This window comes from Bacillus sp. CFBP9009 (assembly GCF_036541465.1).
Lineage (GTDB): Bacteria > Bacillota > Bacilli > Bacillales > DSM-1321 > Peribacillus.
Genome location: NZ_JAZHFU010000019.1, coordinates 1 through 57,091, shown reverse-complemented (window position 1 = coordinate 57,091; position 57,091 = coordinate 1). Strand labels below are relative to the sequence as shown.

58 protein-coding genes, 2 tRNA genes and 1 rRNA gene are annotated in these 57,091 nt (G+C 41.2%); 3 read left to right on the top strand and 58 right to left on the bottom strand.

From position 1 onward, the window contains the following. Positions 1 to 428: 428 nt before the first annotated feature. From lysS to spoIIE, 16 genes are all read right to left on the bottom strand, one after another. The gene (gene lysS / locus V3595_RS25335; RefSeq protein ID WP_485910416.1) at positions 429 to 1,928 is read right to left on the bottom strand and encodes a lysine--tRNA ligase; all 1,500 of its coding nucleotides are present in this window, start codon (positions 1,926 to 1,928) and stop codon (positions 429 to 431) included. Between the two features lie 187 nt (positions 1,929 to 2,115). Next, positions 2,116 to 3,114, bottom strand: coding sequence for a tRNA dihydrouridine synthase DusB (dusB, locus tag V3595_RS25330; RefSeq protein ID WP_402907402.1), 999 nt, complete (start codon positions 3,112 to 3,114; stop codon positions 2,116 to 2,118). Between the two features lie 22 nt (positions 3,115 to 3,136). After that, positions 3,137 to 3,349, bottom strand: a complete 213-nt coding sequence (locus V3595_RS25325) for a helix-turn-helix domain-containing protein (protein WP_101225931.1) — start codon at positions 3,347 to 3,349, stop codon at positions 3,137 to 3,139. After that, positions 3,301 to 3,828, bottom strand: coding sequence for a 2-amino-4-hydroxy-6-hydroxymethyldihydropteridine diphosphokinase (folK, locus tag V3595_RS25320; protein ID WP_485910409.1), 528 nt, complete (start codon positions 3,826 to 3,828; stop codon positions 3,301 to 3,303). The genes V3595_RS25325 and folK overlap by 49 nt, the downstream gene beginning before the upstream one ends. A 2-nt stretch (positions 3,829 to 3,830) precedes the next feature. Then, positions 3,831 to 4,190, bottom strand: coding sequence for a dihydroneopterin aldolase (folB, locus tag V3595_RS25315; protein WP_101225929.1), 360 nt, complete (start codon positions 4,188 to 4,190; stop codon positions 3,831 to 3,833). A 1-nt stretch (position 4,191) separates the two neighbouring features. Continuing rightward, positions 4,192 to 5,028, bottom strand: coding sequence for a dihydropteroate synthase (folP, locus tag V3595_RS25310; protein ID WP_485910407.1), 837 nt, complete (start codon positions 5,026 to 5,028; stop codon positions 4,192 to 4,194). Between the two features lie 161 nt (positions 5,029 to 5,189). Beyond that, positions 5,190 to 6,116, bottom strand: coding sequence for a cysteine synthase A (gene cysK, locus V3595_RS25305; RefSeq protein WP_095394505.1), 927 nt, complete (start codon positions 6,114 to 6,116; stop codon positions 5,190 to 5,192). A gap of 130 nt (positions 6,117 to 6,246) precedes the next feature. Further along, positions 6,247 to 7,143, bottom strand: a complete 897-nt coding sequence (locus tag V3595_RS25300; protein ID WP_485910405.1) for a peptidyl-prolyl cis-trans isomerase — start codon at positions 7,141 to 7,143, stop codon at positions 6,247 to 6,249. A gap of 18 nt (positions 7,144 to 7,161) precedes the next feature. Further along, on the bottom strand, positions 7,162 to 8,043 hold the full coding sequence (gene hslO / locus V3595_RS25295; RefSeq protein ID WP_485910403.1) for an Hsp33 family molecular chaperone HslO: 882 nt from the start codon (positions 8,041 to 8,043) through the stop codon (positions 7,162 to 7,164). A 26-nt stretch (positions 8,044 to 8,069) separates the two neighbouring features. Further along, a complete protein-coding gene (locus V3595_RS25290; protein WP_063235928.1) occupies positions 8,070 to 8,849 on the bottom strand; it encodes a type III pantothenate kinase in 780 nt (259 codons plus the stop codon). 158 nt (positions 8,850 to 9,007) lie between these two features. Next, on the bottom strand, positions 9,008 to 11,068 hold the full coding sequence (gene ftsH / locus V3595_RS25285; protein ID WP_260358020.1) for an ATP-dependent zinc metalloprotease FtsH: 2,061 nt from the start codon (positions 11,066 to 11,068) through the stop codon (positions 9,008 to 9,010). Between the two features lie 117 nt (positions 11,069 to 11,185). Continuing rightward, entirely contained in the window at positions 11,186 to 11,725 is a 540-nt protein-coding gene (hpt, locus tag V3595_RS25280; RefSeq protein WP_485910414.1) for a hypoxanthine phosphoribosyltransferase, read from the bottom strand. A 32-nt stretch (positions 11,726 to 11,757) separates the two neighbouring features. After that, a complete protein-coding gene (gene tilS / locus V3595_RS25275) occupies positions 11,758 to 13,152 on the bottom strand; it encodes a tRNA lysidine(34) synthetase TilS (protein WP_485910401.1) in 1,395 nt (464 codons plus the stop codon). A gap of 92 nt (positions 13,153 to 13,244) precedes the next feature. Beyond that, positions 13,245 to 14,243 carry a protein kinase domain-containing protein gene (locus tag V3595_RS25270; protein WP_485910399.1) on the bottom strand — a complete coding sequence of 333 codons (999 nt, stop codon included), beginning with the start codon at positions 14,241 to 14,243 and terminating at the stop codon, positions 13,245 to 13,247. Beyond that, positions 14,209 to 14,946 carry a VWA domain-containing protein gene (locus tag V3595_RS25265; protein WP_402907374.1) on the bottom strand — a complete coding sequence of 246 codons (738 nt, stop codon included), beginning with the start codon at positions 14,944 to 14,946 and terminating at the stop codon, positions 14,209 to 14,211. Before V3595_RS25265 ends, V3595_RS25270 begins: the two co-directional genes overlap by 35 nt. A 183-nt stretch (positions 14,947 to 15,129) precedes the next feature. Further along, positions 15,130 to 17,604 (bottom strand): stage II sporulation protein E, encoded by a 2,475-nt coding sequence (gene spoIIE / locus V3595_RS25260; RefSeq protein ID WP_485910396.1) that lies wholly within the window; start codon positions 17,602 to 17,604, stop codon positions 15,130 to 15,132. A gap of 327 nt (positions 17,605 to 17,931) precedes the next feature. Between spoIIE and V3595_RS25255 the strand changes: the two genes are divergently transcribed. Together V3595_RS25255 and V3595_RS25250 are read left to right on the top strand one after the other, a co-directional pair. Then, positions 17,932 to 18,005: transfer RNA gene (locus tag V3595_RS25255), tRNA-Met, on the top strand. A gap of 20 nt (positions 18,006 to 18,025) precedes the next feature. After that, positions 18,026 to 18,097, top strand: a tRNA-Glu gene (locus V3595_RS25250). 165 nt (positions 18,098 to 18,262) lie between these two features. On the opposite strand, the gene V3595_RS25245 is transcribed toward V3595_RS25250, so the two are convergent. From V3595_RS25245 to metG, 30 genes are all read right to left on the bottom strand, one after another. Further along, positions 18,263 to 18,718 carry a S1 domain-containing RNA-binding protein gene (locus V3595_RS25245; protein WP_101225920.1) on the bottom strand — a complete coding sequence of 152 codons (456 nt, stop codon included), beginning with the start codon at positions 18,716 to 18,718 and terminating at the stop codon, positions 18,263 to 18,265. Between the two features lie 80 nt (positions 18,719 to 18,798). Next, positions 18,799 to 19,185, bottom strand: a complete 387-nt coding sequence (locus tag V3595_RS25240) for an FtsB family cell division protein (protein ID WP_101225919.1) — start codon at positions 19,183 to 19,185, stop codon at positions 18,799 to 18,801. A 13-nt stretch (positions 19,186 to 19,198) separates the two neighbouring features. Further along, positions 19,199 to 19,831, bottom strand: a complete 633-nt coding sequence (yabQ, locus tag V3595_RS25235) for a spore cortex biosynthesis protein YabQ (protein ID WP_485910394.1) — start codon at positions 19,829 to 19,831, stop codon at positions 19,199 to 19,201. Then, positions 19,828 to 20,136, bottom strand: coding sequence for a sporulation protein YabP (yabP, locus tag V3595_RS25230; RefSeq protein WP_101225917.1), 309 nt, complete (start codon positions 20,134 to 20,136; stop codon positions 19,828 to 19,830). Before yabP ends, yabQ begins: the two co-directional genes overlap by 4 nt. Before the next feature lie 76 nt (positions 20,137 to 20,212). Next, positions 20,213 to 20,476: an RNA-binding S4 domain-containing protein gene (locus tag V3595_RS25225; RefSeq protein ID WP_034316386.1), complete on the bottom strand. Its 264-nt coding sequence runs from the start codon at positions 20,474 to 20,476 to the stop codon at positions 20,213 to 20,215. A 23-nt stretch (positions 20,477 to 20,499) separates the two neighbouring features. Continuing rightward, positions 20,500 to 21,972, bottom strand: coding sequence for a bifunctional methyltransferase/pyrophosphohydrolase YabN (gene yabN, locus V3595_RS25220; RefSeq protein WP_485910392.1), 1,473 nt, complete (start codon positions 21,970 to 21,972; stop codon positions 20,500 to 20,502). Then, positions 21,965 to 23,587 (bottom strand): putative polysaccharide biosynthesis protein, encoded by a 1,623-nt coding sequence (locus tag V3595_RS25215; RefSeq protein ID WP_485910390.1) that lies wholly within the window; start codon positions 23,585 to 23,587, stop codon positions 21,965 to 21,967. The genes yabN and V3595_RS25215 overlap by 8 nt, the downstream gene beginning before the upstream one ends. Before the next feature lie 175 nt (positions 23,588 to 23,762). Then, on the bottom strand, positions 23,763 to 24,299 hold the full coding sequence (spoVT, locus tag V3595_RS25210) for a stage V sporulation protein T (protein WP_063574550.1): 537 nt from the start codon (positions 24,297 to 24,299) through the stop codon (positions 23,763 to 23,765). Positions 24,300 to 24,486: 187 nt separating this feature from the next. Then, positions 24,487 to 28,023, bottom strand: coding sequence for a transcription-repair coupling factor (mfd, locus tag V3595_RS25205; protein WP_485910388.1), 3,537 nt, complete (start codon positions 28,021 to 28,023; stop codon positions 24,487 to 24,489). A 161-nt stretch (positions 28,024 to 28,184) separates the two neighbouring features. Next, complete coding sequence (fin, locus tag V3595_RS25200) at positions 28,185 to 28,415, bottom strand: anti-sigma-F factor Fin (RefSeq protein ID WP_034316319.1); 231 nt, start codon at positions 28,413 to 28,415, stop codon at positions 28,185 to 28,187. Positions 28,416 to 28,520: 105 nt separating this feature from the next. Beyond that, on the bottom strand, positions 28,521 to 29,081 hold the full coding sequence (gene pth / locus V3595_RS25195; RefSeq protein WP_485910386.1) for an aminoacyl-tRNA hydrolase: 561 nt from the start codon (positions 29,079 to 29,081) through the stop codon (positions 28,521 to 28,523). A gap of 259 nt (positions 29,082 to 29,340) precedes the next feature. Next, positions 29,341 to 29,979, bottom strand: a complete 639-nt coding sequence (locus V3595_RS25190; RefSeq protein ID WP_350300849.1) for a 50S ribosomal protein L25/general stress protein Ctc — start codon at positions 29,977 to 29,979, stop codon at positions 29,341 to 29,343. Positions 29,980 to 30,149: 170 nt separating this feature from the next. Then, positions 30,150 to 30,902, bottom strand: coding sequence for an ATP-binding cassette domain-containing protein (locus tag V3595_RS25185; RefSeq protein WP_485910384.1), 753 nt, complete (start codon positions 30,900 to 30,902; stop codon positions 30,150 to 30,152). A 13-nt stretch (positions 30,903 to 30,915) separates the two neighbouring features. Beyond that, positions 30,916 to 31,695: an aliphatic sulfonate ABC transporter permease SsuC gene (gene ssuC / locus V3595_RS25180; protein ID WP_485910382.1), complete on the bottom strand. Its 780-nt coding sequence runs from the start codon at positions 31,693 to 31,695 to the stop codon at positions 30,916 to 30,918. Continuing rightward, complete coding sequence (gene ssuD / locus V3595_RS25175) at positions 31,664 to 32,836, bottom strand: FMNH2-dependent alkanesulfonate monooxygenase (protein WP_485910380.1); 1,173 nt, start codon at positions 32,834 to 32,836, stop codon at positions 31,664 to 31,666. Before ssuD ends, ssuC begins: the two co-directional genes overlap by 32 nt. A 12-nt stretch (positions 32,837 to 32,848) precedes the next feature. Then, the gene (locus tag V3595_RS25170; RefSeq protein ID WP_485910378.1) at positions 32,849 to 33,829 is read right to left on the bottom strand and encodes a sulfonate ABC transporter substrate-binding protein; all 981 of its coding nucleotides are present in this window, start codon (positions 33,827 to 33,829) and stop codon (positions 32,849 to 32,851) included. Positions 33,830 to 34,140: 311 nt separating this feature from the next. Next, the gene (locus V3595_RS25165) at positions 34,141 to 35,094 is read right to left on the bottom strand and encodes a ribose-phosphate diphosphokinase (protein ID WP_061440331.1); all 954 of its coding nucleotides are present in this window, start codon (positions 35,092 to 35,094) and stop codon (positions 34,141 to 34,143) included. 15 nt (positions 35,095 to 35,109) lie between these two features. Further along, entirely contained in the window at positions 35,110 to 36,483 is a 1,374-nt protein-coding gene (gene glmU / locus V3595_RS25160) for a bifunctional UDP-N-acetylglucosamine diphosphorylase/glucosamine-1-phosphate N-acetyltransferase GlmU (protein WP_485910376.1), read from the bottom strand. 637 nt (positions 36,484 to 37,120) lie between these two features. Then, complete coding sequence (gene spoVG / locus V3595_RS25155; protein WP_034316332.1) at positions 37,121 to 37,417, bottom strand: septation regulator SpoVG; 297 nt, start codon at positions 37,415 to 37,417, stop codon at positions 37,121 to 37,123. A gap of 194 nt (positions 37,418 to 37,611) precedes the next feature. Then, positions 37,612 to 37,989 carry a RidA family protein gene (locus V3595_RS25150; protein WP_170971529.1) on the bottom strand — a complete coding sequence of 126 codons (378 nt, stop codon included), beginning with the start codon at positions 37,987 to 37,989 and terminating at the stop codon, positions 37,612 to 37,614. Between the two features lie 10 nt (positions 37,990 to 37,999). Continuing rightward, complete coding sequence (gene purR, locus V3595_RS25145) at positions 38,000 to 38,824, bottom strand: pur operon repressor (RefSeq protein ID WP_101225907.1); 825 nt, start codon at positions 38,822 to 38,824, stop codon at positions 38,000 to 38,002. Positions 38,825 to 38,885: 61 nt separating this feature from the next. Then, positions 38,886 to 39,755: a 4-(cytidine 5'-diphospho)-2-C-methyl-D-erythritol kinase gene (ispE, locus tag V3595_RS25140; RefSeq protein ID WP_101225906.1), complete on the bottom strand. Its 870-nt coding sequence runs from the start codon at positions 39,753 to 39,755 to the stop codon at positions 38,886 to 38,888. A 324-nt stretch (positions 39,756 to 40,079) separates the two neighbouring features. Further along, the gene (locus V3595_RS25135) at positions 40,080 to 40,256 is read right to left on the bottom strand and encodes a small, acid-soluble spore protein, alpha/beta type (RefSeq protein ID WP_101225905.1); all 177 of its coding nucleotides are present in this window, start codon (positions 40,254 to 40,256) and stop codon (positions 40,080 to 40,082) included. A gap of 151 nt (positions 40,257 to 40,407) precedes the next feature. Further along, positions 40,408 to 40,659 carry a biofilm formation stimulator Veg gene (veg, locus tag V3595_RS25130; protein WP_061440325.1) on the bottom strand — a complete coding sequence of 84 codons (252 nt, stop codon included), beginning with the start codon at positions 40,657 to 40,659 and terminating at the stop codon, positions 40,408 to 40,410. Between the two features lie 313 nt (positions 40,660 to 40,972). Then, on the bottom strand, positions 40,973 to 41,851 hold the full coding sequence (gene yabG, locus V3595_RS25125) for a sporulation peptidase YabG (protein WP_289314098.1): 879 nt from the start codon (positions 41,849 to 41,851) through the stop codon (positions 40,973 to 40,975). Positions 41,852 to 42,051: 200 nt separating this feature from the next. Beyond that, positions 42,052 to 42,930, bottom strand: coding sequence for a 16S rRNA (adenine(1518)-N(6)/adenine(1519)-N(6))-dimethyltransferase RsmA (rsmA, locus tag V3595_RS25120; protein WP_485910372.1), 879 nt, complete (start codon positions 42,928 to 42,930; stop codon positions 42,052 to 42,054). Beyond that, positions 42,923 to 43,486, bottom strand: a complete 564-nt coding sequence (gene rnmV / locus V3595_RS25115; protein ID WP_137019647.1) for a ribonuclease M5 — start codon at positions 43,484 to 43,486, stop codon at positions 42,923 to 42,925. The genes rsmA and rnmV overlap by 8 nt, the downstream gene beginning before the upstream one ends. Positions 43,487 to 43,738: 252 nt before the next feature. Continuing rightward, entirely contained in the window at positions 43,739 to 44,932 is a 1,194-nt protein-coding gene (locus tag V3595_RS25110) for a resuscitation-promoting factor (RefSeq protein ID WP_485910370.1), read from the bottom strand. Positions 44,933 to 45,161: 229 nt separating this feature from the next. After that, positions 45,162 to 45,929, bottom strand: a complete 768-nt coding sequence (locus tag V3595_RS25105) for a TatD family hydrolase (RefSeq protein WP_305162162.1) — start codon at positions 45,927 to 45,929, stop codon at positions 45,162 to 45,164. Between the two features lie 209 nt (positions 45,930 to 46,138). Beyond that, complete coding sequence (metG, locus tag V3595_RS25100) at positions 46,139 to 48,100, bottom strand: methionine--tRNA ligase (protein ID WP_402907317.1); 1,962 nt, start codon at positions 48,098 to 48,100, stop codon at positions 46,139 to 46,141. Positions 48,101 to 48,704: 604 nt separating this feature from the next. On the opposite strand from metG, the gene abrB reads away from it, so the two are divergent. Beyond that, positions 48,705 to 48,995 carry a transition state genes transcriptional regulator AbrB gene (gene abrB / locus V3595_RS25095; RefSeq protein ID WP_170971504.1) on the top strand — a complete coding sequence of 97 codons (291 nt, stop codon included), beginning with the start codon at positions 48,705 to 48,707 and terminating at the stop codon, positions 48,993 to 48,995. A gap of 45 nt (positions 48,996 to 49,040) precedes the next feature. On the opposite strand, the gene rsmI is transcribed toward abrB, so the two are convergent. From rsmI to rrf, 12 genes are all read right to left on the bottom strand, one after another. Then, entirely contained in the window at positions 49,041 to 49,925 is an 885-nt protein-coding gene (gene rsmI, locus V3595_RS25090; RefSeq protein WP_350300835.1) for a 16S rRNA (cytidine(1402)-2'-O)-methyltransferase, read from the bottom strand. A 1-nt stretch (position 49,926) separates the two neighbouring features. Beyond that, complete coding sequence (locus V3595_RS25085; protein ID WP_101225897.1) at positions 49,927 to 50,187, bottom strand: GIY-YIG nuclease family protein; 261 nt, start codon at positions 50,185 to 50,187, stop codon at positions 49,927 to 49,929. Further along, entirely contained in the window at positions 50,174 to 50,917 is a 744-nt protein-coding gene (locus tag V3595_RS25080) for a tRNA1(Val) (adenine(37)-N6)-methyltransferase (RefSeq protein ID WP_485910367.1), read from the bottom strand. Before V3595_RS25080 ends, V3595_RS25085 begins: the two co-directional genes overlap by 14 nt. A 177-nt stretch (positions 50,918 to 51,094) precedes the next feature. Next, complete coding sequence (gene yabA, locus V3595_RS25075; RefSeq protein ID WP_207117975.1) at positions 51,095 to 51,433, bottom strand: DNA replication initiation control protein YabA; 339 nt, start codon at positions 51,431 to 51,433, stop codon at positions 51,095 to 51,097. Positions 51,434 to 51,483: 50 nt separating this feature from the next. Further along, complete coding sequence (locus V3595_RS25070; RefSeq protein ID WP_034316366.1) at positions 51,484 to 52,314, bottom strand: PSP1 domain-containing protein; 831 nt, start codon at positions 52,312 to 52,314, stop codon at positions 51,484 to 51,486. Position 52,315: 1 nt separating this feature from the next. Further along, positions 52,316 to 53,320 carry a DNA polymerase III subunit delta' gene (gene holB, locus V3595_RS25065; RefSeq protein WP_485910411.1) on the bottom strand — a complete coding sequence of 335 codons (1,005 nt, stop codon included), beginning with the start codon at positions 53,318 to 53,320 and terminating at the stop codon, positions 52,316 to 52,318. Positions 53,321 to 53,328: 8 nt separating this feature from the next. Further along, a complete protein-coding gene (locus tag V3595_RS25060; protein WP_485910365.1) occupies positions 53,329 to 53,769 on the bottom strand; it encodes a YaaR family protein in 441 nt (146 codons plus the stop codon). A 24-nt stretch (positions 53,770 to 53,793) separates the two neighbouring features. Then, entirely contained in the window at positions 53,794 to 54,123 is a 330-nt protein-coding gene (locus V3595_RS25055; RefSeq protein ID WP_034316369.1) for a cyclic-di-AMP receptor, read from the bottom strand. Positions 54,124 to 54,208: 85 nt separating this feature from the next. Further along, positions 54,209 to 54,850: a dTMP kinase gene (tmk, locus tag V3595_RS25050; RefSeq protein ID WP_053537011.1), complete on the bottom strand. Its 642-nt coding sequence runs from the start codon at positions 54,848 to 54,850 to the stop codon at positions 54,209 to 54,211. 39 nt (positions 54,851 to 54,889) lie between these two features. Further along, complete coding sequence (locus V3595_RS25045; protein ID WP_485910362.1) at positions 54,890 to 56,344, bottom strand: aminotransferase class I/II-fold pyridoxal phosphate-dependent enzyme; 1,455 nt, start codon at positions 56,342 to 56,344, stop codon at positions 54,890 to 54,892. Positions 56,345 to 56,569: 225 nt separating this feature from the next. After that, on the bottom strand, positions 56,570 to 56,788 hold the full coding sequence (locus V3595_RS25040) for a sigma factor G inhibitor Gin (protein WP_241594411.1): 219 nt from the start codon (positions 56,786 to 56,788) through the stop codon (positions 56,570 to 56,572). Positions 56,789 to 56,997: 209 nt separating this feature from the next. Further along, positions 56,998 to 57,091, bottom strand: a 5S ribosomal RNA gene (rrf, locus tag V3595_RS25035); the annotation flags it as partial.

Sequence of the window (57,091 nt, the reverse complement as noted above, 5' to 3'; positions counted from 1 at the left end):
CGAAGAAATGTTTGACTTGCTCATTTGCTTTTTTGATAGTGTGTGCTCACTTAAAATTTAACGTTGGCGCTTTGTTTTGTTCAGTTTTCAAAGAGCAATGTCTTTCGGAACAGCTTATTTATAATAACATTTTCATTACTGCAAGTCAACAACTTTTTTAAAACTTTTTAAAGTTTGTAATCTGTGTGCAACTCGTTCGTAACGACAGATATAAATATAACACCATTACGTTAACTGCGCAATACCTTTTATAAAGTTTTTTTGAGATAATGTTGTTTTTCTTTCAAACCCTAGAATCCACTCTATTGAAAGATATGAAATTATAATTAAAAAACAAAAACCGAATTGGACTTACCAGGATCAAGAGCTACGCCCATGATCCCAGCCATCCGAATTCGGCCCTGCAATCAAAACTCATTTTGCTTATATTAGCGATGTCTCATTAAAGGGAATAACAGGACGTCACGGATAGAAGGAGAATTGGTCAATAGCATAACCAAACGGTCAACACCAATTCCCAGTCCGCCAGTCGGCGGCATTCCGTATTCTAACGCCTCCAAGAAATCTTCATCCATTTCATGAGCTTCATCATTACCTTGCTCTCGTTCTTTCAATTGAGCTTCAAAGCGTTGACGTTGATCAATAGGATCATTAAGTTCAGTGAAGGCATTTGCGTGCTCCCTACCTACAATGAATAACTCAAAACGATCTGTGAAACGGGAATCTTCCGGGTTTTTCTTTGCTAAAGGAGAGATTTCCACTGGATGCCCATAGATGAATGTAGGTTGAATTAACTTATCTTCGACCTTTTGTTCAAAGAATTCATTTACGATATGGCCGAACTCCATGGATTCCTTAACTTCAATCCCATTTTCTTTAGCAAGCTGCTGGGCTTCTTCTTTACTCATTTCAGTCCAGAAGTCCACACCAGTATATTCTTTTACAGCGTCAACCATGTGAAGTCGTTTCCATTCCGGTTTTAACTCTATCTCATACTCCCCATACTGGATGGTAGTCGTCCCAAGAACTTCTTGAGCTATATGGGCAATCAGGTTTTCCGTTAAACTCATGATATCTTGGTAATCCGCATAAGCTTCGTACAATTCGATCAATGTGAATTCAGGATTGTGCCTTGTGGACACTCCTTCATTTCTGAAAACCCGGCCAATTTCATAAACTTTCTCCAATCCGCCAACAATTAAGCGTTTTAGATGCAGTTCAATGGCGATCCTTAAATTCAAAGGCATATCCAAGGCATTATGGTGAGTAAGGAAAGGGCGTGCAGCAGCTCCACCAGCAACAGAGTGCAATAGCGGCGTCTCCACTTCAAGGTATCCATGATCGTCCAAATACCGTCTCATGGCTTGAACAATACGACTGCGCATGATCAACGTATTTTTACTTTCCTCATTTGTAATTAAATCGACATAACGTTTACGATAGCGCTCTTCAACGTCCTTCAAGCCATGAAATTTATCAGGTAACGGGCGAAGCGCCTTAGTAAGGAACACATACTCTTTAGCTTTAATGGAAAGTTCCCCGACTTTCGTTTTGAAGATAACGCCAGTTACCCCTACGAGATCACCAAGATCTGTTTGGTTGAAAATTTGGTAAGAATCTTCCCCTATATTATCCAAACGGACGTAGATTTGGATTTGGCCGCTAATATCCTGGATATGGGCAAATCCCGCTTTCCCTTTTCCGCGCTTCGTCATGACACGGCCAGCGATCGTAACTTCAATTTCTTTTTCTTCAAGATCTTCCTTTTCTAATTCACCATAAGCACTGATTATCTCCTGAGTGTTATGTGTGCGCTCGAATCTGCTCCCGAAAGGGTCTTGTCCATTATCAATCATGGCCTGCATTTTATCGCGCCTTACCTGCAGTTGGTCATTCAATTCTTCATGACTCACGAATATCATCTCCATCTTTATTAATAAATGCCTTATATAATTAATCAGAAATTCTTTTGCATACATATTTATTCTTACATAAAGTAAAGGAATTCAACAGCTTTTTATCTTAAAACATTGTTTATGTACATATAAAAACTGCCAGGATTACTGGCAGTTAAGATAAGCGTATTATAGGAAAATAGGAAGGTAATGTCAAACATCAGACCATTTGGATATTTTGTTGCTTCGCTTCAATATCATCAACAAGTCCATAAAGAAGCTTTACAACATCTTCCCTTGTTTCACAATCATTAATTCCTTTGCGAGCCGTAGCATTCCCTTTAACACCCTTTAAATACCAAGAAGCATGCTTACGCATTTCACGAACAGCTACATTTTCATTTTTCAACGCAATCAGACGATCCATATGAAGCACGCAAACGTCCATCTTTTCACGAACTGAAGGTTCATCCATCAGTTGACCGGTTTCTAGATATTTTACAGTCCGGTAGATCATCCACGGGTTACCTAGGGCTGCACGGCCGATCATGACTCCATCAACACCCGTTTCCTTCAGCATTCTTTCCGCATCCTGTGGAGTTTCCACATCACCGTTACCGATAAGGGGAATATTAATCGACTTCTTTACTTCACGGATGATGTCCCAGTTAGCTTTTCCTTCATACATTTGAACTCGTGTCCTGCCATGCATGGAAACAGCTTTACCGCCTGCGCGTTCAACAGCCTGAGCATTCTGAATCGCAAAAACATGCTCATCATCCCAGCCAATGCGCATTTTAACCGTTACCGGCTTTTCAACGGCATCAACCACCGCTGAAACCATCTCATAAATTTTGTTTGGATCGAGAAGCCACTTCGCACCCGCATCACATTTAGTGATTTTAGGAACAGGGCAGCCCATGTTGATATCAATGATATCAGCATTTGTATTTTTATCTACAAATTGTGCAGCTTCGACCAAAGATTTCTTTTCACCGCCAAAGATTTGCAAGCTTAACGGCTTTTCTCTTTCATCTATATAAAGCATATTCATCGTTCTAGCATTTTGTAAAACGATTCCTTTATCACTGACCATCTCCGCACAAACAAGACCAGCACCAAATTCCTTGACGGTCAAGCGGAATGCCGAGTTACAGACTCCCGCCATCGGTGCCAGCACTACCGGATTCTTCATTTCTATATTGCCTATTTTTAACACGTTGACCTCCTATAACATTCTTTCATTTATCGTCAGGTGGCTGAAGCTCCTCAATGGAAACATGAAGAATTTCCGCCACTTCCAGTAAAAATGCCTCTGAAGGGTTGCGGTTCCCTCGTTCGACTTCTCCCAGCAAGGAAACGGAAACACCTATTTCCCTCGCAAACCCTTCCTGGGTATAACCCTTTAACTTTCGAAAAGCGCGAATACGCCTTCCCCATTTTTCACCTTCCATAATCGAACTCCTTCTTTATCCGAAATCTGTTCAAGCAGGTCGCTCAAAGGTGCATGCATTTGCGGAAGTGATATATCAGGGTCCACTTCCATTAAAGGCACGATAACAAAAGCCCTCTCGTGCATACGAGGGTGCGGTACTGAAAGAATCTCTGTCTCAATATTTTCTTGATTATATAACAAAATGTCAAGGTCTAAAGTACGGGGACCCCACCTATTTTCCCTTTTTCTTCCTAAATCTTGTTCTATTTTCATACAAGCGTGAAGTAATTTTTCGGGTTCTAAATCGGTTTCCACTTTAAGAACAGCATTTAAAAAACAGTCCTGGTCTTCATATCCTATCGGGTCTGTTTCATATAAAGAAGAGCAGGACACCATCTTGATATGCGGATTTTCAGACAATAATTGGAAAGCTCTTTGGAATGTTTCAAGGCGATCCCCTAAGTTCGACCCTATTGAAAGGTAAGCAATATTTATCACAATCAGCGTCCCCTTACAATTTCTATAGCAACCGACTCATAGTGACCTGCTATTGGGGGATCTGGTTTATAAACCTTCACGGTGCATGTCTCGATGGAAGAATATTTATTAAGTAGTTCAGAGGCAATTTTTTCAGCGACAGCTTCCACTAACTTAAAAGGTTCTCCCTCAACAACACTTTTACACACTTCATATAACTCGCCATAGTTGATTGAGTCTTCAAGCTTGTCACTCTTCCCAGCCTTGGCTAAATCAGTCTGAACGATTAAGTCCACTTTAAACCGCTGACCAAGCTTCGTTTCTTCCGGAAAAACTCCATGATAACCGTAAAACTCCATCTTATTCACATATATCTTATCCATTTCATTCACCTTTTCCTAATAGAGCGTCCATCATCTTTGCAGCCCGGGCCATTTCCTTCACATCATGTACACGAACCATCTGACAGCCTTGTTGAATTCCATGGCAAATTGTAGCGGCAGTGCCTTCCATCCTCTCACTAGGCGGCAGGTCCAGAACATGGCCAATCATGGACTTTCTCGATGTCGCCAGAAGCACGGGATAACCTAATGATACCAGCTTATCAAGATTCCTCATCATTTCCAAATTAAACTTTAAATCTTTCGCAAATCCAATACCTGGATCGAGAATGATGTTTTCATCCTTGACTCCCGCATCCTTTACCAATATGATGCTTTCGAATAAATCTTGAAGTACATCCCGGACAAAATGTCCATACTCCATATTATCCCTGTTATGCATCAAGATAATCGGCACCTTATATTCCGCAGCAACCTTTGACATCAAGGAATCGGCTTTACCTCCCCAAATATCATTTAATATATGGGCTCCTGCCTTTACCGCCTCTTCTGCAACTCTTGATTTATACGTATCGACCGATATTGGAATCTCAATATTACGCGATATCGCTTCAATAATTGGGGCGACTCTCTCTATTTCCTCTTCATCCGATACCCTCTCATAGTTAGGACGGGTTGACTCACCACCAACATCCAATATATCCGCCCCATCGTTGACCATTCGTTCGGCATGCTTTAAAGCAGCATCTATCCGATTATATTTTCCGCCATCCGAAAAGGAGTCCGGCGTAACATTCAAAATCCCCATGATTAAGGTTTTCTTGCTGTAATCCAAATCAAATGAACCGCATTTTATTTTTGATGCTCCTGCTAATGACATCCAATGTTCTCCTTCGCCTAAAGAAATCTATATATACGAGTTTACCCATTTACATAGGTATAGTGCAAGCTCCATGAAAATCAGGGATACTTCTGCATACTTTGCTACAAAAAGAAAAGCAAAGCCCCATAGGAACTTCGCTTCTCATTTAGTGTCTAGTCTTACTCAAAGTTATATAATGGTGTACTTAAGTAGCGTTCACCATTACTCGGTATGATGGCAAGGACCTTTTTGCCTTTTCCCAGTTTGTCAGCCACTTTAATGGCAGCTGCAATTGCGCCTCCAGAAGAGATTCCGCCAAGGATTCCTTCCTCTTTTGCTGCGCGGCGGGCATAATCAAACGATTCCTCTGTATTGACTTGAATGATTTCGTCATAGAGATCTGTATTCAAAATACTAGGAACGAAGCCTGCTCCGATTCCTTGGATTTTATGAGGTCCTGGAGTACCACCCGATAATACTGGAGAGTCCGCAGGTTCAACAGCGTAAATTTTAATGTCAGGGAATTTTTCACGCAGGACTTCACCGGCACCTGTTATGGTTCCGCCAGTACCGATTCCGGCAACGAATGCATCCAGGCCTTCATCTCCAAAGGCTTCAACGATTTCAGGGCCTGTAGTGTTCCGATGTACTTCAGGGTTGGCTTCGTTTTCGAATTGCTGCGGAATGAAGTAACCTTTTTCTTTAGACAGCTCAGTCGCCTTTGCGATTGCACCCTTCATTCCTTCAGGTCCCGGAGTAAGAACTAATTCTGCCCCATATGCGCGAAGCAAGTTACGGCGTTCCAAGCTCATCGTCTCCGGCATAACCAGAATTGATTTATAGCCCTTTGCCGCAGCTACCATTGCCAAACCTATTCCCGTATTTCCGCTTGTAGGTTCAATGATCGTATCACCTGGCTTAAGAGTACCATTTTTTTCTGCCGCTTCGATCATCGCAAGGGCGATACGGTCTTTTACACTGCTGCCTGGGTTAAAATACTCAAGTTTCAAATAAATATCTGCACTGTTTTCATTTTGAAGCTTGTTTAACTTAACAATAGGTGTTTGTCCAATTAAATCGATTACAGAATTAGCTATACGTGCCATTTTCTCCACTCCCTTATCATTTCAATACCGAGTATGTTTATTGGTTTTATAATTTTAAAGTTACCAGTTTTAATAGTTCATTGTCAATGATTATATACTATATTCTAAATTTTCTCACACAACCATTGACCTACTTTTCTTCCTTCAATCCATAAAACCATTCTACATCAAATTCGTCCCAGAAAATTTTCCCTGAGACCGGTGCCTGAATCTGTTCAAGAGCTATTTGGCGGTGAATCTTGTCTTTAACTTCTTCATATTCATACTGCTTGCCCTCTATTCTTTCATGCAGGTAGAGAACGGCCCAGCCATCCTCTGTTTGGATTGCATCACTCCACTTTTTCACCTTCAATTTCTCGGCAGCGGTAATGTATTCCTTGGAGACTTGCTCGTTATCCTGGGATATATAACCCATGTCGCCTCCTTGATTGGCAGTGAATTCATCAAGGGACTTCTCCATTGCCAAGACATCAAAGGAGACACCTTTCTCCAGTTCACGTATGACTTGGTCTGCCTGCTTTTTTGTAGAAGTGGTGATATGGGAAATATGGAAAGCAGTAGGAATTCTGTAGATATCCTTATTATTATCATAATGACTCCGCATTGCCGTTTCGGAAACCGAAACGTCCTTAGTGAGGAGCTTCTCGAGAAGGAGACTCGACTGAATTTCCTGCCTCAGTTGATCGTTACTTTTATTAAGGTTCTGACCGGCAGTCCCATACATCGTTTTCATCATTTTAAGTTCCCGATCAAGCTCTTCATCCGAAGTCTTCACTTTGTATTTTTCAGCTGCCTGTTTCACTACCTCTTTATCGACCATTTCCTCAAGTACATCTTCCCCATATCTTTTTTCGAGCTCATTAATCCATGCTTCCCGGGAAATATCCTTGGATCCAACCTTTGCGGCGGTTTCTTCCCCAATGACGGATTTTGAAGTGATTAGTGGTTTTATGACAAAGATAATGATAGTCAATAGGTTCAACAAGGCAAGGCCAGCAATAATCGCCCGAAGCTTTTGTTTTGGCAAACCCTTATCCCCCGTAAATTATTTTTTTGTTTCTGCCTCTAATTCCTCGAGTTCTTCCTTCGAGAATTGGTAGGTCTGATTACAAAAATGACAATGCGCCTCCGCTTGTCCGTCTGTCTCAATGATATCCCGAATCTCAGCTTGCCCTAGGCTAATCAATGCATTCGCAATTCTTTCCTTGGAACATTGACAGGAGAATTGGACATCCATTTTTTCTAGTATATTCACATTACCCTCACCTAAAATTTCGGTTAGGATTTCTTCAGGAGTCATGCCACTTTGAATCATCTTGGAAACGGGAGTTATCGTGTTTAGTCGATTTTCGATTTTGGAAATCGTATCTTCGGATGTACCCGGCATCAACTGAATGATAAATCCACCCGCTGCAAGGATTGAATTATCCGGATTCACTAGAACCCCAACCCCCACAGATGATGGCACCTGTTCAGAAGTAACAAAGTAATAAGTGAAATCTTCACCTAACTCTCCCGATACAAGCGGTACTTGCCCCGAAAAGTAATCACGAAGACCAATGTCTTTGACAACAGTCAGCAATCCATCGGTACCCACCGCTCTCCTTACATCCAGCTTTCCCTGCTCATTCAAATCAAAGTGTGTTTGCGGGTGAGTGACATATCCGCGGACTTCTCCCTTTGCATTGCTGTCGACCAGGATGGAACCAATCGGTCCACCGCCCTCGATTTTAATCGTCAGCTTTTCTTCACCTTTTAACATTCCGCCCATCATAACGCCTGCCGTCATAGCCCGTCCAAGGGCAGCAGAAGCAGTAGGCCATGTATAATGGCGTCGCTGCGCTTCTCCTACGGTGTCTGTTGTTGAAACAGCATATGCCCGTACCTGTCCTTCATAGCCTAACGCCTTTATTAGATAATCCTTCATTTATTTTGCTCCTTTCAAGCTTTGTATTACTTCTTCACTTGCTCACGGTTACGTTTATAAATCAGCTGCAGCCCCTTCAAGGTCAAAAATGGCTCCACAACGTCAATCACAGTGGACTCATTGGCAATTAAGGTAGCCAGTCCGCCTGTCGCTATTACCGTTGGTTCTAGATTACTTTGCGCCTTAATTCGATTAACGATTCCTTCTACCTGTCCAACATATCCATACAAAATGCCAGCCTGCATGGCGGACACCGTATTTTTCCCAATAATCCCTTCCGGTCGGCTGATTTCTATTCTTGGAAGTTTGGCTGCTTTTGAATAAAGTGCTTCAGTAGAAATATTTATACCCGGAGCAATGGCTCCGCCCATGTATTGTTTATCCTCATTTATGTAGCAATATGTCGTTGCCGTGCCAAAATCCACGATAATGAGAGGGCTTCCATATTCCTGAATGCCTGCAACCGCATTAACGATTCGGTCAGCTCCCACCTCACGGGGATTTTCGTATTTAATATTCAATCCAGTTTTTATTCCAGGTCCAACTATAAGCGGTTTAATTCCAAAGTATTTTTTGCACATGCGTTCAAGCGCAAACATAATCGGCGGAACTACCGAAGAAATGATGATTCCATCAAATTGATCAAACGAAAGACCTTCATGTTGCAGCAAAGACTTTATGACCATTCCATACTCATCTTCTGTCTTGTGACGGTTAGTCTCTATTCGCCAATGATATTTTAAAATATCTTCATCGTATACGCCTAATACAGTATTCGTATTCCCAACATCCAATACAAAAATCATCGTTTCATCACTCCGGTAAATTATTCTCCAACATCATAACACACTGTTATTTCCCACGCTATTAGTCGCACTTTTCGAAAGGTACCCCAAAAACTTTATCATAAGAGTTAAGAAAAGGGTATTTCCGAGGCGGAAATACCCTTTTGAATTTAGTCAACTTAAGACTTTTTATTGTCATCTTCGTTCGGGAAGGAAAGCGGCTGATCTTGAGGTGCACCTTCTTTGATTGGAGGAGTATTCAATCCTTCCTCCGTTATTTCAAGGTCCTCAGGTCCTCTTTTATCCAATGGATCTAATAGGGCCTCTTTTTCTTCCTTCTTCTTATTGATGTTCACCTTGACATTCTCATCAGTGGTTAAATTCCCATTCAGTGCCGTATAATCACGTTCTGGCAATTTACCATTATGGAATAAACTTTTGATTTGTTCAGCATCAAGTGTTTCCACTTCAAGCAAGGTTTTTGCAACCAAATCAAGTTTTTCACGATTTTCAGTAAGTATCTTCTTACATCTTTCGTAAGCTTCCTTGATGATACGTTGAATTTCAAGATCGATTTCATATGCTATTGCATCTGAATAGTTTTGATCATTGTTGAAATCGCGGCCTAGGAAGACCTGACCTTGAGAATTACCGAATTGAAGCGGCCCAAGCTTACTCATGCCATATTCCATAACCATGCTCCGAGCTATGCCCGTTGCACGCTGGAAGTCGTTATGCGCACCGGTACTCACTTCTCCGAATGTAACTTCTTCGGCTACACGGCCACCCAATAGTCCTACAATTTTATCTTTAAGCTCAGGTTCCGTCATGAAGAAACGATCTTCTTTCGGCAGCATAACTGCATAACCGCCGGCTTGACCACGAGGGACAATCGTAACTTTATGAACGACCTCGGCATCATCCAGAACCAATCCAATAATGGTATGGCCCGCTTCATGCCACGCTACGATATTTCTTTCCTTTTTGGAAATGACACGGTTTTTCTTGGCAGGTCCAGCGATAACACGATCCGAAGCTTCATCCAAATCGGACATGTCGATCTTCTTCTTATCTTGACGGGCAGCTACAAGAGCCGCTTCATTCAGTAAGTTTTCAAGATCGGCACCAGAAAATCCTGGAGTACGCTGAGCGATCGCTTTCAAATCGACTGTTTCTGCTAAAGGTTTATTGCGTGCATGCACTTTCAGCACTTCTTCACGGCCCTTGACATCAGGTCGGCCTACCGTTATTTGACGGTCAAAACGTCCTGGACGCAATAATGCCGGATCCAATACATCAGCACGGTTAGTCGCAGCAATGATTATGATTCCTTCATTACCACCGAAACCATCCATCTCCACCAGGAGTTGGTTCAATGTCTGTTCACGTTCATCGTGACCGCCACCAAGACCTGCGCCACGTTGACGTCCGACTGCATCAATTTCATCTATAAAGATGATACATGGTGCATTCTTCTTAGCATTTTCAAACAAATCACGAACACGGGATGCACCGACACCCACAAACATCTCAACAAAATCAGAACCACTGATTGAGAAGAAAGGAGTTCCGGCTTCACCAGCTACTGCTCGTGCTAGTAAAGTTTTACCTGTACCAGGAGGCCCAACTAAAAGTACCCCTTTAGGAATACGGGCACCAAGCTCGGCATATTTACGAGGGTCTTTCAAGAATTCAACGACCTCGACAAGTTCCTGCTTTTCTTCGTCCGCTCCGGCAACATCATTGAAGCGTACTTTTTTCTTATCATCATTATACAATTTCGCCTTACTTTTCCCGAAGTTCATGACGCGGCCACCACCGCCGCCTTGAGCTTGGTTAAGTAAAAAGAAGAAGAGGATAAAAATGATTACAAATGGAATGATGGAAGTGAAAAATGTCACCCAGCCACTTGTCTTTTCTGGAGGTTCGACAGTGATGATGTCTTTATCCAGCTTGGTTACAGCGTCATTGATCCGGCTTTGCGAATACTCACTGAAAGGCACGTACGTCACAAAGAATTTGTTTTCCTCATAACCTTTGAGCTTTCCTGTGATTTCAAATACACTGCTTTCGGGCTGCATCGTAAGTGATGTAACGTCCCCACTCTCCAAATGCTTATAGAATTCATCTTGGGTCAATTTTACGTTTGGTTCATTGTTATTATTAAAAATGCTTACAATCCCAATGATGACCAAAAAGATCAGTAAATAAAATATGGTATTACGGAAGATCCGATTCATCCCTTACCTCCTCCCACGGGTAAACAAACTATAGTAAATACTATCATACAAAATTAATGAATTACAATAATTTAACACCGCTGTTTTTATCTGGTCTTCTCTTTCAAACAGGTACGATTAATTCGAGTAAATTTCAGGCTTCAATATGCCAATATACGGGAGATTACGATACTTTTCCGCAAAATCAAGACCATATCCGACAACAAATGCATCCGGTACGATGAACCCGGCATAGTCCGGAGTGATATCCGCTTTCCTGCCTGTTGGTTTATCCAATAAGGTAACGATTTTAATTGATTTTGCTTTTCGGTAACGGAAAAGTTCCGCAAGATAGCTAAGAGTCAAACCGCTGTCGATAATATCTTCGATGATTAAAACATCCCGGCCCTCAACTGATGTATCAAGATCCTTGATGATTTTCACTTCACCGGAAGATACAGTGGAGTTACCATAGCTTGAAACATCCATAAAGTCCATTTCAAGATGTGTATCAACGCGTTTCAGTAAATCTGACATAAATGGCATGGCGCCTTTCAGCACTCCGATGGCCAACGGGAACTTACCTTGGTAATCAGCTTCAAGCTGCGCACCCAATTCCCTGATTTTCTTTTGAAGTTCTTCCTCTGTTATTAAAACCTTTTCAATGTCGTTTTGCATGGTCATTGTAATTAATTGCCCCCCATGAAGAATTAAGCTTTTTTATATTCTAAGTAGATTAAAGATTTTTCATCAGAAATTATATCCGGCTCAACATTCGATTTCTTTAAACCAGGCAGCCAAATGACCGTTCCCGTTTGATCGATGATGACCGGCCACACATTTCTTTCTAGCATCGGGATCTTTTCATTAATAAAAATATCCTTTAACTTTTTAGTTCCACCTAATCCCTTGACGGCCATCCGCTCGCCTTCATTCCTGGTTCGGACTGTAAGAGGAAGCTGAACAGCTGATTCGGGAAGTATAAAAGAATGATTTCCTCTAAGTACCGGAATTTCTTCTTTTATATAGTGCGCTTTAATCTTATATCCATTCGGAAGAATAGTCTCACCGGGAATTTGTAATTTAAAGGAATATTTATGGCTTTTTTGCCGGAAAAACCTAAACGTGCAAGTTTGATATGATTTTTCCGCAATAAGGCCCTCCGGAAGATGCAATTCTGCAGATGGTTGAGGATTCAAAAACAAAACTAAAAGTTGGTCAATATGTAATGCCGAAAGCGATGAAGGTCTCTCCAAATAAAGATAGTTTAATATTAGTTGAATCGCCCTTCTTTGTAAAGGTTTAGGCATCGCGAGAACCTTATCAATCTGAATAACCGCTTGATCTTTATCCTGTGTGATCCAAACATCGGACATTTTGCTTGAAACCAGGTTCAAAAAAAACTCTTCGTCTTCATAAAGCTCTTCACTGAATCGTTGAAAATGCTCATGAACCTTGCCATTTTCTTTCTTTAAAAACGGAAGGACTTCATGTCTAAAACGATTTCTTGCATAGACACCCGTTTCATTGCTCGGATCAAACCTTGGTTCGATATCATGAAGGCCCGCATATTCGATTATTTGGCTTTTCGTGATTTCAAGAAAAGGCCTGATCAGATTCCCGGTATGGAAACGTCTCTTTATAGGAATACCTGCCCTTGCCTTCCCTGTCGCCCCTCTTGTTAAACGCATAAGCATCGTTTCGATTTGATCATCTCCATGATGCCCCAGGACAAGAGTGGAGGCTTGGTGCTTATCCATCATTTCTTCATAAAAAGCAAAACGCAGCTTTCTTGACGTTATTTGTGAACTTTCCCCCGTCTGTTTCATCCGGGCAGGAACATCGATCCTTTTCCCCTCAAATGTAATGCCCCACCGTTCACATATATGCTCGACATATTTATAATCCTCATAGGATTCTTCACCACGAAACATATGGTCAACACTTGCAACGATCATCTCGTAATGAAAAAGAGATTGAATTTCCTTAAGGATATGGAGAAGCACCAATGAATCCGGTCCTCCGGAAACGCCTATTAGCAACTTCGAGTTTTCCTTAATCAATTCGTTTCTATAAATGGTGCTCAGAACTTTTTCCTTTAACATACAATCTTCCTTCTTTATGAACAGGCATTAGTTTTATACGATTCAATCATGAAATGGTTTCAATTATTCCATGCATTCACCTAATAACTATATCATAACAACTGTTCATATATGTAAAGAACATAGAGCATCGATATGATGGCAACCAGCAAAAAAGTTTCAAAAAAACCGCCACTTTTCTTTTTTGAATGGTTTTGGGACCTTCTTGCTTGTCTCGTTGCAGGTTGAATTGTTTGTGACTGGCCGGTAGCTGCCTGGGTCAGACCCTTTTTCTTCGAGTGATTTTGCTTACTTAGCACCGTGACCAAATCCTCCCGCATTTGGAGGGCAGAATCATACTGCCCGTGAAGTGCTTTATCCAACATCTTTCTATATGGGTGCAATTCCTTTTTCTGCTTAATCAAGTCGTTAAGCTGTCTATACCCCTCCCCTTGCTTGTGGAAACGTCCAGGATAGGCCGAATTGATTATAATCATCGCCACAGCGAACAAGTCATATTGCGGATCGGCCTTTCTTGATCCAAGTCCCCAGTAACCCCTGTCAAAGAACTCGGTGAATTCTTTAACAGATCGCCCAATTAAGGTGGTTCCGCCTACATCCACGCACCTCACCTTATAGGCTGGTGAAGTCACGATCAAATTCTCAGGTTTTAAATCGCCGAACACCCAGCCATTGGTATGCAAGGCAGACAAGCTGGTTAAAAGCTGAAGCATTAAGACTCCAATCCATGATGACCCTTTCTTATCGATGAAACGCAAAAAATCGTGTCCGTGGATATATTCCATGACATAAAAAGGGAGCTGCTTTCCTGTTTTCATGAAATCATCCGCTTCCAAAAAGGAAGGTCCAAGGGTAGACCCCTGGACCTTTGAAAAGGATTTTAGGATATTCATCTCAGAAATAATGGACGTCCCATTATCACTGAGCTTTAAAGCATAATGACGATTTTTGCTTTCAACCAAATAGACGATCCCGTTCGCTCCACACCCCAATTCCTTAATTATTTTGTACTGGTTTTTATTCCATTTTCCAGTGACCAAACTGCCAGGCAGGAGTTTACATTGATTCCTCAAAGTATTGTTCATCATCATGTGATAACAATCCCCTCAATGAACGTTTTTTATTGAAATATGTTAAAGCTTCACGAATGGCTGGACCTGTCGGAGTGAGTCCCCCTGTACTAAGCTTAGGAAAAGTTGCCGTCAGGGCTTCAAGGTTCGGGGTCCAATCCAGCAACTTTTCAACATCATTTCTTTTCCCAGGAAATACGAATACGGAAAAACGGCTGTCACCCATTCTTGCATTCATGCTAAGGGAAAGATCTAATAAGGAATCTTTTACTGTAGGCAGTTTATGTTTCATGCTTGCACTGGTATCAACAAGAATCAGTACTTCAAGCTTGCTCGTTTCCCCAAGCTCATCGACCACCTCCATCACTTCTCCTCGTTTATCCGGCGGAAGATCCTCCATCGTTTTTGAATCTCCAAGTATTTGTTGAAGTTCGCGATTGATAACTCCCTGTATAGTTTGAGTCATTGCCTTTTGTGTGACCATTTGGACGGTTTGGGACAACTGCTGGGCATAGACTATTTGACTTACGCCACCTCCTGAACCAGCAATCTTCTCGATCTCCTTAAGACCCTTTTCATCTATCACATCATTTTCCATGACACCTATGACATTGATGGTTATGCCTTGCTTCCTTGCTAATTCAGCCATGGCAGACGGCTCCTCACCATGATTTGAACATCCGTCGGTTATAAGCAAAATCTGTCTTAATGTTCCTGCTTTCATGTTTTGCTCTCCCTTCCTATCAATTTGTTACCATAATTGACTAAAAAAGGGGAATTTATACGCTAAGACATCGCATCAAGTCACATCATGGAGCGGAGTGATTGAAAAGTCTCTTTACCTTTTAACCTTCTTCCATTTCACCACCTCATTTTTGGTGTTATTTATTTTATATATATAAACGGCCTACTGGGCCTTTTTGCGTTTTGGAGAAACGGGAATGGATGCCCATTTCGGTGTGTTATGCTTGATTTTTGATGTTACCACTGTCATGTCATCATCTATGATCCCTTTTGTTCGGATGACCTCTTCCAATATTAAATCAGAGATTTCCTGCGGATCGTCTGTTTCCATTTCCTTGATTTTACGTTTAAGCCAGAACTCGATATTTTCGACATGTGAGGGGCCATCGAACACTCCATCGCTCATCATGATTAGTATGTCCCCTGCCTTGAGCTCTTCTGATACAACATCAACATCGAAATCCTGGATGATTCCCATAGGGAGGTTACTTGATTCAATTTTTATTATCCTATCCCCCCTTTTAATGAAACTCGGTATCGAACAGATTTTTAAAAACTTAGCCTTTGCGTCCTGAAGATCAATCATTGCCAAATCAAGAGTCGAAAATATTTCATCGGTAGTGCGTAGAGATAATACGGAGTTTACGGATTTAATGGCTATTTTTTCTTCAATTCCCGATTGTAAAAATTTTTGGAGCAGCTTCAATGTCTCTGTACTTTCAAAATGGGCCCTTTCCCCATTTCCCATTCCATCACTAATGGCTATTGCGAATTTGCCGCAGCCAATCTCCATGGTCGTATGACTATCTCCTGATACAAGCCCTCCCCCCTTGGCAGCATGAGCCACACCCGTTTCGACCGTGAATTTTTTTGCTGACCTAAATATCACCTCACATTGCCCGTTTGGATACGTTGCACACTCTTCTGAATGAACGACTATCGTTTCCCCTAAAATGTCAGAAAGCATAGGTGCAATCAATTTTTCACATTCCCCTCTGCCCTGGCAGTATGGGACACTCATCTCTATATCAACATTCCCTTGTTCTAGACTGTATATTTCTACATACCCTATGTGCAGGCCAAAATCCTGGATGGCTTCCAAAATGGATTCTTCATGTACATGATGATTCTTCCTTTCCCTTTGAATTTCTTTCGCAAAATCATCCATTACTGCCGAAACTCCCCGCAGTTGATCCGCAACTAGTTTCCGGCTTTCCTTCACCTGCCTTTTTAATTTTTGGTTTGCTTCAAAATAAGTAAGCTCCTGTGATATCGCCCCAATGACCTGAGGCCCGCGGCTACAATATTTCCCCCATTCCTTTGAAGTCTTTTGGGGGAGCTGACCATTATTTTCACTTAATTGAAGCATAATTTCCTGCATGCCGTCATAGGTTGTATTAAAGTTCTTGGACCAGCACTGTTCCTTTTTAAAACAAAGCTGGCACGTCTTTTCCGTTACATTACTTAAGAAGTAGTCGAATTCTTTCTCATCTTCCTCCAATCTCCCCCTTTCATCCACTTGGGAAAAGCTATTGGAGAGCGCCTCAAATACATGTGAGAATTGCTCCACCCTTTGAGCGGTGACATCCCTCACTTTTCGGGCATACTGCTGCTGTTCATCAGAATTCTCGACTGTTCCCGGTATATGTTTCGCTATTTTGTTGATTATGGATGACGGTGTCAATATAAATAGGGCCACAGCTATAATTGATTCATAGAGGGTCACCATAATATTGCTGGTGCCCTCACCATATAAACCTATCAGTAATGTAGCAATCATGAGGCCGCTAGCAACTCCTATCTTCCTTCCCTCCTTCAACAAACCGCCCAGAAGCCCGGAAAAAGCAAGAAGGCTCATTTGATAGAGACTAGCAATACTTGCCAGGCTGAATATCAATCCAGTAACTACACCTACAGTGGAGCCTATGGCGGCCCCTCCCGCCAGCCCGAAGAGGAGGACCAAGTATCGCGAGAATATATGGTCGAGTGATAGATCGTATATCATCCAGCCTATGGTTCCGGTCATCACCGAAGCCAGCAGGATGATGATGCTGACGATTTCCTCCGTCTTTAATGATTGGGACTTTGTCCGAATGGTCAGCATCGGGATGGACTGTATGAAGATTAAAGTTAAGATCATTGCGAGTCCCGCCTCTACTCCTATCATCATTAAGTCGTACAGCTGAATCGTTCGGAATACCAGATATTGCTCGGCCAGGTTGACCAGGAATAGTGAAGCAAAGACGTACATCGACATCGTCTTGAATTGTCCTTCCACGGCGGGCTTCTTGATCTTATGAAATAACAGGAGCAGGAACGCCGATGCAAAGATGACTAAACTATTAGAATAGTGAACCGTCAGCCCACCTGCAATCAATCCGAATAAAGCAAGTGGTGCCCTGTCACGTCTCATGAGAAACACGGCTGCGAAAAACGGAAGTCCAAATGGTGCCAGCTGCGAAAGAATTAATGCCCGTCCTAATAAAAAACCAATAATTGCTAAAGAAATACCTTTTTTTATGAATATGTCTTCCGTCTTCATTTGCAGTTGTTGGATCCAATTGATGGCCCCTGCCTTCGCTTCTTTTAACTGAACATCACCAAGAGGTTCCATCATAGGTCTTTCTACTTTTTCCATTTCAACACCCCATTCGTATTAGTGATTTTTATTATATAGAGGGCTTGTTTATTTTTTTGTCAGAATTTTATAAGCGGATAAGAAAAACGTTCGACGAAATTCTTCTTGAACAATCATTTGTATACAGGTTTTTGTGCCTTTTTTTCCAATACAGAAACGGGTGTTCTTTTTTTTTTGAAGAAAAGCAAAGTTTTTAGGTTATTTTTGCGGAAAATAACACGAATAAATAATCAGGGAATGGAAACCGACAAACTTTATTTTTTTTGTTGACATTTATTCTTCACGAATGTAAGATATAACTTGTGCTTAAGTAGCACTTACCATTATGGCGGCGTAGCTCAGCTGGCTAGAGCGTACGGTTCATACCCGTGAGGTCGGGGGTTCGATCCCCTCTGCCGCTATCTTTTTTCATGAAAATAATGGCCCGTTGGTCAAGCGGTTAAGACACCGCCCTTTCACGGCGGTAACACGGGTTCGAATCCCGTACGGGTCATCAAATACAAAAGCGCCTCTGCACACTTATCTCAGTAAGTGTACAGAGGCGCTTTTTTTTATGTTGTTTATAATTAAAAGAAGACAAGCCGGCAAGCTTGCCTTTATCTACACTATGAATAATTTCACAGGAAAAGTTGCTAAACTATTATTTTCAGCAGCAGTTTTATCCGCGTCTTCCTCCTCGACCTCCCCGTTTCGTTTCGGTGCTACGTTTAAGGGTCGTTAAGCGGTCTTCGCTATCTTTTAAGAATTTAGCCATTTTTTGCTCAAAGTTTTCCTTCGGTTGGAAACCATTACCTTTCGAGCGGAAGTCTTTGGAACGGCTGTCATTCCCTCTTCCTTGGCGCGGACGTGGTGTGTATGCAGGTTTTTGCTCAGCTTCAGGACGGTCTATCGCTTTTTTTATGGACAAGCCAATCTTGCCATCTTTAACATTGATGACTTTCACCTCAACTGTATCGCCCACTTTTAAATGATCATTGATATCCTTGACATAGTTATCAGCCACTTCACTGATATGGACAAGACCGGTTGAACCTTGAGGTAGCTCTACAAATGCACCAAAATTAGTTATGCCTGTTACTTTACCTTGTAACTTGCTGCCTACTTCGATTGACATAAAAAAAATGTTCCTCCTTAGAAATGTTAAAAAATCTCTTCACTCTATATTATAACGAAAGTAAAAAAACAGTGTCAATATTAGTCACTATCTTCCTTCCCTTTTGGAAGGGTAAATATGATTTCGCCTTTTTCAGATAAGAAATAATCCCGTCTGGCTATTTTCGCTATATAGTCGTCGTCATTAAGCTTTACGATTTCTTCTTTAAGAAGGGTCTCGTCTTTTTTCAATTCAGCTAACTTTCCCTTCAATTCTTCCTTCTGTTGTACTTTCTCATCCAGTGCAACATTTTGCGTTATGAGGGTGGAAACGGCAAAAATCAAAAAGACAGCGGCGAAAACTGAGTAAAGAGTTAATCTACGCATTAGACCACGCTTCTTTTTTTCTACGGTTTGTACTTTTTTCTCTTGTTGAGCGACGTAGGGATTTTCTATTTTTGCCACTTTCCTTTTACGCAGGCTACTCATTTTTTATCGCTCCTCATTTCTTTTTATTTCTCCATCTATTTAGCGTTCTAAATATAGAATTCTTTATTTTCAATAAAATCCCTTTTCCTTTATTATAAAACTTCCCGACGTTTTTCGTAACAAAAACCGGCAATAAATTCCATATATAGATCAGAATCCATTTTAATGGCTTCCAGAAAATATTCAAAATAAAGAGAAGTATTTTCCCCGCCCATTTTAATAATGCTAAAACGAACTTACCTATCCCGAAGATGATGGCTATTACAGATACTATTACCCATTTTATCGGAACAAATATCAGCATGTGAACCGAATTCATTATAAATCTCGCCAACTTTATCACAAGTATTATCAAAAACTCTAAAAAACGTTGATAGAAACCTTTGAAAAGTGCTTGATAAGCTGAAAAACCGCATAATAAGGCCAAAAATAAATAAAGGCGAAACTCTCCCTCATTCACTAAAAACAAAACATAAAAAATAAGGAGACCCTGAATGATCCAGAAAAGGAAGTCATGGATGAATACAATCCACCTTTTCCTTTCTGATCGTTTCAGGAACCGGCTATACGTATCCAGGGCAGCTCCAAAGCCACTGCCCATGCCTATCATCGCAAGCAACGTATAAAATTGAATCGTTAAGGTCATTTGAACAATTTGCCAAAGAAGCCTTTAGCTTTCTCCCCTGATTGCTCATCTAAATAAACAAGGTCGAAAATCTTTCCCTTAATGGAGACGATGCCTTTATCAACGTCTAAATTCTTCATTTGCAAGTTTTGGCCCCGGATAGATAAGAATCCCATTACAGTTTCAAGCAGAAACTCCTCATTATCAAAACTTTCAACTTGTTTGACACCGGTAATATCAAGTAAACGGCGGCCTTTCATCGTTACATCATGCTCTTGGGTCGTTCCCTTTGTGTAACCAGCATTCGGATCATTATATTGGCTCATTTCTTCATCCCTCACAGTACCACTGATTTTGTACAAGTGTATGTCCGTAAGAGCGGAATTAGAACCAAGCCTGTCCTTACTCCTCCGCTAGCTTTTCTTCCTTTACGATGGTATACATATCTGCAGCCGCTTCTTTTTTCGTCGTTTCTTGAATTTTATCGACACGTACCGTAACGAGCTTTTGACCGAATCGTACAGTCAATTCATCGCCATCTTTCACATTCGAACTTGCTTTGGCCTGTTGTCCGTTAATCGTGATTCTCCCTTTATCCGCAACCTCTTTCGCAAGTGTGCGGCGCTTGATCAACCTTGAAACTTTTAGGAATTTATCCAATCTCATCGACATTAAAATCTCTCCCTTAATTAAAGTCCTTTAGCTTTTGCTTCATCCCAATATGAATCCAGTTCTTCCAATGTATAATCCTCAAACTTTTTGTCTGCCCTTTGAATGCACTCTTCTATATATGTAAAACGCCGGTGGAATTTCTGGTTTGCTTTGTAGACGGCTTCTTCCGCTTGTATGTCATAATAACGTGAAATGTTGACAAGCGCAAAAAAGAGGTCGCCGAGCTCTGATTTTATTCTTTCGACATCCCTGTTCGGGCTTAATATTTCCGCTTCCAATTCCTGCACTTCTTCCCTGACCTTTTTCCAGGCTTCGGAAACCTCATCCCAATCAAATCCGACCTTCGCAGCCCTTTTTTGGTACTCTTCGGCCCGAAGTAAGTTTGGCAGCGATTTCTCAATCCCATCCAGTATGGATTGCAGAGCTTTTGTTTCGCTCCCTTTTTCATTCTCTTTGATTTTCTGCCAGTTCACTAATACATCTTCCTCGCCGTTCACTTCAACATCTCCGAATACATGAGGGTGGCGTCGAATCATTTTCGCCGTAATGCCTCCAATCACATCATCTATCGTGAACATGCCCTCATCTTCACCGATTTGTGAATGAAGCATCACTTGAAGCAGGACATCCCCAAGTTCACCAACCATGCCCTCATCGTCCTCTTCATCGATGGAATCAATCAGCTCATATGCCTCTTCTATCAGATATTTCTTCAAGCTTTCATGAGTTTGTTTCTTATCCCAAGGACATCCGTCAGGACCTCTAAGTTCTGCGATGACCTGACGCAGCTTAGAAAACTCCCTGTATCGTAAAGCTTCTTCCTTAACAGGCGGGACATAAACACTCGTCAAGTTACTTAACTCCATCTGACGGTCGAGTTCGAACAGAGCGCATTTTGTCACTTTTTCCTGACTGCTTCCTGCTGCTGTAACGATATATACCTCGTAGTCATCCGGTAGCTTTTCCATTAAAGTCAGCTTCACATTGGACGCACTGAATGCGTCATACACCTGTCCGATTATCATATGCTGGGTAATGTGCAAATCATCTGGTGAAAGATCCGTTCCATCCAATAGCTGGAACCCTTCAATCGGATCGATTTTAACAGCCTGAAACAAGGGATCAAGGAAACTTTGCCCGCCTTCCAGCTTAATGGCTATTCCAAGAGCCGGACCCTTTTCGAGCAAAAGCTGAACCGTTTTTTCCGCTACCATAGGATGCCCCGGAACTGCGTAAAGAACGGAACGGTTTGAAGCCTCTTGTAATAATGTTCCGGCAATTTCTTCATATACCGCTTCAAATTGGTCGTGCTTTTCATATATCCCGTCAAACGCCGTGAAATTGATTCCTTCCCTTTTCAAATCCCCGATTACCGGATGATCAATCGTTCTGACGAAGCATTGTTCTGTTTGTAGCAATTTTTTATAAATTCCTAGTGGAAGCTGATCTAAATCCCCTGCACCAAGGCCTATTATCGTAATCTCATTCATGATTTCGTATACTCCTATTCGTTATTATAAATCGTTTAAGCTTTGAACCTGCAGGTATAAGTGCAAGTTCTTCTTCACCAAATAAGCCTGCACGAATGGCGGTCATCACAAAAACGGCTGCACCGATCCCTACACCGATCAAAGCTTGGATCGTAGCTAACAACCGGCTCTCGCCTGAGGACATCAATTCGAATAAGCCATTGAATAAAACAACCGCCGTACCCATGTAAACCGTACTCTTCAAGATCATTAACACGTGCTTCTTTTCAATTAATGTCTTTTTAATATGTACTTTCAATACCACATAAAATAATACAGTCATGATCATAAACGCAAGCACTGTTGCCGAGGCTGCTCCCGCGATTTTGTAATGGGGCACTAGGACAAGGTTCAAAGCCCACTTGCTGACCACACCCACAAGCGTAATGATCACTGGTATGAACGAATAGCCTAAGCTTTGAATCACTGCCGCTTCTGCCATTATGACGGATGTGAATAAAATCGATAAAGAGAAAATTGCTAAAGTAATGGTCCCTTTAACATCCGTGAACAGCATATGATTGACAGGCTTCATCGTCACCACCAGCCCGATCGCAGCTGCGAGTCCTATCGTCGCGCTTACACGAAGCGCCAATTTGATTTTATTCAATAATTCATGTTCACTTTTCCTCTGAACGAATCCGGATATTACAGGTACAAGCGCCAATGCAAAAGAATTAGCCACGACTGTACCTAGCTGAAGCAAAGGCTGTCCCCGGTCATATACCCCTTTCCATTCTTTGGCTTCCTTTTCCCCCATCCCCGTTTCCCTTAATAGGGAATATAGGTGCAGAGAATCGACAAACTGAAACAAGATAAGGATCAAGCCAGTTATGCAAAATGCCAACCCTTGGAAAACCAGGACTTTGGAGATTTTGATGAAATTTACCGGTTTGATTCTCATCCGTAAAAAAAACTTCCATTCTTCTCTTAAAATAACGAAAGCAATAAGCAGTACCAGGCCAGTTATGCCGCCGGTTATCGAACCGAGGACCGCCCCCTTGCCGACCACATAATGAGAGTAGCCCTGATACACGAATATTGTGGAAAGAACCAGTATCGTCAACACACGGATGCATTGTTCAGCGACCTGCGAACTTGCCGTCGGTAACATGTCGTTTATTCCTTGAAAATAGCCTCTTAATACAGATGAAATCGGCATTAATAGATAAGAATAGGCAACGATTCTCAGCAGACCGGCTAAATGCGGATCCTTCATCCATCCTGCAATCCAATCAGCGCCAAGGTACAGTGCAGCAAACATCATGACTCCTATCGAACTTAAGACGACGAATGATGTCATTAAAATGTCCTTGACCGCAAAGTTATTTTTGGAAGACTCCCGTTCAGCAATAAGTTTGGATATGACTACAGGAAAGCCGAGTGTTGATAATGTAAAAGCAACACCGTAGAAGGGATATACCTGTTGATAGATATAAAACCCGATGTCACCCGCAATGTTCTGATAAGGTATGCGATAGGCCGCACTCAATACTTTTACGATAATCGCAGCTGCGCTCAAAATCAGCGCACCTCGAAAAAGTTCATTTGATGTTTTATTAGGCTTTTCAGCCATTCTTTTTCCCCTTTTCACTCATATGTGGTAGTTATTATAGCATAATTCTAGTGGTTATTTTTCAATCCCAGCCATACTGTTAATTATTTTCCATATCCTCTTTTTTTAGAATTGCAAAAAGGACAGCACGATTGCTGCCCTTTCCACCTTTAAAAATATAATGGCATGTCCGAAGTTACTGTTCCATTTGCCTAGCTAGGAAGCTTGCTGCTGTTTCAACCGATTTCTGTTCCACTTCACCAATGGTACTATCTTTAGAGAAAATCAAGACGGCACCAATCGGGTCGCCACTCGCAATGATCGGAGCTGCAGTATAAGATTGGACCTCTTCATCATTGGAATCAACGAATGAAACTTGTCCGTTCGGAGACTCGAGGACAGGATTTCTTTCTTCCATGATTTTTTCCACTAGTTCACTAACACTTTTATTTAAGTATTCTTTTTTGGAGCCGCCTGCCACTGCAATGTAAGTATCCCTGTCACAAATCATAACTGGGTTTCCAAGGCTATCATAAAGTGCTTCTGCATATTCCCTAGCAAAATCGCCTAATTCACTAATAGGAGAGTATTTCTTAAGGATGACTTCTCCATCTCTATCCACAAATATTTCTAGTGGATCTCCTTCACGGATACGGAGGGTCCTGCGAATTTCTTTTGGGATGACGACTCTTCCTAAATCATCAATTCGGCGAACGATACCAGTTGCTTTCATCTAATGTTGCCTCACTTTCATCTAATTGATTTGATAAATCCTCATTTTGCAGCAAAATCATCACCAGCTATTGTACTTAGTATTTTTCTAATGGTAAGTTCTATGCACTTTGAAAAAATTTTTCTTTTTGTTGCATTTTTTTACCATGGTACCTAAAAAAATTCTTCAAGAGGACTATCATTCAATTTTAGTTTTTTGTGGCTTGCGTCTCTTTTTTTACATACTGTAAACCCTTGGTCATCTCAAATAAGATATTAAGCCATTTGCTTTGTTCTACGCCTTTTATGTGCAGGACCAGCTTCATTCTATTGCCGTCCATGCCGAAGCCGACCATACTGCCATACTTCGATCCCAGCTCGAACACCTTTTGTCCATCCACATTGCTGCTGACCTTTTCCCTAAGGATAATGCTGATTTCCTGCTTTAATTGCTTAATGCTTTCAATTCCGGCCTTTTCAGCATATACCTTCATTTCGGCAATCATGAATAAATAGGAAACTTCTTCTGGATACTCTCCGAAACGATCGATCATTTCATCCTGTAATTCTTCCACTTCTTCAAGCGAAGCAATACCTCTGAACCTTTTATACATTTCTATTTTCTGATGTCCATCCATTATGTAGGCATCAGGGATATAAGCATCCACTTCTACGTCGATTTCAAGGGTGTTCTTTTCTTCGGCTGGTTGGTCATTACGTTTCGCATCTACCGCTTCTTTCAGCATTTGTGAATACAGATCAAAACCAACTGAATCGATGAAGCCATGTTGTTGAGCCCCTAGAATGTTCCCAGCTCCCCTAATGGATAAATCACGCATCGCGATTTTGAACCCTGAACCCAATTCTGTAAATTCCTTAATGGATTGAAGACGTTTTTCTGCCACTTCCGTCAACACTTTATCTTTCCTATAAGTGAAGAATGCATATGCCACCCGATTGGAACGTCCTACACGCCCACGCAGCTGATAGAGTTGTGAAAGTCCCATTCTATCCGCTTCATTCACGATAAGCGTATTGACATTCGGGATATCGACACCTGTCTCTATAATGGTTGTACTTACCAAAACATCATATTCACCTTCTAAAAAGCCGAACATGACGGCTTCCAGTTCTTGCTCTGTCATTTGCCCATGAGCATAGGTGACACGGGCATCGGGCACCAGCATGGAAATTTCTTCTGCTTTTCTTGCTATATCCTCTACCCGATTGTAAAGGAAATAAACCTGACCACCCCTGGCCAATTCCCGTTCTATCGCTTCCGTTACCAATGAGCCATTATACTCCATGACATAAGTTTGGATCGGGAACCGGTTCTCAGGCGGTGTTTCGATGACGGACAGATCCCTCACGCCCAACATGGACATATGAAGTGTCCTCGGAATCGGCGTCGCAGTCAAAGTCAGTACATCCACATTAGTTTTTAACCGTTTGATCTTTTCCTTATGTGTAACGCCAAAGCGCTGTTCTTCATCAATAATAAGCAATCCCAAATCGCGGTACACGATATCTTTGGATAAAATCCTATGCGTGCCAACCACGATATCCACCGTGCCGGCCTTCAATCCCTTGATCGTCTCGGTTTGCTGTTTTTTAGTCCGGAAACGGCTCATATGACCAATCGAAATCGGATAATCCTGAAAACGCTCCCTTAATGTTTCATAATGCTGCTGGGCGAGGATTGTGGTCGGAACAAGAAATGCAACCTGCTTGCCATCCATTATGGCTTTAAAAGCGGCCCGGATGGCCACTTCTGTCTTCCCATATCCAACATCACCGCATAATAAACGATCCATCGGCCGTTCCCGTTCCATATCCTTTTTGATTTCGACTATGGAACGTAATTGATCTTCCGTTTCGTTATAAGCGAATGATGTTTCGAATTCTCTCTGCATATCACCATCAGGTGAAAAGGCATAGCCCTTTGCCGCTTCCCTCTCTGCGTATAACTTGATTAAATCATCGGCAATGTTCTCAACAGATGATTGAACCTTGCTTTTGACACGTTTCCATTCCGTTCCGCCTAGCTTATAGAGCTTCGGTTCCTTTCCTTCAGAACCGACATATTTTTGGACAAGATCAATTTGGTCGACAGGAACATATAATTTGTCATCCGCTTGATAACGAATATTCAGGTAATCTTTATGGACCCCATTTATCGTAAGGGTTTCAATACCCAAGTATTTACCGATACCGTGATTAACATGAACGACATAGTCACCGATCTTCAGTTCGGAATAACTCTTGATTCGCTCCGCATTCGATAGTTTCTGTCTCCGTACTGATTTCTTTGACTTTTTATTAAACAATTCCGTTTCCGTAATGATACTGAACTTTTGCATAGGTAATTCAAAACCGCTATTCAGACTGCCGCGTAAAATCTGTACTTTACCTGGAAGAATGCTGTTCGCATTAAACAGTTCTGCTGCCTCTATATCATAATCGGCTAAAACCGAATGCAGCTTTTTTACCCGTTCTTCATCCTGTCCAAGTATGACGACTGTATATTTCCCTTTTTTCCAACGTTCCAGTTCAGCTTTGAACACATTCATCTGTCCATGGAAATTTTGCATTTGTTTACTGGCAAAATTCAGGATATTCTGAGGATTCGTATGAGGTACATGCCGTAAAAACAATGAAAGGTATACAAACGGCCTGCTGGATTTCACTATTAATTCCTGCATGGGATGAGCCAATTTTATGTCATGGATAATTTGTCCCTGACTTAAAAGGTCCGTGTACCACCCAGCCTCTTCCTTTTCCAAAGAATCATTGATTTCCTGGATTCTACTGATTTCATCTAAGAAAACCAAACCATTTACCGGTAAATAATCTATTAAACTAGCTGGATCTTCATACGCTAAACTTAAGTATTTAAAGATTTTGTCGGGTATATTCCCCATTTTCAGCTGTTCAAGTTCATAACTGACCGTTTGAACCAGCTGCTCCTTGGTTTTCTCGTCTTTAAGTTTCTTCAAGCTTTTACTTAATCCGCTCTCGAGCCTTGTTATGATTCTTTCGATATGCTCTGTCTCTAGCAAAGCCTCACTGACGGGACCAATCGTCACCTTCTTAAGTTTCTCGATGGATCGCTGATCTTCGCTTGAAAAGGTCCTTATTGAATCTATTTCGGTATCGAATAATTCAATTCGTATTGGATTAGGTTCGGTGATCGGATAAATATCGATTATGCCGCCCCTGATACTGAATTCACCTGGAGAAGCAACCATTTCAGACCGGTTATAACCCATGGCAATGAATTTATTAAGCGTTGGTTCAAGCTCGATGTCTTCCCCTAAATTAAACGCTAGCTGATGCCTCTTCCAAATATCCTTTGGAGGAAGCACACGACGCACCCCGGGAATTGGCGCAATGACAATCCCTTTCTTTCCTTCCGCCCAAAAGTTCAATGCCTCTACACGTTGAGCCCTTAATTCCGGGCTGGCTACACTCAAATCAGCCGCGATCAATTCATTGGCTGGATATATATATAATTCTTCCTCGGGAATGAAACTGGATAAGTCCTCATGGAATTTTTGTGCTTGCAATAAATTATGGGTAACCAATAAAATAGGCCTATTCGTCTTTTCATATACGGAAGCCAGCAATAGTGATCTCGAGGAACCTGTCAGACCAGCGACGATTTGCTCCTTAAGTCCTTCATCGATGCCGGCTATTAACGAATGAACATCATCTTGTTTGGAGAACAAGTTCTGTAATCCATTCATTTTCTTTCCCCCCTCTCTTAACGTGCGAAAACCATTTGAAATCTTTGTATTAGAACTTGGCCATTTAACCAAGCGTCCTTTTTATTAACGGCATTTTTTTGTGCCCTGGTATTCCAGACAAACGGAAAAATGCTTTGGATTTTGTCCAAAGCCCTCTCCCGCTAATGAATAATATAATCGTTTTCATATAAATCAGGGTTTCTTTGCAGCGATTCATGACAGTCTTCACATATCGCCCTTACATGCATATCCCCTTCAGAATCATAAACGATCATCTCTTGTCGCTCTTCATCGGTAAGTTGATTAAAACCTAACTGCTCCGTACTCAGTGAGTGTGCCTCGATTGAGCCCAGCTTAGTTCCGCAATGTCGGCATCGATAATGGAGAGCCATTTGGTAACCCCCTATTTTAGTAATAGTGTTAGTATGTACAAAAGTAGAGGGGTTTTATTCAGCGAAACAGGAAGATATTATTCTTTACTTATATCTACTCTCTGCTTATTGGTTATATTCGTTCATGACCTGTAGAAATGGTTTTCCCAACCAGGCTTCACAAGAAGCTGCGCTCTTTTCGATCGTTGCCCCGACATGATCCCATTCTTCAGGCGAAAAACGCCCTAAAACATAGTCAGATACCGGAATACGGCCAATCGGGCGGCCAATGCCTATTCTGATTCGATTGAATTCTTGCGTACCCAAATGGGCAATTGAAGATTTTATCCCATTATGACCGCCTGCACTTCCTTTTTGACGAAGGCGAAGCTTCCCTGGAGGCAAATCAAGGTCATCATATATAATGACAACATCCGTGATATCCACCTTAAAGAAATGCATGACAGCTGAAATGGATTCTCCTGACAAATTCATGTAGGTTAAGGGTTTAAGCAATAAAACTTTTTCTCCCTTTACCATTCCTACACCATAGATCCCCTTATGCTTTGCTTGATCAAGTGGGATCGACCATCTTTTGGATAACTCATCTATTACTTCAAATCCGACGTTATGCCGAGTTTTTTCATATTGTTTACCTGGGTTCCCTAACCCTACAATAATTTTCATGATTCACACTCCGTCATTACGGTTATTTAGGGAGTTACGCTGGGACGAAGTTTTTCCAAGATCATTGACCTTAGAAAAATAGTACCCTAATTTCAACCTTGCCTGCAAGCGACCGGAGAACTAATTAGGAAAACCCGAATTAAAGGAGTCCATCACGAAAAAATGGTCCGGCTTAAATGGATGCATCCAGAGATTGAAAAGACGTAACTCGTTAAGAGCTACGCCTATTATATCACGATTCACTTGTTTAATCCCGGCATCATGACTCTGGTGATGCCTTGGTTTCCCTGCCTTCTTCATTTTCAGGGATACCTCCATCTTGCTGTTCACCTGTACTTATTTCCTCTTCCTGGCGAGGAGCCAAAACAGATGCAACGACTTCTTCACCATCGTTGCCGATTGTAACTTGTTTATTCGTTTGGATATCGGATATGTAGATTGTATCTCCTACCTGAAGTTCGGTAACGTCAACATCGATGGAGTCAGGAATGTCATTAGGTTTAGCTGTAACCGTCACTTCATGAAGAGACTGCTGAAGGACCCCGCCGTCTTTCACGCCTTTACAAACACCGACAAGGTTAATGCGTACTTGTGCCTGTAATTGGGCGGACATATCTACAATTAAAAAGTCTGCATGATAAATGGAGTTCTTTATTGGATCCTTTTGATAGTCAGAGAGCATGACTTTGTAATTCTTACCTTCCAAGTCCAAAGAAATGATTCCATTACGGCCTATTTCTTTAATTGTCTTTTGAAGCTCAATATTATTGACTGAAATGGCCGTACTGTCATTTTTATTGCCATATACTATCGCAGGGATTTCGCCGTTTTCTCTCAAATTCCTTAAATTAGAGTGTTTTGAATCCGTACGTTCTTTTGCAGCTAATATATTACTCATACATCCTCCGCCTTCCTGAATATGAATTGCAAGTTTCTCTATATTTAACATTTCCCTAAATGGCGAATCATTAAACATGAAAGGTAAAATCCGAAGGGAGCAAGAAGGTGATAAACATATGGTAAACATAGGAATTTGCTGCAAAATCTTTTTTCATTTTTTTCTCTGATTCAAGCGCGAATCGCCTTTTTTTCCATTTCCCCCTCAACTTGCATCACCCGGTTAAGGATTTGGGCTGCTAGTGATGAATATTGAATGCTATCCTTTTTCCGCGGTCTCGGCAGATTGATTTCCTTATTCATGACGACTTTGCCTTCTTTGATTAATATGACACGGTCGGCAAGCATTACAGCTTCTTCAACATCATGTGTAACAAGCAAGGCAGTAAAGTCCCTTTTCCTCCATAGTTCTTCAATAAGCCTTTGCATGCCAATTCTCGTCAAAGCATCCAATGCCCCTAACGGCTCATCCAAGAGGAGTATGTCAGGTTGGTTCACCAATGCCCTCGCTAATGCCACCCTTTGTTTCTGCCCCCCAGATAAAACGGACGGCCACTCATTTGCTCGATCTGCAAGACCCACTTGCTCCAGTAATTCCATAGCATTTGGCTTCCATTCCCCTTTTAAGCCTACACCAATATTTTCAAGGATTTTTTTCCAAGGAAACAGCCTTCCATCCTGAAACATCGTACGTGACGATTTATTTAATCCATTCAATGGCTTTCCATTCACCAGTATCTGCCCGTCCGTGGGCTTTTCCAGTCCTGCCACAAGACGAAGCAATGTGCTCTTTCCACATCCACTCTTACCGACAATGGCTACGAATTCCCCTTTTTTAAAAGTAAGGTCCATTCCCTTTAATACTTCAAACTCCCCAAAATCCTTTCTTACACCCTGCAACTCCAACGAATTTCCACTTTTCATGCAAATGACCTCCTCATTGGTATGATGGATGCCACTTTAAGCATCTTTTTTCAATTATTTTGGCCGCAACGTCCGATATTTTTCCCAATAAGGCATATAAGAGGATACTTAGAACAACAATATCCATCCTCATGAATTCCCGGGCATTCATAGCCATATATCCTATTCCGGAATTGGCGGATATAGTTTCTGCGACAATTAATGTGACCCACATGATTCCAAGGGAGAAGCGGATACCCACCAAAATGGATGGAAAGGCTGCAGGGAGGATCACATTCCAGAATAAAGAAAAACCACTTAACCCATAAACCCTCGCCGCTTCGATTAATTCCCTATCCACCGATTTCACTCCATGAAATGTATTTAAATAGATAGGAAACAGAACCCCTAAGGCGACAAGGAAGATTTTCGCTTCTTCTTCTATACCAAACCATAGAATCACCAGCGGTATTAAAGCTAAATGCGGAATGTTACGCAACATCTGAAGCGAGGTATCGAATAAGGTTTCAGCAATGGATGATAATCCATTTAATAAACCCAGTACAAAACCAATGACCCCGCCTATTAAAAAGCCGATGAAGGCACGCTGAGCACTGATGCCGATATAATCAATAAGTTCACCTGTCCCCAATAAAGCGACACCTGCTTGAAACACTTCAGTCGGGGCAGGCAATATCCGATCCGACAAAATTCCCCACAAAGACAGCAGCTGCCAAGTTACCAAAAGGAGAATGGGCACAAGCCATGATATGAGGTGGAACCTATTGAACTTTTTGTTTAACTTTTTCTGCATCTTCAATTTCACTTCCTTTTGTAGGGTAGTGGTCATTAGCCAGTATTTCCCCGAATGGGCTCGTAGCTTTTGAAACGGGACCTTGCAGCCGTTCAACAGGGAGCAAAGGGAATAATAATTCCGCAACTCTATACGCTTCTTCAAGATGAGGGTATCCAGATAAAACAAAGGATTCTATTCCGATTTCTTCATATTCCTTCATTCTGGCAGCAACATTTTCCGCACTCCCGACTAGTGCCGTACCGGCGCCCCCGCGCACAAGACCTACACCTGCCCATAGGTTAGGGCTGATTTCAAGCGAATCCCTGTTTCCGTTATGGAGTTGCGACATCCGCTTCTGGCCCACCGAATCAAATCTTTCAAAAATATTTTGCGAATTTTCAATCATTTCATCATCCACATATTTAATGAGTTCGTCCGCTGCCTGCCAAGCTTCTTCTTCAGTTTCTCTTACGATGACATGCATCCTTATGCCAAACCTGACCTCACGTCCATGTTCTGCTGCCTTTTTACGTACCTTTTCAATTTTTTCAGCCACTTGCACCACGGGCTCACCCCAAGTCAAATACACATCAATATGCTTTCCTGCTATATTGATGGCCGGGTCGGATGAACCTCCGAAATAGAGCGGTGGGTACGGTTTTTGTACAGATGGCAACAGGATATTCCCGCCTTCAACCTTTAGGTGCTCCCCTTCAAAGTCCACATTATCCCCGGACATTTCCTTTCTCCATATATCAAGAAATTCATCTGTTTGCCCATAGCGTTCCCCATGATTCAGAAATACGCCATCACCTGCCAATTCGACCGGATCCCCTCCAGTCACTACATTGATCAAGAGACGGCCATTCGACAGCCGGTCGAAGCTCGAGGCCATCCTGGCAGCCAAGGTTGGCGACATTAAACCTGGACGGATCGCAACTAAAAATTTCATTCTTTCCGTTGCGGAAATCAATGAAGAACCCACTACCCAAGCATCCTCACAGGATCGTCCCGTCGGAAGCAAAGCCCCTTCAAATCCCAAATGGTCGACAGCCTGTGCTATTTGTTTTAAATAAGGGAGCGTGATTGCCCTCCCTCCCTTTGTCGATCCTAAATAACGACTTTCCCCATGTGATGGCAAAAACCAAAATACTTTCATTTTATTTCCCCCTTAATTTTTTTTAACATCTGCAGATGCATCTTGAACATTAATCTTGCTTGGTATTAATTTAAGATTGTAAAAAGTATCGGCAATCTTTTGTTGATCATCTAAAACCGTACTGGAAATCTCCTCAAGTCCATATTCTTTTCTTTTTAATGTTTTTTCCAATGCCTCCACACTCATTCCAATTTCCGGAGATAAAAACTCAGCGACATCCCTTGGGTTTTCTTCAATCCATTTATCAACTTTTATCAGTTCTTCTTTAATAATCTTCAAAGCCTCTTCGTTCCCGGCAAATGAATCAGCTGCCAAGAAGAATTCACGATTCGCCACCAGTCCTTCTCCATCCCGGATCGTTTTCGTTTCAAGTTCCAATTCCGCCGCTGATAAAAATGGATCCCATATTACCCAGGCATCAATTTGGTGTCCCTCAAAAGCGGCCCTCGCATCTGCCGGTGGCAAGTAGACCGGGGTAATATCATCAAGAGTAAGTCCTGCTTCCTCTAAAGCTTTGACCAATAAATAATGAACATTGGAACCTTTATTCAAACCAACCTTCTTTCCCTTTAAATCTTTCACATTTTTAATGGGTGAATCCTTTTGTACGACTATGGCCTCTCCCGATGGGTTTGCCGGTTGATTGGCAATATAGACAAGCGGAGCCTTGGCTGCCTGTGCAAATATCGGCGGCGCCTCCCCTGTGTGCCCAAAATCAAGGCTGCCGACATTCAAGGCTTCAAGCAGCTGAGGTCCTGCAGGGAATTCAGTCCAATCGACGGTATATCCCACTTCTTTTAAACGTGTTTCCAGATTCCCTTTTGATTTTAAAATATTTAATGTCCCGAATTTTTGATAACCGATTCGGATGGTTTTCTCTGATTCTTTTGCGTCAGCACTTGTGGAACTGTTCTTTTCCTGCCCACATGCACTTACTATCAGCATGAAGATGCTGAAGATGGACAGCAGCCATATCTTTCGTTTTTTCTTCATATTCTGCACACCCTTCTTAAACTATTTATATAAAAATAAAAGGCTCCTTTCCTTCACCGATAAGACAATAGGGCAAAATGATGCCTAATGTTCTATTGGTAAGTGAAAAGGAGCCTTCGGTAGTCCGATCGGCGTTAACCAGTATGTACCTGCGTTAGTACGATTTTCATTCCATGAATATGAATTGAATTTGTATAGCTATTTTATTATTACTATTCTCATCTGTCAACTAAGAATTAAGTATATTCTGAAACTTTTAAACAAAAACACGGCGAGCCCGATGGCCCGCCGTATTTTTGTTTATTATGTTATCAATCGAATAATGTGCTGACTGATTGTTCCTCATGCACACGAATAATTGCTTCTGCAATCAAAGGTGCTACAGAAAGTCCAACAATTTTATCGATTTTCTTATCTTCAGATAGGGCAATCGAGTTAGTCACGACCAATTCCTTGATCGTTGAATTTTGAATCCTTTCGATGGCAGGACCTGAAAGGACTGGGTGTGTACAACAAGCATACACTGCTTTAGCGCCATTCTCCACAAGGGCATTGGCCGCTAGTGTAATAGTTCCTGCAGTATCGATGATGTCATCAATCAGTATTGCTGTCTTCCCTTCAATATTACCAATGATGTTCATGACTTCAGCCACGTTCGGTCTTGGACGGCGCTTATCGATAATGGCGATCGGCGCTTTTAGGCGATCGGCCATTTTACGGGCACGTGTTACACCGCCATGATCTGGGGAAACGATGACGATATCACTTAAATCTTTTTCCTTGAAGAAATCAGCTAAAATCGGAACAGCAACTAGGTGATCGATCAGAATATCGAAGAAACCTTGAATTTGTGGTGCGTGAAGATCTAATGTGATTACACGGTGGGCACCAGCCGTTTCTAAAAGATTTGCGACAAGTTTAGCTGTAATTGGTTCACGCGCACGCGCTTTACGATCTTGTCGGGCATAACCGTAATATGGCATTACAATATTGATCGTTTTAGCTGAAGCACGTTTAAGAGCATCGATCATAATTAAAAGTTCCATTAAATTTTCATTGACTGGTTGGCTTGTTGATTGGATTACGTATACGTCACAGCCACGAATACTTTCTTCAATATTAATCTGAACTTCACCGTCACTGAAACTTGTTACGCTACATTTTCCAAGTTCAACACCGATTGCAGCAGCAATTTCCTGAGCTAAATCGAAGTTTGAATTTAAAGAGAATACTTTTAAATTAGGATCTAAATACTGATTTGACATGATGACCTCCGTCGGTTATTTATTAAATTTCAAATTCTTTACATAATCTTCTTTGTTAACTTGACGAGCCCGAGCAACGGATAGGGCATCCTGCGGTACATCTTGCGTGATGGTTGACCCAGCAGCTACATATGCTCCTTCTCCTACCGTTACAGGTGCAACTAGATTAGAATTACAGCCTATGAAAACATTGTCTTCAATCTTCGTCAAATATTTATTTTTCCCGTCGTAATTCACGGTAATAGATCCACAGCCTATATTAACATTCTCCCCAACCTCTGCATCACCAATATAACTCAAATGCGATACCTTGCTTCCTTTGCCAAAAACGGTCTTTTTAATTTCGACAAAATTACCGATCTTAACGGAATCCTTAATATCTGATTGAGGTCTAACATGTGCGAATGGACCGATTTTTACAAAACTTCCAATACTGCTTTCATGTACAACCGATTGGAGGACTTCCGTTCCATCACCAATTTCACAATTACTGATTTCCGAATTTGGGCCAATTAAGCAATCCTGCCCGATAATACTTTTTCCTTTAATGAATGACCCAGGGTTAATGACTGTATCCTGTCCGATTTGCACATCCGCTTCAATGAACGTTGTAAGCGGATCGATGATCGTTACACCATTCCTCATATGCGTTTCATTGATGCGTTTCCGTAAAACTTGCTCAGCCTGCGATAAAGCTACACGGTCATTCACACCCAATGTCTCTTCGAAATCACTGGATTGGAAAGCCGTCACCACTTCGCCTTCTTCTTTTAAGATTTCAATAACATCCGGTAAGTAATATTCTCCCTGGACATTTTCATTTGAAACTTTTTTCAGCGCGCTAAATAATGCTTGATTGTCGAAGCAATATGTACCGGTATTTATTTCCTTAACATATCTTTCTTCATCAGAGGCATCCTTATGCTCGACGATTTTTTCTACAAGTCCGCCTTCACCGCGAAGGACCCTTCCATAGCCAGCAGGGTTATCTGCATATGCTGTTAAGATTGTTGCTTTCGCCTGACTTTGCTCATGCAATGCTATAAGCTCTTTCATCGTTTCCGCTTTAATCAGAGGTGTATCACCGCAAATAACAAGGGTCGTACCACTTTTTGCGGATAAAACGCTTTCCGCTTGCATTACAGCATGTGCCGTACCTAATTGCTGTTCTTGTAAGGCATACTTGCATGAATCACCAAGTTGTTCTTGAACTTTTTCAGCTCCATGGCCGATGACTGTTACAATTTCTTCTATTTGAAGTTGATTGACTTGATCGATAACATGTTGTACCATTGGTTTCCCGCAAACAGGGTGCAAAACCTTATAAAGCTTAGATTTCATCCTAGTACCTTGCCCAGCGGCCAATATTATTGCATAGCGATTACTCATAACAGGCCTCCATTTTCACCTTTTTATCCACTAAAAATATTATCTCAAATAGTGATTCTTTTCAAGGTAACAATTAAAAGTACATATAATTGTCAACCGATCAGGTGAAAAAAGTTCGATTTCCGACAAGGTTAAAAATGTTATTATTGGACCTTGGAGAATTATTTTACATCATTTTCGATGTCATTTTCATTAACAGCATAATACAGAAACAATGTCTCCTGCCTTTTATAACACCAGCCAACCCCCATTATCCCAAAACACTGCCATGGTGCGCCATGCCCTATGTACAAGCCATTTGGGCATACTTCACCCTTTGTTAACTCCCATTCCGAAATCAGGTTACCAATTCATTTCATCTTCAGCCAGATGGCTAGAGTAAGTGGTATACCTTAAATCCCGCTTACAGGAATTTCAATATCTTGGTGGACAAAAAGGTTTAAAAATTAAAAAGAACGGGTACTTAAACTTTTGAAGATAACAACGTAGGTTTAACAATTCATTAAAGTAAATGTCTGCGTGATGAGCGGACAAGTTCTAAACTTATCCGTTTTTGAATAAATAAAAAAGAGCACTACTTATGAAGTAGGCTCTAGATGCACGAATTATAAATTTAAAGTTTAAAAGTAAAGTTATTTTAAGAAGCACCTGCTCCAGCTTCCTCTAATTCAGTTTCAAGTTCTCCCAATCGATGATATTCTGTCAAGACAGCTTCTTGAATTTTCCCGCGTGTCGATGAATTGATTGGATGAGCGATATCCCGGAATTCTCCATCTGGAGTTCGTTTACTTGGCATTGCTACAAATAAACCATTGTTTCCGTCGATCACACGAATATCATGAACCACAAATTCATTATCCAGTGTAATTGATGCGATAGCTCTCATACGACCGTCCGTATTCACACGGCGTAATCTTACGTCAGTTACTTCCATTTAAGCTCACCATCCCTTTTTGTTGTTGTTAAAACTTAAAGTACATATTCAACAAAAAAACGTGAACTCCTTCTATTATCTGTAATTTTTTTAGAAAATTCAGCCTAGTTTTTTAAAACACTAAAAATCACCCTTATATTAAAGGAAAATTACCCATTACGAATTGCCCTTTAAAAAAATAAAAAAACGCCCGTTTATTTAACGAGCGCTACCACTTCTATTTCCACTAGTGCGTCTTTCGGAAGCCGAGCAACCTCTACACAAGAGCGAGCAGGTTTGTGAGCAGAAAAATATTCTCCGTATATTTCATTAATCGAACCGAAATCGTCCATACTTTTAATGAATACTGTAGCCTTAATGACAGTTTCCAATGAAGCCCCAGCTTCTTTCAATACAGCTTGGAGATTCTTAAAGACCTGGTGTGTTTGTTCCTTGACATTCCCTGTCACCATCTCACCAGAAGCAGTAAGTGGGATCTGTCCTGAACTGAAAAATAACTTATCCACGATCACGCCTTGTGAATATGGTCCGATTGCTGCCGGTGCTTCATCCGTATGTATCGTTTTCATGATATGATTCCCCCTATTCCTTTTTCGTAAAATAATTCCCTCGGCTGACATTGATTTTCTTGTCTCTTTCGACCACCTGCGTCAACTTGATTAATGAAACATAGTCCTCGACAAGACACTCCTCCGTATGTTCGGATTCGACCAGCACCGCAATTCCGGCAACTGTTGCCTTGAATTCATCCAATAGACTGACCATACCGTTGATGGTACCCCCAGCCTTCATGAAATCGTCTACAATTAATACATTCGAACCCTCAACCAAGCTTCTCTTAGAGAGTACCATAGTCTGAATCCTCTTTGAAGAGCCAGAAACATAATTGATGCTCACTGTAGAACCTTCCGTTACTTTATTATTCCTTCTTACAATGACAACTGGAACATTCAAATAATTTGCCACGGCGTATGCTAATGATATCCCTTTGGTTGCCATTGTCATGATGACTGAGACATTTTTCTTGGCATACATTGAAGCGATTATCCTTCCAACCTTATTCACGGTTTGCGGATGTCCTAATATGTCTGTCATATATAGATAACCGCCAGGAAGCAACCTTTCGGGACTAGCGATCGTATCGCATAATCCGTCAATGAAGGCATTGGCTTCTTCTTCCTTGATGGAAACAATATATTTCACTCCACCGGCCGCACCTGGAACGGTTGTTAAAGATCCTATCCCGCGTTGTTCAAAGGTATCTTTGATGATCGTCAAATCTTCACTGATCGAGGATTTTGCCGAACTATACCTTTCAGCAAAATAAGTCAGCGAAACAAGTTCCCCCGGATGTTCTAATAAATAATTGGTCATATCGACTAGCCTCTCGCTGCGACGAAATTTCATTGAGACACCCCCTTTGTGAATTCCGAATATTATATAGCAACTATACCACTAATGTACGTTTCTATTCAAGATTGTTTCGATCACCCAGTAAACGGACTGCATAGACTTGATCACAAAATCCGCGAAGTCCATTATAAATTCTTTGCATGCGCGAATCATGTTCCACCAAACCAAAAACGGTCGGACCACTTCCGCTCATCAAGACCGAATCTGCTCCAAATGTCTTCATTTGATCTTTAATGTTCGCAACCTCTGGGTATAACTGCAATGTCACCTGTTCCAGAACATTGCCCAACCCCTCGCATACATCGTGATAATTGTTTTCCATAATAGCCGTAATCATTCCAGGTACATCCGGATGCTCCATTTTTGAAGTTTGGAGCCTTTTATATATATCCGCTGTCGAAACGCCAATCGTCGGTTTGGCCAAGATGACCCAGCATTTTGGCGGTGCAGGAAGATGCGTGATTTTTTCCCCGCGCCCTCTGGCCAATGCCGTACCTCCGTATACACAAAATGAAACATCGGAGCCAATTTCAGCTCCTATTTCCGCAAGTTCATCCATGGAAAGACCTAGCTTCCACAGTCTATTTAAGCCTCTCAATGTAGCTGCGGCATCACTGCTTCCACCAGCAAGCCCTGCGGCTACAGGTATATTTTTCTCTATAGTTATAGAAACACCTTTATTGATTCCAAAACGTTCCTTTAGAATAAATGCAGCTTGATAAGCTAAATTCCGATGATCATCCGGAACAAATCGATTATGGGATAGAATTTGGATATGATTTCCCTTTATTTCCTTTAGTTCAATTCTATCGGCAAGGTCGACTGTCGTCATGATCATTTCCACCTCATGATACCCATCAGGCCGTTTGAAAAGCACATCCAAAGCCAAATTAATTTTAGCCGGGGCTTTTTCCATAAGCTTCAATATGTCCACCTACTTTAACGTTCTTAAAAGTTCTTGTCCTATTCTATCATATTTGTTTATATTCTAAAGGTTTTTTCATCGTAATTTCAATGTAATGAAGCTAAGATTGGCCTTTAGAGTGGAATAGACACATGTAGGCACATGGGAGAGCAGCCACTTCCTGAACCCCAAAAGACTTGCTACATATCCAAATAGCAATTACCGATACATAAAAAAACCAGACTCCTTAACTACAATGTAAGCAAAAATGAATAGAGCTATACATTGCATAAAGAGTCCGGCTACTTTCAACATGACGGCATGATACAATTAAGTGTGTTTATCTTACTCCTTGTTCACCAATTGACGTTGTGCTTTTTCGATAGCAAGTTTTACCATGTTCCCTGCGTCCCTGGCCCGGATTCCTCCCCAGCCTTCTTTCTGGACAACATCGTAAAATCCAAGTTCTTTAGCCAATTCCTCTTTAAGACCATTTGACATAATCCCTTTTTTCCTGCTCAAGCGAAGCAACCCCTTTCACATGCCGTCACATGCCTAGTGTTTGCATCATACACTATTTCATTACATCCTTTTTAAGCCTTTATTGGGGCTCACAGGATATTTTATACAAAACAAAAAGCAGCAAACATAGTTGTTCGCTGCCTCGTCTAAGTTAAATCTCTTGTTGTTTGTTTAAAAATGTTAGTTCTACGGTTTCCGTTAAAACATCCGCATAGCTGTAAGATACTCTTTCAAACGCATTTTCATCTTGGTCGAGCTCAATTACAAAAACAGCCGGATAAGTTTCCGCCAAAGTTCCAAATCGTTCTACAGTCTTTCTTCTTCCACCGTTTGCTTTTAAGAGCAATCTTTTACCTAGGTTTGAATCAAGTGCAGTTTTAATATCAGCTAGAGTTTTTGGCATTTTCGGTCCACCTCACTAAGTTAAGTATATCACAATTTACAAATATACGCAAACAAAATAATAAATTATATCAGCACTTAAAAATGTAGTCAATATATTTTTATCTGAAATCCGGCAAAATCGCGAACAATTTTATTATATCCTGGGAAATGAAAAATTATGTAAACGAACTATTTCATTAATTATTAAACCGAATTTTCGTAGTTAAATCATTACTTAGTGACATTACCAAACAAAAAACCCGTTTTTTTGTGAGGATATCCGAATTCTTCCCCACCAAAAGCAAGCTGCATTCTTTCAAAATGCAGCTCGTTCATTCTTCCTGAAATGGCTTGAAAGGCAACCCAGTCCGGAGCACTCCTTTTGTCTCAATTCCCCCTAACCCCTTCTCTCCCGTTAATGTATTCCGAAGGACATCCCATACATGAATATGCTCAGAAAAAGGCGTAAAGCTTATCTTTCCGACAATATATACTGGATCAAGAGCATGTATATTAACACGGGAAGGGGAACTTGCAAAATTTGCCCCCGCTTGTATTAGCGATTCAAAATGCGATTGACAAGCTCCGGCAAATATAATCAGTTGGTCTAAATGAGAAACCTTCCTTCTCGCTTCTCTTACTGTCTGTACAAAATCCTTTGAGTGACGGTAGGCGTTGATATCGGACATTGGTCCTTTTGATTTTGAATAGGCATCATGACCGGTGACAACAAGGATATCCGGCCGATAGTGGTCCAATAACCCCCCGATTCTTTGGGGCATTTCCTTTTCATTGCAATAGATACCATTGACCGGAATACCGAATTTCTGATATAGATCCATGCATTTCCTTAAGTATGATGCATCCCCATCAACATGGAGGACCCTCCCTGGTATCTGAAAATATTCACCGCTATAACGATATCCATTACTGGATTGATAGCCGTTTTTTTGTTGTTGTAACTCTAAATCTTGTGTTAATAAGCGGTAAGATTGTTCTTGAAGTACCTCATTCGACCTTTGTCGATCATGTCTTTCATTATCATTTATGATTATTAAATCTTGAAAAGGTGCATCTGCAATCAATCGGATATCTTCCCCATAAAGAACAGCTTGGCGTCTTCCGTCAATATCATGGATATCGATTACCCGGAACAACACGTCACATTTATAAGAAACCCGACCAACAATATCGTTTATTTGAATATTCATGGCCCCACCCCATGAGAAGACTTATTTTCAGCCCGCCCTAGTTTATTTTCATTCTTAAGTTATGCGAACCATTCTTGAATGGTGAAAGGTGGGATTGACTACATTTTGGTTACGTTCCATTCATGGTAGGCCAATTTAAAAATGAAAAAAGCCGGAAGCTGGGAGTGACCCCGTTCCGACTTTAAATTTTCACATAACATTTATTTGAAATTTGGCAATAACGCATCACTCAAGCGTCCAAATTCTTTGATGCTCAGTGTTTCACCACGTCTGGAAGGATCCACTTCCGCGGTTTCGAGAGCGGCAAGTATGAGTTCTTTTTTCGATTTACCATCTGGCAGCTGACTGGTTAAGTTGTTTAAAATCGTTTTCCGACGCTGCGCAAAACTCGCCCGGGTCACAATGAAGAGGAAATCCTCATCCAGAACCTCGACGATTGGCTTAACCCGCCTAGTAAGGCGGATTACAGCTGAATCAACATTAGGTTGAGGCATGAATACCGTTTTGGGTACGATCATCACTGTTTCAGCTTCGGTATAATATTGAATGGCAATGGATAAAGAACCATATTCCTTTGTCCCAGGTTTTGCGGCAATTCGATCAGCCACTTCCTTTTGCAGCATGCACACGATGCCTCTAATGGGTAGGTCCTCGGACAATAGCTTTAAAATGATCGGCGTCGTGACATAGTATGGCAGATTTGCAACAACCATCAGATCCGAGAAGCCCGCGAATTCCTCCTCGATTACCTTCTTGACATCAGCCTTGAGAACATCCCCGTGAATGATGTTTACATTGTTATAGGGAGACAGTGTATCCGATAAGATGGGCAATAGACGCTGATCAATCTCAAAGGCCGCAACCTTTTTGCTGCTTTTCGCTAGTTGTTCCGTCAATGCCCCGATTCCCGGCCCAATTTCGATGGCGCCGCTTTCCTCTGTCAAATTGGCATGTTCGACAATACGTTTCAAGATATTCGTATCGATTAAAAAGTTTTGTCCTAAGCTCTTTTTAAAGGAGAATCCGTATTTCTTTAATATTTCTTTCGTTCTGACAGGGGTTGCAATATCCTTATTCATTATTTTCCTCCTGAATTATCTGTACCATTGCTTTCTCAAAAGCATCAGTTGATATTTGGAACATTTTTAGTCTCTTATATAACTGTTTACCATTGGTAAACCCGATTTTCAAAATAGATCCAAGTTTTTCCCTTCGTTCTTTGGCACCAGACCCCCCGATTAAACCTGCATCTATTAAATCCTGCTGTGAAATCTCTTCTGAAGCCTCTTCATCCATTAATTGGGCATCCTTTAAAGCATTACGAATCGCCTCAGGAGAAGCATGTTCCACACCAATTCCTCTACCTGACTTAGGAAGGGCTTCCTCCTTCGTTAAAAAGGCGTGTTTACAGCCTTTTACTTGTTCTGAAATGATGTTCCTGATTTTTTGACCAGGAAAATCAGGGTCTGTGAAAATGATGGCTCCACGCGTCTTTTGTGCAAGCCTCACCTGCTCGATACAGGACTCATTCACCGCGGAACCGTTGGTTTCTATTGTATCAGCATTAACAGCCCTTTTTATCGCTACCGTATCGTCTTTTCCTTCTACAACAATAATTTCTTTAATCTTTTTCATGGTTTCCTCCATACAGAAAAGCGCAAGCGCTTTGATTAGCTCTTGGATAAACGTAACCGGTCCCCCGTAAAATTTTTCTGGATAGAGAATCCAGTCAAGATCATTTATGAAAGTTTACACACATAAATTGAAATCTTATGGAATAGTGAGACGTCTATCTTATTAAAACAGTTTTACATAGGGTTTTTCAACAAGTGGAAAATAAAACGCAAAAAACAGGAGACGAATTCATCTCCTGCGAGAGAAACCTTATTAGTCCAATACGCGAACCTTTACTCTCTTTACACCCCAACGATAGGCATCATTTTTTGAGGAAAAGAAGACATCAATCCTATTTCCCTTTATTGCTCCGCCTTTATCAGCAGCTACAGCATAGCCGTATCCCTCTACATATACTTTCGACCCCATAGGAATTACGCTCGGGTCGACAGCAATGATCTTCGCACCCGGATTACTCTTAAGGTCTACGCCTGTAGACGTGACACCGGAACAGCCCTTACAACTGGCAGTATAAGCTGTTGATGATACGTATATTTCTTTTCCGCTTGAAGAACTAACGTTAGTTACTCCGCGTGATGCCTGGGCAACTGTCGTTCGAGTTCCGACCGTTACAACTTTATCCTGCTTTTTATTAACTACTTTTTCTGAAAGTAATTCTCTTTTGACCTCTTTGCCATTTTCCTTAACAACTTCATATTTCTTGGAAATGAGTCCGTCTTTTCCTTCTTTGACAATTTTCTCTTTCCCTTTTGATAAAGAGTCATCTTTTTTTGTTATGACAGCAAAGTCAACTGGTTCTTCCACTACATCGGTGACTTTTTCAATTCGAACTACGTTTACCGTATTCTCAGCTTCAACTTTTTCGGTTAATTCTGGCTCAACTCGATCCAAATCATTGAGTTTTACTCCTTGTTGCTTTAAAAAGTCAGCGACAGTAGTCGAAGTTGACCATACCTGCTTTTCGTCTCCACCTACCACTAATTTCAGTGAAAAGGCTTTGTCTATGGCAACTTCCATATTCGCTTTCAGCTTCGTATTTTTTGAAGGGGTGATCTTATCCTGTTCCTTCACACTAAGATCTTGATCTTTTAAAAGTTCATCTACCGTTTCGGCAGTGGACCAGACTTCCTCCGTCTTACCATCCTGTACCATGACGATTTTTTGTGCAGGCTTCCAAACCACCTCTAAATCATCATCAACCTTCGTGGCTCTTGATGGATGGACATAGTCTGCGGCTTGAACGGTAATCTCTAAATCTTCCAACATATCATTTACAGTAGCCGCGTGTGTACGCACTACCTCTTTTTTTCCGTCTAGCATGATTGTTACTGTATCCTTTGTACCTTGATATATTAGTATTCCCAATGCTGTAGAAACAAGAATAGCACTGCAAATGGCAATTGCCATTCTCTTCTTCCCAAAAGGTTTGGGAATAAGGTTTTTCATAGTTTTTAATAGAATGAAAAACTCCTCCTTCCTCCCGGTGATTATATAGACTTAGTTATCAAGCTGTCAACCCATTCACTTCTCATTCAGGAAATTACTACCTATTATGCATATTCCATATTGAAAAGGAAAGGGCGACTTCTCGACATAATAAGAGCGAGATTTGTAGAAACTTTAAAAAAATGCGATCCTAGCTAGCGAACCCCGGAAGATATTGTAAAATAAAATGTCAGTTAATGCCGAATAATTTCTTGGCATTTTCAGTTGTTGCCTGGGAAACTTCCTCTATTGTGAGTTGTTTGATTTCTGCAATTTGTTCAGCAACGAGCTTCACATACGAAGGTTCATTACGCTTCCCTCTATAAGGATGGGGAGCCAAATATGGACAATCGGTCTCTATCAGTAAACGGTCTAAAGGTACGGCTGCTGCCACTTCCTTTGGTTTTTTTGCATTCTTGAAGGTCACAGGGCCACCCAATGAAATATAAAAATTCATATTAATGCATTCTAAAGCCGTTTCCGCACTTCCGCTAAAGCAATGCATGATGCCTCCAACCCTTGATGCCTCTTCTTCCTTGAGAATATTCACGATATCCGCGGTCGCTTCCCGATTATGGATGATAATGGGCAGCCCCACCTTTTTTGCCAATCGGATTTGCTTTCTGAACACCTCCATTTGAACATCTTTCGGTGATTTATCCCAATGATAATCCAGGCCCATCTCACCAATGGCCACAACCTTTGGATGGTTGGATAATTCCTCGATCCATTGTAAGTCCTCTTCTGTCATATCTATAGCATCGACAGGATGCCAGCCGACTGCGGCATACATGAAATCATAAGCTTCTATCAATTCCATTGCCCTTTTAATAGTAGGCCGGTCAAAACCAACAACTACCATATTATTGACTCCTGCTTCCTTAGCTCTTTCTATTACGTCTTCGAGATCCTCGTTGAATTGTTCCGCATTAACATGTACATGTGTATCAAATAACATTATTTTTCTTCCTTTCTAGCACTATTTTATAAAAAAATGAAAGTTTTATGTTTCACATTTAGGTAACAAACAGATTACAAAGGATCTTATATGCCCAACAAATAAATCCAGCACCAAAAACAAAACCTGTATAAAAGTACTTTTTCCAAAAGCATAAAGAAAAAAACATAAAAATGTTTCATATGAAACACCTTTATGTTTTCATCGGTTTATTTCACCTTTGAACCATTTGGAATCGATGAGTCTATTGTAGCGACTGAGAGTACACCATCTTGGCTTCCCGCCAAAATCATTCCTTGCGAGAGCTCGCCACGAAGTTTAACAGGTTTCAAATTCGTTACGCATATTACTTTTTTGCCCACTAAATCTTCGGGTTTATAATGCTGTGCAATGCCTGAAACGACTTGCCGTTTCTCATAGCCCAAATCAAGCTGAAGTTTAAGAAGCTTATCCGCCTTCTTTACTGGTTCAACTTCCATGACCTGAGCAACACGAAGCTCCACTTTTGTAAAGTCATCAATAGTGATCTCATCAACCTCGGGAATCGCCACTTCCACTTTTTCCTCGGCCTTAGGTGCATCACCCTGCATTTGTTCTTTAATATATAAAACTTCCTCTTCCATATCCAAACGAGGGAAGATCGGGTCTCCCTTCAAAACTTTTGTTTCAGCAGGAATTTGACCGAACTCCGCTAAACTGTCCCAGGATTTCAACACATCATCTTTGATGCTAAGCTGAGCAAAGATTTTTTCCGGTGTTTGCGTCAAGAACGGTTTCAAAAGGATTGCCGTCCTGCGTAATGATTCCGCCAAATGAACCATGACACTAGCAAGGTCTGCTTTCCTTGATTCATCTTTAGCAAGAGTCCATGGCTGGGTTTCATCAATGAATTTGTTAGTTCTGCTCACGAGTTGCCAAATGGATGTTAGTGCAACTGAAAATTCCATGTTTTCCATTGCTTCCTCATACTTGCCTACCGTATCTTGATTCATTTCAAGCAAAGCCTTTTCGAATTCACCATTGGATCCATCGTAATTTGGAATTACACCATCAAAATACTTATTGACCATTGCAACTGTTCGATTTAATAAATTCCCTAAATCATTTGCCAGGTCAAAATTAATCCGTTCAACAAACCCTTCCGGTGTAAATACTCCATCAGAACCAAATGGAACTTCACGCAATAAATAGTAGCGTAAAGAATCCAAACCGTAACGATCAATCAATGTAACGGGATCCACTACATTCCCTTTTGATTTGGACATTTTACCATCTTTCATGAGAAGCCATCCGTGGGCAAAGACTTTCTTTGGAAGCGGCACATCAAGAGCCATTAACATGATTGGCCAATAGATCGTATGGAAACGCACAATTTCCTTTCCGACCAGATGTACATCGGCCGGCCAATAATTCAAGTATTTAGAATCATTATCCGTTCCGTACCCTAATGCCGTTATATAATTGGTCAAAGCATCTATCCAGACATAAATAACATGCTTTGGATCTCCCGGCACCTTGATGCCCCAATCGAAAGTAGTACGTGAAACGGCCAGATCTTCCAATCCAGGCTTGATGAAGTTATTGATCATTTCATTTTTGCGGGATTCCGGTTGAATGAAATCCGGGTTTTCCTCATAAAACTTCAGTAACCGATCCGCATATTTACTCATCTTAAAGAAATAAGATTCCTCTTTCACCTTCTCAACAGGCCTGCCGCAATCAGGACAGTTTCCATTGCTTTCTTCCACCTGACGTTCCGTGAAGAAAGATTCGCAAGGTGTACAATATAGCCCTTCATATTGGTCCAAGTATATATCACCCTGGTCCAATAGCCTTTTGAATATCTTGGCTACAACCTCTTTATGGCGATCTTCCGTCGTCCTGATGAAATCATCATATGAAATATCAAGCTTTTCCCAGAGCTCTTTAATCCCTGATACGATATTATCTACATATTGCTGTGGAGTGATTCCTTCCTCAGCCGCTTTACGCTGGATTTTTTGACCATGTTCATCAGTGCCTGTTAAATACATGACATCGAAGCCACGCATCCTTTTATAACGAGCCATGGCATCCCCTGCAACTGTCGTATACGCGTGCCCTATATGTAAATTACCACTCGGATAATATATGGGTGTCGTGATATAGAATGTTTTTAATTTATCTTGCACTACGTTCCCTCCTCATCTTTTGAAAAACCAGCTAAAGGACTTGCCCAAGCCATAAGAATATATTTAAGTTATTATCTCTATTTTAACGCTATATGCGACAATAATCACTAATCTAATCATCGTGTTAATAGAATTAAAAAATTATATTTAAAAATAAGTGATCTGGACGTGAACTTCCCTTATGACAGCATTACCTCTTACCTCAACAAAATATACCTAAATTTCTTTTTTTGTGCAACAACTCACATATTCGTAAACTTTTTCAGAAAATTATCCTTAATTCAGAACTTTTGTTTTGAAACTAAATTATATTTAATCATATAATAATGAAGTATGTTTTATATGCACACTTTGTCGAAATCTGGTGAAGTGAGGGGTTCTTTGTAGCCTAGCTATTTCTTTACTTTTAAAGGCATAACCGATTTTTTCTCTTTAAAAGCCTTTTTGTTACACGAAATGAGCCATGCTATTTCTTACAAAAAAATGAAAATAAATCATTGACGAATTTGGGAATGGCTGGTATTATAAATTTATAAAAAAATTTGTCGAATAATGGCGAAAAAAATAGAAATAGGGTACTAGATTGTAACTGAGAGGAGAAATTATAAAAATGAAATCTACAGGTATTGTTCGTAAAGTTGATGAGTTAGGCCGGGTGGTTATTCCAATCGAACTTCGTCGTACATTGGGTATCGCTGAGAAAGACGCTCTTGAAATCTATGTTGATGATGAGCGCATCATCTTGAAAAAATACAAACCAAACATGACTTGCCAAGTTACAGGTGAAGTTTCCGATAACAACCTTACACTTGCTAATGGTAAATTGATCCTTAGTCGTGAAGGTGCAGAATTACTTATTCAAGAAATTCAACAAAACTTCACTGCTTCTAAATAAATGATATAAAAAAACTTCCGGCCTTCGGAAGTTTTTTTATGTTTATTATTCTTGTATATCAATATGATACGCTTGATATACATCCCGTTTTTGCATATTGCGATCTTTTGCGACCTGCTTGATTGCGTCCTTTGAAGTGAACTGCTTGGTTTCCATATAATGATTAACATGACCGACGATGTCAAGGGCCATCCACCAAGCTTCTTCAGGTTCCTCCTCCGACCATTGCCCTCCTTCTATTATTAAACAGAACTCTCCGCGAATTTCGGATTCCATCGCCCACGTCAATGCTTCACTCACAGTCCCTCGAATGAACTCTTCAAACTTCTTGGTCAATTCCCGGCATAATACTATACGACGGTCACCTAAAATTTCATGCATATGTTTCAATGTTTCTTTCAATCGATGTGGCGACTCATAGACGATCCAAGTCGACTCCATTTTTTTTAATTTTTCCAGCTCCTTCTTTTTTTCTTTTGCTCCCCGCTGTAGAAAGCCATAAAAGTAAAAAGGCTGCGGAGTCAGTCCAGATGCGATCAATGCAGTTAATGCAGCATTTGCCCCAGGCAACGGGATGACTTTAAACTGTTCGGCAATGGCTTCTTTGACCAGTTCATATCCCGGATCGGATATCGTCGGCAAGCCCGCATCACTTACCAATGCAATGACCTCTCCAGATCGAAGCCTCTCAAGCATCTGCTTCCCGCTATATTCCTTATTATGTTCATGGTAACTGACGATAGGTGTCGAAATTTCAAAGTAGTTGCATAATTTCTTCGTATTTCGCGTGTCCTCAGCAGCAATGACATCCGCTTCCTTTAAGATTCTTAAAGCCCGGAAACTCATATCCTCTAGGTTTCCTATCGGTGTAGGAACCAGATACAGAGCTGGCTCCAATCCTTCTTTTTCAAAACTCTTTTGCTGCCACATATCATGTATCCTCCTTTGCCATCCACTTTTGCTTTTGTTTTCTTGTTAATTGCTTGAATTTATATTCAGCCTGCATGGCCAATGTCTGTGTTTCGAATATTTCATGATAAATCAGTTCAACAGGGGTCCGGCCACGTGTATACTTTGCACCCCTGCCTTGATTATGAGCATCAATCCTGCGGTCCAAATTATTTGTATACCCCGCATAATAGCTGCCGTCCCTGCATTTTAAAACATAAAAATAATGCTTATTCCTCTCCATATAAAATCCTTCTTATTTCCGGATTATACTCATTCTGATCATTATAGACTACAAGCGGAGGAAGAATCTTCAAATCAGGGTTGCCGTCCTTTATCCCTTCAATAAGAATCGTATTCGCTTCTTTTGAACTCTTTGGATAAACGAATTGCAGTCGCTTCGGTTCAATTCTGTACATCCTCATGAAATGCAGGATATCCATCAGACGTCCCGGTCTATGAACGAATGCCGCTTTCCCACCTTGACGCAGCAACTGACTTGAAACACGCATGACGTCCTCTAGATTACACATTAATTCATGTCGGGCAATTGCAAAATGTTCATTTTTGTTAATTTCCTCGATAGATGGCGTCGGGAAATAAGGTGGATTGCAAGTAACGACATCATATTTGCTATACCCTATCTGTTTTGGTATTTCCTTTATATCCCCATGAATCATCTCGATCTGCGAGGATACGCCATTATATTCCATGCTCCTCTGGGCCATATCATATAACCGCTCTTGAATTTCAACACCGGTAATTGTCCCTTTCGTTCTTGTACTCAGCAGCAAAGGTATGACCCCATTCCCTGAGCAAAGGTCTACGATTTTCCCTTTTTGGATCGGGACATTTACGAACCTTGATAATAAAACGGCATCTAATGAAAAAGAGAACACCGATGGGCTTTGGATGATCCTTAAATTCTCAGCCAATAGATAATCCAGGCGCTCATCTCCTTTAAGTTCTACCATTGCTGTTACCCTCCTAATCATGTATGGAAAAAGCATGTTTAGGGACCATGCTTCTATGTTACTGTCGTACAAAAAGGGGCCTGACTCATAGTATGCGTCAGACCCCGAATCACTATATATTGTAAACGGTCTATCTATCACGTAAAAGAGATGGAACATCTTTTATATTATCCATTATCACTTCTTGTTTAAAAAAGATAAACAGAACAGGCAATCCCCTTCTTTTCGTAAACTGCCAAAATGCAGATTGCAAATATGAAAGCCTTCTTGATAGATACGGGCTAAGTTATCATAGCCTTCCCCGATATCCATAACCTTTTCCGCACTTGGAGTACGGTTTTTCACTTTTTGTTTGACCTTAACTGCAGCAGGCGCACTTTCGACTTCCACAAGGCCCAACCGATGGCGCAAATGCTCGTTTTCCAGCTTGATCGACTGATTTTCCTCAAGGATTTCAGCTAAGTTCTGCTTCAATTCTCCAAGCTGCTTATATAATTGGCCTATCTGGGTTTCCATATTGGTCACCGACTCAAAAATATCTTTCTTGTCCACGCTCTCCCACCACCTTAATAATCTGTGGCTTGAATAGAAACGGCTCCCTCTTTTAGAATCTCATCTAGAGTATACTCTAATACTCTTTCTTGCTCGATTAGTTCAATCTGAAGTACGCGTTCTAGAATATTAAGCCCCACTACCTTGCCTTTGCCACCAGGCGTATTAATCATTTCACCTAAATCAGGAAGCATTTCCTTCGCACTTTCATACTCATCATTTTCATATTTCAGACAGCACATCAATCGACCGCATAAACCTGAGATTTTTGTAGGGTTTAATGATAAATTCTGATCCTTCGCCATTTTGATGGAAACCGGTTCAAAATCTCCAAGAAATGTGGAGCAACAAAGCATTCTGCCACAAGGTCCGATGCCACCAAGCATCTTTGCCTCATCCCTTACCCCGATTTGGCGCAGTTCTATGCGAGTTCTGAATATGGCAGCTAAATCTTTGACTAAATCACGGAAATCCACGCGACCATCCGCTGTAAAATAAAACACGACTTTATTTCTGTCGAAAGTATATGACACATCAACCAGCTTCATATCCAGCTTATGTTCCACAACCTTTTGACAACATATAGTGTAAGCCTCTTCTGCAGCCGCCTTATTCTCGTCTACAATCAGCTTATCTTTTGCATCAGCGACCCGAAGTACTTTTTTCAATGGCAGGACAACATCGTTTTCATCTACTTGTTTACGGGCTGTAACGACTTTACCGAATTCAACACCGCGGACAGTCTCCACTATTACAAAATCGTCCTTAGGAATTGCGAATTCACCCGGATCGAAGTAGTATATTTTGCCCGCCTTTTTAAAACGGACACCTACAACATCATACAAATCATGATCCCTCCTGCAAATTCAGCACAAGCTGTTCCATCAACAGCTGTGGATTCGTGTTGGACATCAGCTTCCTTTTTGCTTCCAAAATGCAACCCATATGTTCAGCAAGGCGTCTTGGGGAAAGATGAAGAGCGTGAGTTTCAAATTCCTTCAGTTTATTTTGGAACACAACGAAGTCCTTTTTGTCCAACTGAATGTATAATAAATCCTTATATATAAGAAGTAACAAATCAAGACCTCTGTCAACCTGTTCTCTTTCTTTAAAGTGTGTGAACCAATCCGTCTGAAGGTACAGCATTGCCTTCAAGGAATTAAGTTTTAACACTTCATATAATTTTACCACTATTTTTTGAGCTTGTACAAACCATTCATCATGGCTAAGCTCAATTCCGGCTTCCACATTCTGTGTGATGTGGGCGATGACCGAGGCCAGCTGTGGTTCTAACTCCTGTTCTATCAGCTTCCGTTTCACATTCTCCGGAGATAATGGCTTGAACGAAATCACTTGGCACCTTGATAATATAGTCGGCAGAATCCTCTGAAGCTGTTCGGTCATCAATATTGCTACAGTATCAGCCGAAGGTTCTTCTAAAAATTTCAATAGACTGTTGGCTGCCCCCACCGACATTTTGTCAGCATCGGCAATCATATAAACCTTCCGATCTGCCTCTACGCTCTTTTTCGAAAATTCTTCCTGAAGCCCCTTGATTTGCTCTTTCTTTATTGAGAGACCGTCTTTTTCTATCAAATGGACATCTGGATGATTCCCACTTGAAATCCGTTTGCAATTCCGACAAAGTTCGCATGGCTCATAACCTGCTGTCGGGGCTTCACATAGTAAGCTTTTGGCAAAGCCATAGCTTATCTCTTGCTTGCCAGTCCCTTTTTCCCCTTCAAATAAATACGCATGAGCCACCCTGTTCTTCGTTATGCTATTTTGCAGCATCGTCATTACCTGCGGCTGAATTTCACTCATGTCCTGCCATGTTTTATCCAAAACCATCAACTCACTTAAGTATATAAATTAATCAGAAGACCTTTAATCTCGCCAATAATTTCCAATATTTCAAGCGAACTTTTCTCTTTATTAAGAATTTCCTCGCTTAACTCGACTAATTTTGCATCTATCGTTTCCACGGTTTTCAATGGCCGGCTCTGTCCATATTCATTCCAGCTCGTTGATTGCTTCAGTTCCAGTCCATATTCAACCGCTTCTTTAACAAACCGTTTCACCAATGCTTTATATTTTGCCAATTCCCTAAAAGTACGTGACCTTACTAAACGCTGCCCCGCCCCTTCGATATCGCCTATCAAACGGTTTAATGTTTGGATTTGCATCTTTTGATCCTGTGTTTGGACCATTTGTTGAAATCTGCCATTTCCGGTTTGAAATTGTTTGGCATCCTGACGCGATTTATCCAGCTTAATAGGGATATCATGGTTGATTTTCATAATGAACCTCCCTGAAACTAACCGTTAAAATTGTAAAAAGTTTTCAACCGGCAGAACAAAAATGGTCGCACCGCCCACTTGAATCTCCACTGGGTAAGGTACATATGACTCGGCATTCCCGCCCATCGGTGAAACCGGTGAAACTAATTGGGATCGTGACTGACAATTCTGTTTGATGATCTGGATGGCTTGGTCAACACGTTCATCCTCTGTTCCGATCATAAAAGTCGTATTACCTGATTTTAAAAACCCGCCAGTGCTGGCTAGTTTGGTCGTTCCGAAATTATTTTCCACTAATTGATTCAGCAGGCGATGACTATCCTTGTCTTGAACGACAGCAATGATCATTTTCATTCTCATCATCCTCCGGTTACTCTGAATTTTTACTAACTACATTATATCAAATAGTATTGGTTGAATAATATGGAAACCTATATAATCAGTTTCCCGCTTTCGCTAAAAAATCCAATAAGCTGGCTTTCGTTTCCTCAAAGACTTCATCTATTGTCCGGCCTGCATCCACGATAATGAAACGTTCTTTCCATCTATTTATAATGAACTGATACCCTTCACAAACTTTTTTATGAAAGTCGAGGGCTTCAAGATCCAGCCGGTTCACTTCCCGTTCCCCATTGGACTGGATGCGCCTCAATCCCTCTTCTGGGTCGATATCAAAAAAGAGCGTGGCATCTGGCATCATATCTCCAATTGCAAATTTATTGATATTGTAAACTTCTTCTATATCCAAACCCCTTGCATGACCCTGATAGGCTAACGAGCTATCTATAAATCGGTCACAGAGGACAATTCCCCCTCGTTCCAGCTCAGGCATGACCACTTCCACTAAATGCTGACGCCTTGCTGCTGCGTATAATAAAGCCTCTGTCCTCGAGTCCATGGCTGTATTATCTTTATTAAGGATCACTTCCCTAATTTGCTCCGAAATGGGAACTCCCCCTGGCTCACGGGTTAATAGAACTTGATAGCCTTCTTGTTGCAGAGCCTTGCCGAGCATTTGGGTAATGGTTGTTTTCCCGGCACCCTCAGGCCCTTCCATTGTTATAAAAATACCACGTTTCATCGATGTACCTCCAAGGTTCTTTGTATGTAGTATATCATTTTAACCAGTCTGCCTGCTTTCATAAACGATTAATTCTCCGTTTGAAAGGGAGGAACCACCATGAAACCTTGATCCCATTTCCAGCAGTCTCCGCAAATTGGATATATGTTCAGGAGTAATCATTTCCCCGGACATAATTAAAGGGATGCCCGGCGGATAAGGAATGACCATCTCGGCGGATACCTCTCCGACTGCTTTCCGTAATTCGACAGGTCTTGCTTTGCTATGCTTCATGACGGAGTAGGGCATTTCAAGCCCTGCCATTGACCTTCCATCAGGCCAGAGGACCCGAAGATCTGCTCCCTTGTTTCCAGTTCTGTCTTGAGTGGCACTTTTTATAGTTTGTATGATTTCATGAAAAGGAAAATCGGTACCCATTTTTAATAAGGGTAAAATCATTAATAAATTATCAGGATCAGCCAACTCCGTAAAAATGCCTTCGGCTTCACATAGCTGCTGTAACTCAAATCCGCTTAAACCATTAGTTGATTGAATGACTACTTTTAGCGGGTCTGCCAAGGTGCCTGGCGGCGACTCCAGCACCCTTACTGTTTGCAGGGCACCTAATTCTCCTCTGAAATCCGATATCTTTTCAATAAGGAATTTTTTATCTTCTGATGTAAAAGCGGCTAAGTAGGCCCTGGCCAAGTCGAGCGAACCCATAATTGGGTAAGATGGACTGCTGGACTGAAGCATTTGTAAATAGAATGATGCTTGATCGACATCAATTAAGGATGAATTCACATGAAGAAATGACCCCATCGTCATGGCCGGCAGTGTTTTATGCGCTGAATGGACAACGGCGTCTGCCCCTGCCAAAATGGCCGGCTTGGGAAACGGACTTCCTATCTGAAAATGAGCGCCATGTGCCTCGTCCACCAGCACAGGGATCCCCTTTTGATGTGCGAGCCTTACCATTTCCGTCAAGTCTTCACCAATTCCATAATAATTAGGATAGGTAACAATGATGGCTTTTACATCTGGATGTACACTCAAGGCTTCTTTAATTAAATTTGATCCCACACCGCCGGCAATGCCCCATTTCTCATAATAATCCGGTTGCAAAAAAATCGGTTGTACATTCGCTAACATCAATCCATGTAAAATTGATTTATGGCAGTTTCTTTGGACAAGGACCTTATCACCTTCCCGGCAGGCAGCAAGAATCATGGCAATGTTGCCTACGGTTGACCCATTAACGAGAAAATAACTCCGCTTTACCCCATATAGGTCAGCGAGTAGTTGCTCGGACTTTAAAATGGCGCCCTCTGGAGCATGCAGGTCATCTAAACCGCTTAACTCCGTGGCATCAATACCAAGCAGGGGGTTATATAAAGCTTGGCCCTTTTTACTAAATACCCATCCATTTTTATGTCCTGGGACATGCAGGGATATTGGGCTTTTTTTATGAAATGCACTCATTGCATCGAACAATGGTGTCTGAGATTGATTCATTTTTCTCTTCCCTCACGTCATAGTATTTTTTCATTTTATCAAATAAGTTCAATTTTATCTCATATTGCGACAATAGGAAGGCGATTATGTATCCCCAAACAGTCTGGTTGCAGCTTGAAGCGTTTTGGCAAGCATTCTTCTAAAGTACCAAAAAAAGAATCAGAGACTAAAGAAACACACCATTTCTTTTTTCTCTGACTCTTTAACTTTCCACAAACTATTTTTTCATGATAATATTTCAGGATTAGTGATTTTTCTCAATTTCTTTAAGTAATATTGGTACTTGGGATCGTTCGTATCCGTCCCGATCATATCCCTTTCGCATTCCTCGCAAATAAAAGTCGTATATAGATGTATACCCATTCCTTTTATTTGTTCACAAACCGCGCATGTTTCCCCTGCCGTTGTTTTGGTTGTTGTTGTCCCCAACATCTCCACCTCCATACCTGCATTCTCCCCAAAAACCATTGTTCGCATACATTAATTTAAATAGTTTAAGAGAACCGGGGATGCTTTTAACAATGTATGATGAAGAATTTCAATACGTGTATGTCTTCATAAAAGTTTCCATAATTGATAATCCCTTTATATCCAATGATTTTTCTTTGCATTAAGCAAAAAAAGACCAGCCTTATGGCTGATCTTTTGAAATGGCTTGGCGGCGTCCTACTCTCACAGGGGGAAACCCCCAACTACCATCGGCGCTGAAGAGCTTAACTGCCGTGTTCGGAATGGGAACGGGTGTGA

Coding starts and splice junctions, on each gene's coding strand:
- lysS (WP_485910416.1), bottom strand. CDS start 1,928: ATGGAGATGATATTCGTGAGTCATGAAGAATTGAATGACCAACTGCAG.
- V3595_RS25325 (WP_101225931.1), bottom strand. CDS start 3,349: ATGGAAGGTGAAAAATGGGGAAGGCGTATTCGCGCTTTTCGAAAGTTA.
- folB (WP_101225929.1), bottom strand. CDS start 4,190: ATGGATAAGATATATGTGAATAAGATGGAGTTTTACGGTTATCATGGA.
- folP (WP_485910407.1), bottom strand. CDS start 5,028: ATGTCATTAGCAGGAGCATCAAAAATAAAATGCGGTTCATTTGATTTG.
- cysK (WP_095394505.1), bottom strand. CDS start 6,116: ATGGCACGTATAGCTAATTCTGTAATCGATTTAATTGGACAAACACCT.
- hslO (WP_485910403.1), bottom strand. CDS start 8,043: ATGAAGGATTATCTAATAAAGGCGTTAGGCTATGAAGGACAGGTACGG.
- V3595_RS25290 (WP_063235928.1), bottom strand. CDS start 8,849: ATGATTTTTGTATTGGATGTTGGGAATACGAATACTGTATTAGGCGTA.
- ftsH (WP_260358020.1), bottom strand. CDS start 11,068: ATGAATCGGATCTTCCGTAATACCATATTTTATTTACTGATCTTTTTG.
- hpt (WP_485910414.1), bottom strand. CDS start 11,725: ATGCAAAACGACATTGAAAAGGTTTTAATAACAGAGGAAGAACTTCAA.
- tilS (WP_485910401.1), bottom strand. CDS start 13,152: ATGTTAAAGGAAAAAGTTCTGAGCACCATTTATAGAAACGAATTGATT.
- V3595_RS25270 (WP_485910399.1), bottom strand. CDS start 14,243: ATGATGATGAACAATACTTTGAGGAATCAATGTAAACTCCTGCCTGGC.
- V3595_RS25265 (WP_402907374.1), bottom strand. CDS start 14,946: ATGAAAGCAGGAACATTAAGACAGATTTTGCTTATAACCGACGGATGT.
- spoIIE (WP_485910396.1), bottom strand. CDS start 17,604: ATGGAAAAAGTAGAAAGACCTATGATGGAACCTCTTGGTGATGTTCAG.
- V3595_RS25245 (WP_101225920.1), bottom strand. CDS start 18,718: ATGTCAATCGAAGTAGGCAGCAAGTTACAAGGTAAAGTAACAGGCATA.
- V3595_RS25240 (WP_101225919.1), bottom strand. CDS start 19,185: ATGAGTAGCCTGCGTAAAAGGAAAGTGGCAAAAATAGAAAATCCCTAC.
- yabQ (WP_485910394.1), bottom strand. CDS start 19,831: ATGACCTTAACGATTCAATTTTATACGTTGCTTGCGATGATAGGCATG.
- yabP (WP_101225917.1), bottom strand. CDS start 20,136: ATGAGCCAATATAATGATCCGAATGCTGGTTACACAAAGGGAACGACC.
- V3595_RS25225 (WP_034316386.1), bottom strand. CDS start 20,476: ATGAGATTGGATAAATTCCTAAAAGTTTCAAGGTTGATCAAGCGCCGC.
- yabN (WP_485910392.1), bottom strand. CDS start 21,972: ATGAATGAGATTACGATAATAGGCCTTGGTGCAGGGGATTTAGATCAG.
- V3595_RS25215 (WP_485910390.1), bottom strand. CDS start 23,587: ATGGCTGAAAAGCCTAATAAAACATCAAATGAACTTTTTCGAGGTGCG.
- spoVT (WP_063574550.1), bottom strand. CDS start 24,299: ATGAAAGCAACTGGTATCGTTCGCCGAATTGATGATTTAGGAAGAGTC.
- mfd (WP_485910388.1), bottom strand. CDS start 28,023: ATGAATGGATTACAGAACTTGTTCTCCAAACAAGATGATGTTCATTCG.
- fin (WP_034316319.1), bottom strand. CDS start 28,415: ATGGCTCTCCATTATCGATGCCGACATTGCGGAACTAAGCTGGGCTCA.
- pth (WP_485910386.1), bottom strand. CDS start 29,081: ATGAAAATTATTGTAGGGTTAGGGAACCCAGGTAAACAATATGAAAAA.
- V3595_RS25190 (WP_350300849.1), bottom strand. CDS start 29,979: ATGAGTAATATATTAGCTGCAAAAGAACGTACGGATTCAAAACACTCT.
- V3595_RS25185 (WP_485910384.1), bottom strand. CDS start 30,902: ATGAAAAGTGGAAATTCGTTGGAGTTGCAGGGTGTAAGAAAGGATTTT.
- ssuC (WP_485910382.1), bottom strand. CDS start 31,695: ATGCAGAAAAAGTTAAACAAAAAGTTCAATAGGTTCCACCTCATATCA.
- ssuD (WP_485910380.1), bottom strand. CDS start 32,836: ATGAAAGTATTTTGGTTTTTGCCATCACATGGGGAAAGTCGTTATTTA.
- V3595_RS25170 (WP_485910378.1), bottom strand. CDS start 33,829: ATGAAGAAAAAACGAAAGATATGGCTGCTGTCCATCTTCAGCATCTTC.
- V3595_RS25165 (WP_061440331.1), bottom strand. CDS start 35,094: ATGTCAAATCAGTATTTAGATCCTAATTTAAAAGTATTCTCTTTAAAT.
- glmU (WP_485910376.1), bottom strand. CDS start 36,483: ATGAGTAATCGCTATGCAATAATATTGGCCGCTGGGCAAGGTACTAGG.
- spoVG (WP_034316332.1), bottom strand. CDS start 37,417: ATGGAAGTAACTGACGTAAGATTACGCCGTGTGAATACGGACGGTCGT.
- purR (WP_101225907.1), bottom strand. CDS start 38,824: ATGAAATTTCGTCGCAGCGAGAGGCTAGTCGATATGACCAATTATTTA.
- veg (WP_061440325.1), bottom strand. CDS start 40,659: ATGCCAAAAACTCTAGCTGATATTAAAACTGCACTTGATTCAAACCTA.
- yabG (WP_289314098.1), bottom strand. CDS start 41,851: ATGAATATTCAAATAAACGATATTGTTGGTCGGGTTTCTTATAAATGT.
- rsmA (WP_485910372.1), bottom strand. CDS start 42,930: ATGAATAAGGATATTGCAACCCCTGTCAGAACGAAAGAAATATTAAAG.
- rnmV (WP_137019647.1), bottom strand. CDS start 43,486: ATGAAAAAGATTAAAGAAATTATTGTTGTAGAAGGAAAAGACGATACG.
- V3595_RS25110 (WP_485910370.1), bottom strand. CDS start 44,932: ATGAAAAACCTTATTCCCAAACCTTTTGGGAAGAAGAGAATGGCAATT.
- V3595_RS25105 (WP_305162162.1), bottom strand. CDS start 45,929: ATGTTATTTGATACACATGTACATGTTAATGCGGAACAATTCAACGAG.
- rsmI (WP_350300835.1), bottom strand. CDS start 49,925: ATGTGGCAGCAAAAGAGTTTTGAAAAAGAAGGATTGGAGCCAGCTCTG.
- V3595_RS25085 (WP_101225897.1), bottom strand. CDS start 50,187: ATGGAGAGGAATAAGCATTATTTTTATGTTTTAAAATGCAGGGACGGC.
- V3595_RS25080 (WP_485910367.1), bottom strand. CDS start 50,917: ATGGTAGAACTTAAAGGAGATGAGCGCCTGGATTATCTATTGGCTGAG.
- yabA (WP_207117975.1), bottom strand. CDS start 51,433: ATGGAAACCCAGATAGGCCAATTATATAAGCAGCTTGGAGAATTGAAG.
- holB (WP_485910411.1), bottom strand. CDS start 53,320: ATGGTTTTGGATAAAACATGGCAGGACATGAGTGAAATTCAGCCGCAG.
- V3595_RS25060 (WP_485910365.1), bottom strand. CDS start 53,769: ATGAAAATCAACCATGATATCCCTATTAAGCTGGATAAATCGCGTCAG.
- V3595_RS25055 (WP_034316369.1), bottom strand. CDS start 54,123: ATGAAAATGATCATTGCTGTCGTTCAAGACAAGGATAGTCATCGCCTG.
- tmk (WP_053537011.1), bottom strand. CDS start 54,850: ATGAAACGTGGTATTTTTATAACAATGGAAGGGCCTGAGGGTGCCGGG.
- V3595_RS25045 (WP_485910362.1), bottom strand. CDS start 56,344: ATGAATCAATCTCAGACACCATTGTTCGATGCAATGAGTGCATTTCAT.
- V3595_RS25040 (WP_241594411.1), bottom strand. CDS start 56,788: ATGGAGGTGGAGATGTTGGGGACAACAACAACCAAAACAACGGCAGGG.